The following is a 57,118-nucleotide window of genomic DNA, read 5'->3' on the forward strand; positions in this document are numbered from 1 at the left end:
CCGGTGGTGCCGGTGACGATGACGTCGCCGGGAACCAGCTCGGTGAAGGTCGAGCAGTAGGCGATCAGCGCTGGGACGTCGAACACGAGGTCGGAGATCGGCGCGGCCTGCACCTCGACGCCGTTGAGACGGGTGGCGATGTGCTGCTTGGAAATGTCGGGGAGCTCGTCGGTCGTCACCATCCACGGGCCGAAGCCGCCGGTACCGGCGAAGTTCTTGCCCGGCGCGAATTGCGAGGTGTGGCGCTGCCAGTCGCGGATGCTGCCGTCATTGTAGCAGGCATAGCCGGCGACGTGGCCGAGTGCAGCCTCGCGCGCGATGCGGCGGCCGGCCTTGCCGATGATGACGGCCATCTCGCCCTCATAGTCGAAGCGCTCCGACTCCGGTGGCCGGATCATCGGCTGGCCGCTGCCGACCTGGCTGTTGGCGAAGCGGGTGAAGATCATCGGGTGCGGCGGCGTCGGATGGCCGCTCTCGGCGAGATGCGTCGCGTAGTTGACGCCGATGCAGAAGATCTTGTCGGGATCGGGCACCGTCGGCAGCAGCTCGACGTCCTTGAGTGTGTAATCGGCGCGCTCACCCTGCAGCCGCTTCAGCTCCTCCAGCGCCCCCTTCGCGAGCAGCGTCTTCAAGGTCGGATACGCCGCCAGCCGCTTGCCCGCGTCGATGACACCGGCATCGGTGACGATGCCGTAGCTCGCGGTGCCTGCCGTCTTGAAACTTGCGATCTTCATGGTCTCTCACTCTCTTCGATGGAGGAAACATAGCTCTGGATTGGAAGCACGATCTCGCCGTTGCGCAGCGGAACGCATTGCGGCGGGAAATCCTGGCGGAAGCGGGCGCCGCTGGTGGTGACGCAATCGAGGAAGCGCTCCAGATGCGCCATCGCGCCGGTCGGCAGATCGTGCAGCACCAGCAGCGTCCATGGCCGCGCGAGGCACTGCTCGAGCGCGCGGTCGGCCCAGCCGTCGGGGTCCTCCCAGTCGCGCGGGATCGCATTCCACAGCACGCAGCTGTGTTTGTTGTGGGCGAGATAGTCCACCACTGACGGCTTCAGCAGCCGCTCGTCGAGATTGCCGCCGCCGCCGAACGGCCGGAACCAGCGGCAGGGATGGGCGAGGTCGCCGATCGCGGCTTGCGTTCGACCGATCTCGCGCTCGGCGGTGTCGGCATCGGGCTGCTCGCCGAGCGGAATGCTGTGCGTATAGGTGTGATTGCCGATCCAGTGGCCCTCGTCGCGCGCGCGGGCGGCAATGGGGCGGCGCGCGGGATCGTCGAGCTTCTCGCCGATCACGAAGAAGGTGGCCCTGATGCCGCGCTCGCCGAGGATATCGAGCACCCGCGGTGTCACGTCGGGCTCGGGACCATTGTCGAACGTCAGCGTCAGGTTGAACACGGAAACAATCCCTTTATGTCGCCGGCTGCATTGCGCCGGAGCCGATCTCGTCGGCGGCGTTCTGGCCGGCGCGCATTCCGGTTTGCCAGATCGCGGCCCTGCGCTCGATCCAGCGGATCGCGGTGTTGAAGGCGATCGCCATGAACAGCACCAGCAGCACGCCGGCGAAGACGTGCGGGCTGTCGAGGATGGTGCGGTAGCGCGAGATCAGATAGCCGATGCCGGCTGAGGAGATCAGCATCTCCGAGACCACGACGCCGACGATGACAAGCGCGCCGCCGACCCTGAGGCCCGACAGCACGGTCGGGATCGCGGCGGGGATGATCACCCGCACCAGCCGCTGGCCGAGCGTCGCGCCCATGCTGCGGGCGGCGAGCAGCAGCTGCGGGTCGATGGTCTGGATGCCGGCGGCGGTGGCCAGCATGGTCGGCAGGAAACCGTAGATCGAGGCGAACGCGATCTTGGATTCCGAGCCGATGCCGAGCCACACCGTGAAGACCGGATAGAGGATGACCAGCGGCACGGCATAGAGGCTCGAGACCATCGGCATGATCAGGAGGCGCGGGCGCGGCAGGCTGCCGACGATGGCGCCGAGCAGGATGCCGCCGCCGCAGGCGAACGCCATCGAGACCGCGACCTCGTAGATCGTCACCGCGAGCGCGTGGCCGTATTCGCCGGCCTCGTTCCAGCCGGCGAGCAGCGTCGAGGACAGCGACGGCAGGAACAGTTCGGGGATCATGCCGGAGCGCGGCAACAGCTCCCACAGCACGATCAGGCCGACGACGATCAAATGGCGGAGGGTCTTCGCGCTCATCGCCGCCTCACGCCGATTTGCGGATGTGGCGCCAGATGCGGTCGCGCAGCGCGCCGAAGGCATCGCCGCTCAGCATCTCGTAGGTCCGGGGCCGCGGCAGCGACACCTGCAGGTGATCGACGATGCGGCCGGGCCGCGGTGACATCACGATCACCTCGTCGGCGAGATAGACGGCTTCGGTCAGGCTGTGGGTGACGAACACGACGGTCTTGCCGGTCGCGGCCCAGATCCGCAGCAGCTCGTCGCCCATCGTCATGCGGGTCTGCTCGTCGAGCGCGGCGAACGGCTCGTCCATCAGCAGCACCGGCGGGTCCTGCACGAGGCCGCGCGCGATCGAGACGCGCTGCTTCATGCCGCCCGACAGCTCGTGCGGATGGCGTTTGCCGAAGCCTTCGAGGCCGACCAGCTTGAGAGCGTCCTGCGCCTTGGCGCGCCGCTCGGCCTTGGCGACGCCGCGCAGCGCCAGCGGAAACTCGACATTGTCTTCCGCTGTCAGCCACGGAAACAGGCTCGGCTCCTGGAACACGACGCCGACCCGGTCAGGATCAGGCTGCGGGATCGGCGCGCCGTTGATGGTGATGGTGCCCGAGGTCTGCGCGCGTAGCCCCGCCATCATCATCAACAGGGTCGACTTGCCGCAGCCGCTCGGGCCGACCAGCACGACGAAGCGTCCCGGCTTGATGTCGAGCGAGACGTCCTCCAGCGCCACGACGTCCTGGGACCTCGTCCGAAACACCTGGCCGACATTCCTGACCTCGATCGCGCCGGCGCGCGGCGGAGGTTTTAGCGGGGTCACGTTCGCCAATGGCTGCATCGTGTTTCCACCCATCTGATCAGTTCGTTGAAGGTCATGGCGATCGCGGCGACCATGACGACGCCGGCGAGCAGCTGCTTCATCTGGAAATTCTCGCCCCAGGTCGCGATCTGGTGGCCGATGCCGTCGCGCGAGGCGTACATCTCGGCGAGGATCACGCCGGTGAGATTGAAGATCATCGAGATCCGCAGCGCTTCCAGCAGCACCGGCAGCATGCTCGGCAGATAGACGCGGAACGCGGTCTGCGCGCGCGTCGCGCCATAGGAGCGTGCCACGGTCAAGTGCTCGACCTTGACCGATTCCACCGCCGTCGTGGTCGACATGATCACGATGAAGATGGTGGAGAAGAAGCCGAAGCCGACCTTCTGGGCGAAGCCGACGCCGAACACCAGGATGAACATCGGCAGGAAGATCGATTTCGGAATGCTGAAGGCGAAGAACAGCAGCGGCTTCGCCACATCGGCAAAGTAACGGTTCTCGGCGATGAGGAATCCGATCAGCGCGCCGAACGGCACCGCGAGCGCGAACGCGGCCAGCACCTCGGTCGCGGTCACCATCAGGTCGTTGCGCACGCTGGCGCGCTGCAGCAGATCGTCGAGCGTTGCCAGCGTGTCGGAGGCCGACGGCAGCAGCCGCGGATTGACGATGCCGGTCCGCGACAGCAGCTCCCACAGCGCGAAGATCGCGATCACGATCGCGACCCGCGCCAGCTTGATGGTGAGCGTGGCCTGCATGTTACGGCTTGGTCGGAACCGGCTTGAACTTGGTCGAGATCACGTCCTCGACCGGCACGATGTCCTTCAGCCCGCCGAGCTTGGCCAGATCGAGCGAAAGCTGCACCGCTGCCGATACATTGGGCGCGCCCATGTCGCCGCTGGTCTCGAGCTTCATGATGGTGTTGTCGTATTCGAGCGCGGCGATCTCGGCCGGCATCTCGTAGAGATCGGCGATCAGCTTCACCGTGACGTCGCGGTTGGCGCGCATAAACTGCACGGCGCCGTAGAGGGCGTTGACCGCCTTCTGCACCAGCTCCGGCTTTGAGTCCGCGAACTTGTCGAGCACGATCCAGCCTCCGGTCAGGTTCGGCGGCACCGCGGCGGCATAATCAAGGATGGTCTTCGCCTCACCGGATTTGGCGACCTGGAAGCTGAGCGGCGAATAGACCACGGCGGCGTCGACATTGCCGGCGAGCAGGTTCGGCACCAGGCCGCCGCCGCCGACCGGCACGCGGGTGAAGTCGATCTTGCGGTCCTGCACGGTCCACAGCGCGAGCAGATCCGAGCCCGAGCCCGCCGCCGTGATCCCGACCTTCTTGCCGTTGAGGTCCTTGACGTCGAGCGTCGACTTGGCCGGCACCATCAACTGCCAGCCGAAATTGCCCATCGCGGCGTTGGCGACGATCCGCGACATCACGCCCTTCTTGCGGCCGGCCGACACCAGCGACGGCGGATCGAGGATGATGTCGGCGGCGCCCGCCGCCATGCCCTCGAAGGTCTCGGCGCCGCTGCGGTAGATCGTCAGCTCGGCCTTGATGCCTTCCTTCTCGAACAGCTTTTGCCGCACGGCGGTCTCGGCGATCGTGGTCGGCCAATAGGTCTTGGTGGGCAGGCCGACGCGGATCGTGTCCGCCGCGAGGGCAGGGCTGGCCAGCATGGTGGCGGCGATGACGGATGCCAGCGCGTGGCGGCGCGTGATGCTCATTGTGGTGTTTCTCCCGGATATCGATTGTTGTTGTTTGCCGGCGCGTTCTCGCGCCGGAAGATTCAAATAGCGCCGTTGACCTCCGCAATGCGTGGAGCGGCGAGCTCGACGAACTCCATGGTGGTGCTGAAATGCTTCGATAGCGCGCCGACGGCGGCATCGGCATCGCGCGCCAGCACGGCCGCGACGATCGCGGCGTGCTCGGCCTCGACGTCGCGCGACCTGCCGACCTCGCGGCGGATCGACAGCCGCCGGTAGCGTTCGCTCTGCTCGTGCAGCACGTCGCGGAAGCCGAGCAGCCATTGCGAGCCGCAGGCGTTGACGAGCGCACGATGGAAGACGCGGTGGCGCGCCACCCATTCCTCGTAGTGCACGGTGGGATCGTCGGGGTAACGATGCGGCACGGCCCTGAGCGCGTCCCATGCGGCCTCGACCGAAGACAGCCAGGCCGCGTCGCCGCGCTCGATCGAGCGCCGCAAGGCAAGGCCCTCGATGTCGATCCGGGTCTGCGTGACGTCGGCGAGGTCGGCGAGCGAGACCGGACAGACCCGGAAGCCGCGCTGGTCGGAGGCCTGCACCAATCCGTCCGCCACCAGCCGCGACAGCGCCTCGCGGACTGCGGCAAGGCTGACCGAGAACTGTTTGGCGAGGCCGGCAATGTGCAGCTTTTGCCCCGGCAGCAGCCGCGTCGACAGGATGTCGGCGCGCAGCCGCTCCTGCACCGCCGACGTCAGGCTGCGCGGCCCGTTGCCGGCCAAACCCTCGCGAAAACTCAGCTCGATGTTCATGCGGCGGGAGATTGGCGGCAGCAGTCCATGGCGTCAATCGAAAATCGATTTTCTGGATGTGTTCGTTATGTATACCGTATTTGGCCGGGAAGGGCGTCTTTTGCCATAAATTGCTATTCTGGCGACATTGATGTATACAATCAGTATTCTATAGATAGGTTCGTTAGGAGTGCGCGCATGGCAAAACCCTTCCCAATGAACGCCTGGTACGCGGCCGGCTGGGACGCCGAGATCAAGCATGCGCTGCTGCCGCGGACGATCTGCGGCAAGCATGTCGTGATGTACCGGACCGGCGACGGCGCGGTGGTGACGCTGGAGGATGCCTGCTGGCATCGGCTGGTGCCGCTCTCAAAGGGCCGGCTCGACGGCGACACCGTGGTCTGCGGCTATCACGGCCTGAAATACAACGCGCAGGGCCGCTGCACCTTCATGCCCTCGCAGGAGACCATCAATCCGTCGGCCTGCGTACGCGCCTATCCGGTGGTCGAGCGCCACCGCTTCATCTGGCTGTGGATGGGCGATCCGGCGCTCGCAGACCCCGCGCTGGTGCCCGACATGCACTGGAACGACGATCCCGCCTGGGCCGGCGACGGCAAGACCATTCATGTGAAGTGCGACTATCGCCTCGTGGTCGACAACCTGATGGATCTGACCCACGAGACCTTCGTACACGGCTCCAGCATCGGCAATGACGCGGTCGCCGAAGCGCCGTTCGACGTCACCCATGGCGAGAAGACCGTGACGGTAACGCGCTGGATGACGGGTATCGAGCCGCCGCCGTTCTGGGCGAAGCAGCTGCAGAAGCCCGGGCCGGTGGATCGCTGGCAGATCATCCGCTTCGAGGCGCCGTGCACGGTCAATATCGACGTCGGGGTCGCGCTGGCGGGAACGGGCGCGCCGGAGGGCGACCGCTCGCAGGGCGTCAACGGCTATGTGCTCAACACCATCACGCCGGAGACCGAGAAGACCTGCCATTATTTCTGGGCCTTCGTCCGCAACCATCGCCTCACCGAGCAGCGGCTGACCACCGAGATCCGCGACGGCGTCGCCGGCATCTTCCACGAGGACGAGATCATCCTGGAGGCGCAGCAGCGCGCGATGGACGAGAATCCGGACCGCGTGTTCTACAACCTCAACATCGACGCCGGCGCGATGTGGGCGCGGCGCGCGATCGACCGCATGGTGGCGAAGGAGACATCGCCGCAGCATATGCAGGCGGCGGAGTAGGCCATGGCGGACCGCGAGGCCGATCGCGCCGTATCGCAGACAGTGCGGGCGCAGCTCGCGCTGCGCGACTTGATCCTCTCGGGCGGGCTGCGTCCCGGCGAGCGCATCTCGGAGCTGCAGGCGGTGGAGACCACGGGCGTGTCGCGCACGCCGGTGCGGATGGCGCTGGTGCGGCTGGAGGAGGAAGGGCTGCTGGAGGCGATCCCGTCCGGCGGCTTCATGGTGAAGGCGTTCTCCGAGCGCGACATCCTCGATTCGATCGAGTTGCGCGGCACGCTGGAGGGGCTCGCCGCGCGCTTCGCCGCCGAGCGCGGCGTCTCCGCGCGCGATCTCGAGCCGCTGAAGGAATGCCTCAATGAGATCGACGACCTGGTGCGGCAGGATCCGATCTCGGTCGAGGCGTTCTCATCCTATGTCGCGCTCAATGCGCGCTTCCACGCTTTGCTGACCGAGCTGTCGCGCAGCCCGCCGCTGGTCCGGCAGATCGACCGCGCCTCGGCGCTGCCGTTCGCCTCGCCGAGCGGTTTCGTGATGGCGCAATCGGCGCTGCCGGAGGCGCGCCAGATCCTGCTGATCGCGCAGGACCATCATCGCGTCGTGGTCGATGCCATCGAGAACCGCGAAGGCGCGCGCGCCGAGGCGATCATGCGCGAGCACGCCCGGCTTGCCGCGCGCAATCTGCGGCTGGCGCTACGCAACCGCACCCATCTCGATCTGCTGCCGGCGCTGGCGCTGATCAGGTCGGCGGCCGACTGAGCGGGAGAGATCGATGCGTTTTGCCGAGACATGGACACAGGCAACGGTCACGGCGACGCGCGACCTGACGCCCGGCATCCGCGAATTCCTGCTGCGCCCGGATGGCGTCGCAACGTCGGCCTATCCAGTCGGCAGCCACATCCAGGTCGGCGTCACGATCGATGGCCGGCCCGAGACGCGATCCTATTCGCTGGTCGGGGAGGCTGACGCGCAGGGCTACCGGATCGCGGTGCGGCGCGCGCCGGATTCGCGCGGCGGATCGCGCCACATGTGGTCGCTGGCGCCGGGCGCGCGGCTCGGCATCACGCTGCCGGCGTCGCTGGTCGAGCTCGACTGGACGAGGCGGCACTTCTGCCTGATCGCCGGCGGCATCGGCATCACGCCAATCCTCGGCGCCGCGCAGGCGCTGGCGCGCCGCAACGCCGATGTCACTCTACATTATGCGGTGCGCTCGCGCGGCGATGCCGCCTATCTGCATGAGCTGGAAGCCTTGCTCGGCGATCGTCTGGTCGTTCACGCCGGCGATGAGGGCCGGCGGCTCGACCTCGGTGCGGTCTTCGCCGCGCTGCCGCAGGACGCGATGGCGCTGTTCTGCGGTCCGATGCGGATGCTGGAGGCGGCGCGGCATGGCTGGCAGGCCGCCGGGCGGCCGCTGACCGACCTGCGCTACGAGACCTTCGGATCGAGCGGATCGTTGCCGACCGAAAGCTTCCGCGTGCGGCTGAAGCATGAGAATGTCGAGCTCGTGATCCCGCACGATCGCTCGATGCTGGATGTGCTCAACGCCGCCGGGCACGAGGTGATGAGCGACTGCCGCCGCGGCGAATGCGGCGTCTGCGCGCTCGATGTGGTCGATGTCGACGGCGAGATCGATCATCGCGACGTCTTCTTCAGCGACCAGCAGCGGCGCGACAGCCACAAGATCTGCGCCTGCGTCTCCCGCGCCCGCGGCACCATTACAGTGGACACGTTGCACCGGGCGGACGCGGTCTGACCGCGCGGCGCTGCACTGCCTGTCGGGCTTCGCTTGAATGGGCGCGATTTCAAACCCAAAAGCCGGTACTTTTGCGAAAGCGCCGCAAGGCGAACGATGATATAGTTGAGTGCGCCATTGCCGGCGCAGCAGCCGCCAACCGGGCCGGCCATATGAAACAAGATCATGTGATAGAAGGGCTTATCCTTGCGGCATTTGCGATATTCGTCATTGGCATTGCATTCTTTGATTATTCTTACTGCCGCGCGAGACCGACCTCAGTGAAGGAGTGCTTTCTCGGGCCGCCTGCGCGCGATCTGCGGGCGCCGCGATCTGCGCCAAGATCGCCTGTTCAGGCCCCAGCGCAACAACGCACGTAAGAGACTTCATTCTCGATTCTCGCCAGGGAACAGGCATCGTGGCGGCGCGCTCTACGCGGCGTGCACGGACGGATTGCGGTCGAGCATGCTGGAGATCTCGCCGGCCGACATCGGCCGGCCGATCAGATAGCCCTGGACCTCGTCGCAGCTGGTCTGCCGCAGATAGTCGAGTTGATCCACCGTCTCGACGCCTTCGGCGACGACGCCGATATTGAGCTCCTGGGCGAGGCCGATCACCGATTTGACGATCGCCGCGCAGTCCGGCTGGGTCAGCATGTCGCGAATGAAGGATTGATCGATCTTGATGCGGCTGAACGGCACCTTGCGCAAATAAGTCAGCGACGAGAAGCCGGTGCCGAAATCGTCGAGCGCGACCGTCAGGCCGAGGTCGAGCAGCGCGTTGAGCGTCGCCGGCGCCGATCCGTATTTCGACATCAGCATCGATTCGGTGATCTCGATCTCGAGCCGGTCGGGCGCGACCTTCGCTTCGCCGAGCGCCTGCACGATGGTCTGCAGGATGCCGACGTTCTGGAACTGGACCGCGGAGAAGTTCACCGCGATCCGGATATGGGCCGGCCAGTGCGCCAGCATTGCGCAGGCACGGCGGATCACCCATTCGCCGACCTGATGGATCAGGCCGCTTTCCTCGGCGATCGGTATGAAGACGCTTGGCGGGATCAGCCCGCGCTCCGGATGCTGCCAGCGCAGCAGCGCCTCGAAGCCGGTGATGCGGCCTTGCTTTATGTCGAGAAACGGCTGGTAGACCAGGAACAGCTCGTTCGCCTCGATGGCGCGCTCGAGGTCGCGCTGCAGTGCGCGGCGGTCGCGCGCCGCTCTGTCGTCATCCGCCTCGAAGAAGCAGATGCTGCCGGGGCCGGATTTCTTCGCCCGGGCGAGTGCGACGTCGACGTGCTTGAACAGCTCGTGCGAGGTGTTGCCGTCGCGCGGCGCCAGCACGATGCCGATGCTGGTGGCGCCCGCGACCTCGCATCCCTCGATCAGGAACGGATCGGCGAACGCCGACACGAACCGCTCGGCGATCGCAAGCGCGTCCTCGGGGCGCGTCAGGTTGGACATGATCAGGGCGAACTCGTCGCCGCCGATCCGCGCGACGTGCTCGGCGGCGCGCGTGCAGCGCTGCAGGCGGGCCGCGACCTGGACCAGGAATTCATCGCCGGCCGGATGGCCGAAGCGGTCGTTGACCTCCTTGAGGCGATCGAGGTCGAGCATCAGCACGGCGAATTCCTCGCCCGAGCGCGCCAGCCGGTTCAGCGCGCGGTCGAGCGCTTCGTTGAAGGCGATGCGGTTCGGCAGGCGCGTCAGCAGATCCTGACGCACCGTCCGTTCTGCCTCATGCTGGGCAATGATCCGCCGCCTGAACTCGAACGAATTGGCGAACACGCCGCGCAGCAGCACGGCGCCGTAGACCACGACCAGCGCGGCAACGAGGAGATAGAGATAATCGCCCTCCTGGCCGAGGCAGATCGCCGTGCCGATGAAGATCGGCGCGGTGTAGGCGATCGCCGCGATCGGAATGGTGGAGAAGGCGAAGGCACCGCCGGCCAGCATGCCGGCGCACAAGCAGGTGATGACCAGTTGCGCGCCGCTGGTCGCGTTGGCGAAGAAGGCGACGGGCACGATGCCCCAGGCGGTGCCGAGCGCGAGCGCGTTGCGCACCAGCCGATACATGGTCTTGCGCGAGACGAATTGCGGCTTGGCGATCCGCCGCGAAGCGCGCACCTGCAAACCGAACAGCAGCGCGGCGCCACCGACCGCGGCCGCCCACACCAGCGCATAAACCCAATCGGGCGATTGCCACAGCGCGATCGCCAGCACCAGCGCGTTGCAGGCATTCGCCAGCATGATGCCGAACGAATAGCCGAGCACGAGCGAGACCTGCTCGGCACGGATGTGGCCCGCGAGCGCTTCGTCGGTCGACGGCGCGCCGAAGGCCGCGAGGTCGCCCGCGAACAGTCTCGCGAAATATGAACTCAGGTAGCTTCGCATGCTTGATTCTTGCGCGATTGGGATCGGCGCCGGTTCATGGAAATTCCCTGCAAACCTTTGACAAACTATGAATTATTGGAATCGCGCGGACCACCGCCGGGGCGCGGCCGGTTCCATCCGGGCGCATTGCTAACAAATCGATACAAATGCGCGAGGGCGGCCGGCGCAGTCGCAGCAGCAGTGGACCAGCCCGGCAATTGCTGCCGGCCGGCGGCGCGCCTTGATCCGCCGCGGGTTTTTCGCGATGACAGGCAGTGACGGCAAACCAGAAGGTGCGCGCATGAGCCTCCCGGCCACGAATCACGATCCCGGATTCCGCATCACGCGCGCCAGCCATGTCGTCCTCGAGGTACGAGATCTCGCGGCGAGCCGGCAGTTCTACGAAAAGGTGATCGGCCTGGTCCTGACCGCCGAGGAGGGAGACGCGCTGTATTTCCGCGGCATCGAGGAAGCCTGTCATCACAGCCTGGTGTTGCGTGCGGGCAGGGGACCGGCCTGCGCGCGGCTCGGCCTGCGCGTCTTTCTGGATGACGACCTCGACCGGCTGAAGGCGTTCTTCGAGGTGCGTGGATGTCCGGCCGCCTGGGCCGATGTGCCGCATCAGGGCCGCACGCTGCACGCGACCGATCCGGCCGGCACGCCGCTCGAATTCTGCGCGACGATGCCGGTGGTGCCGCGCATGATCACCAAATTCAGCCACCACACGGGCGGGGCGGCGCTGCGGCTCGATCATTTTCAGGTGCTGACGCCGGAGGTGCGCAAGGCGTGCGAGTTCTACACCGCCGCGGGCTTTAGGCTCAGCGAATACATCGCGCCTTCAGGCACGTTCGACCTGCGCGGCGTGTTCCTGCAGCGCAAGGGCAATCCGCACGACATCGTGTTCTTCAACGGCGCCGGGCCGCGGCTGCACCACTTCGCCTTCCTCGCGCCCGAGGTCCATCATCTGCTGCATGCCTGCGACATCGCCGGCGAGCTCGGCTATGGCGCGTCGGTCGAGCGCGGGCCGGGGCGGCACGGACCGGGACACGCGATGTACGTCTACATGCGCGATCCCGACGGACATCGCGTCGAGCTGTTCAACACGCACTACCAGATCATGGACATCGAGAACGAGCCGGTCGGCTGGGATCCGTCCGACCACACGATCTCGTTCCCGTGGGGCCTGCCGGCGCGGCAGGCCTGGTTCGAGGAGGCGACACCGTTCGCTGATGTTGCGGTCCGCGAGCCGAAGGTGAAGCCGAAGCCGCTGACGCTCGAGAGCTATCTCGCGAAGTAGCATGTCGATATCAGGCACCGATATCACCCACGATGTGGCGATCGTCGGCCTCGGGCCGGTCGGCGCCATCTTCGCCAACCTGCTCGCGATCAGCGGCCTGCGCGTCGCGGTCGTCGAGCGCGCTGCCGTGGTCTACGACAAGCCGCGCGCGATCACGCTCGACCACGAGGCGCTGCGGGTGTTCCAGGCGATCGGGCTCGGCGACGTCATGGAGCGGGCGATCGCGCCGCATAACGGCTCGCACTTCCTCGGTGTCGATGGCGAGATCATCAAGAAGTTCGATCCGATGCCGCCGCCGCATCCGCTCGGCTGGATGCCGAACGTCACCTTCGTGCAGCCGGAGGCGGAGCAGGCGCTGCGTGACAAGCTCGCCGGATATGCCAATGCCGACGTGCTCCTCGCCACATCAGGCGTGTCGCTGCGGCAGGACGACGGCTCGGTCACCTTGATCGCGCAGCGCGGCACCGGCGAGGAGATCGCGATCCGCGCGCGCTATCTGGTCGGCTGCGACGGCGCCAACAGTTTCGTGCGCAAGCAGCTCGGCATCGGCCTCGAAGACCTCGCCTTCGACGAATGGTGGATGGTGGTGGATACGCTGACCAGCGATCCCGACAAGCGGCCGGCCAAGGGTTTTCAGTATTGCTGGCCGCAGCGCCCCGGCACCTTCATTCCGGGCCCGCGCAATTTGCGGCGCTGGGAGATCAAGCTGCTGCCGGGCGAGGATCCCGACGCTACCGGTGCGCCCGAGAATGTCGCGAAGCTGCTGGAAGGGTTCACGGACATCTCCGACCTCACGATCTGGCGCTCGGCGGTGTATCGCTTCCACGCCTTGCTCGGAGAGCGCTGGCGCGACCGCCGCGTGCTGTTGATGGGCGATGCCGTGCACCAGACGCCGCCGTTCCTCGGGCAGGGCCTCTGCGCCGGCATCCGCGATGCCGTCAACCTTGCCTGCAAGCTGCGGCTGGTGCTGCGCGGCGACGCCGACGAGGCGCTGCTCGACAGCTACGAGATCGAACGTAAGTCGCATGTCCGCGCCGTCGTCGCCAGCGCCAAGGAGTTCGGCAAGATCATCGGTGAACTCGATCCGGTGGTGGCCGCGGAACGCGACGCTCGGCTGCGGGCCGACCTGAAGGCCGGCAGGGCCGAGACCATCCGGCAGAAATTCATCCCCGATCTGGTCTCCGGCCTGATCGCGCGCGATGCAATCCTCGCGGGGCGCCTGTTCGTGCAGCCGCATGTGCGCGCGCCGGATGGACGCATCTGCCGCCTCGACGACCTGCTCAAGAGCGAATTTGCGATCGTGACCACGACGCCAGAGCCGATTGGGTGGCTGTCGAACACCTCGCGCGCCGCCTGGCAGCGACTGTCCGGTGAGCGCGTCGTCATCGCGGCGTCGGGCGAAAGCCGAGAGGCCGACGGCATCCTGACCGTGGTCGAGCGCGACGGGCTGTTCGCCGGCTGGATGCGGCAACACGCGGCAGCCGCGGTGATCGTGCGCCCCGACCGCTATGTATTTGGCGCCGCTGCCAGCGCCGACGAACTCAATAAGCTCATCGAGCAACTGCTCCTGGCGCTCGGTGCCGGAGGCTGACCTTTCCGGACGATTGTCTCCCCGAATGTGACGTCGATGCCATCGCGTCACACCAGCGCTGTGACAATTCAGCGCAGAAACCTGATGACGCCTGCCGGTGACTCACCGGTGTCCGATCAAAATTGTCCGGCCGTTCCCACCACGTTATCGGGCGGTCCGCACAAGCCCCTCGCAACGATCAAGTCTACTCTCCCCTCCCATTCTTTATTCGTTTTGCCCAACGGAGAATCAGCGTGCTCACTCGTGCCTACGCACTTTCCGGCTCAAACCTGATTTCGTTCACGACCGCCTCTCCCACAGTTGGAACCAGCACCGCAATTACCGGGATCAACGCAGGCGAAACGCTGGTCGGGATCGACTTCCGGCCGCAGAACGGCATGCTCTACGGCCTCGGCGTCAACGCCACCGCCGATAGCGCGACGCTCTATGCAATTTCGGCGTCGACCGGCATTGCCACCGCCGTCGGCGGCTCGATCGGGGCCATTTCATTCACCACCGACGGCGCGACACCGATCGATTTTCCGGATCCCGCCACCACAGGCTACGGTTTCGACTTCAATCCCGCAGCGGACCGTATTCGCGTCACGACGTCCTCGGGCCTGAATTTCCGCATCAATCCCAATACCGGCCGGGCCATTGATGGCGACAATGGCGGGGGCGCCGGGACGGTGACCGGCATCAACCCCGACGGCCCGATCAACGGCGGCGCGGCCGGCGTCGATGCCGCTGCCTATACCAACAACAATCCGAACAACGGCAACATCACGACGCTCTACACGCTGGATTCGACTTCGAACAAGCTGTTCATTCAGAATCCTTCCAACGCCGGCACGGAAACGTCGGGGCTGACTCTCACGCTCGGCGGCAATACGCTCGACTTCACTGCGGTCAGCGGCTTCGACATCCAGGTCGGCGTCAATGCCCCGGCCTCCAGCAGCCCGGTGGCCACCGGCTTGGCATCAGCCATTCTGACTGTCGGCGGCATCACTGGTCTCTACAGCATCAACCTCGTCAATGGAGCCACGACGTTCATCGGCCCCGTCCTCAACGGGGCGACGCCTGTTCAAGGCCTGGCCCTTCAGGACAACATCGGCGGCATGCCGGCCATTGCCGTCGACGGCAGTGGAATGAACCTGCTTCGCTTCGATACGATGTCGCCGAGCACGGTGACGACCGTGGCGCTCGCAAACATCACCGCGGGTGAAGCGATCGTCGGCATCGACTATCGCCCGACCACCGGTCAACTCTACGGCTTCGGCGTCAACGCCACCACAAACGCCGGCACGCTCTACCTGATCGACCCGCAGACCGGTGTGGCGACTGTCCTGGGTGTGTCGGGACAGGTCGCATTCGTGGATACCGGCGGCGCGGCGATCGACTTGCCGTCGTCGACGGTCGGCTACGGGATGGACTTCGATCCCGCGACCGATCGCATCCGCATCACGACGGGTACAGGGCTCAACTTCCGTATCAATCCCAACACCGGCGCGCCGGTTGATGGCTCCGGCGCCTTTTCCGGGACCAATCCCGATCCAGCGATCCACGGCCTGCCGGGTGGTTCGACTGGCGTGACCGGGATCGCCTACACCAACGGCCTCCGCGAGGCGGTCGGAAGCAACGGACTTGCGACCACGCTGTACGCGCTCGATCCCGCCAGCAATGCGTTGTTCATCCAGAACACCCCCGATTCCGGAAACGAGACCTCGAAGATACTCATCACGTTGAACGGCAATCCGCTCGATTTCACCAGCGTCGGTGACTTCGATATTCCGGGAACGGTGTCGGGGGTCATCCCCAATGGTCCGGCCAACGGGTTCGGCTTTGCCGCCTTGACGGTCGCTGGAACGACCAGCCTCTACAAGATCGACCTCGGCAGCGGCGCCGCGACGAATCTTGGAACAGTCGGGGCGGGCACCATCCAGATCGGCGGACTGGCGTTGGGAGCCGCGGCGGATTTCCCGAAGGTCCACTCCGATTTCGACGGCAGCGGTTCGAGCGATACGATCTGGCTCAGGGACGACGGCGCGGTGTCGGTGTGGAACAACACCACCCTCGCCGGCGCCCATATCATCGCGTCGGCAGGCAGCGTTCCGGCCGGCTGGCACATCGCCGAGCGCGGCGACTTCGCCGGCGACGGCAAGGTCGACATTCTGTGGCAGCGCGATGACGGCGCGTTGTCGATCTGGGACAACGGTCAGATGGCCGGCGCCCACATCATTTCTCCCGCCGGCGCGGTCGCGAGTTCCTGGCACATCAAGGACACCGGCGACTTCGACGGCAACGGCCGCAGCGATATCCTCTGGCAGAACGACAACGGCGCGGTGTCGATCTGGGACGATGCTGCGCCCGTCAATGCGCACGTCATAGCTTCCGCCGGAGCGGTCGCGAGCAGCTGGCATATTGCCGGGACCGGCGACTTCGACGGCAACGGCCATGACGACATTCTCTGGCGCAACGACAACGGCGCCGTGTCGATCTGGGATAACGGTCAGATCGGCGGCGCCCATGTCATCGCCAGCGCCGGCGCGATTCCGACGACATGGCACATCGCGGGCACCGGCGATTTCGACGGCAACGGCCATGACGACATCCTCTGGCGTAACGACAACGGTGCGGTATCGATCTGGGATAATGGACAGATGTCCGGCGCTCACATCGTTGCGTCCGCGGGCGTGGTCGGCAATGACTGGCACATCGAGAGCGTCGGCAACTTCGCCGGCAACGCAGCGAGCGACATCCTCTGGCGCAACGACAACGGCGCGGTTTCGGTCTGGAATAACGGCCAGATCGGCGGCGCCCATATCATCGCCTCGGCCGGTGTCGTGGGCAGCGATTGGGACATCATCGGATGAGTTGAGGGCGCGCGGTCCGCGCGTTGCGGACCGTTGCCTCGAATTTCACTTGATCCTGCGTTGCGCCGGACGCTGCCGAGCCATGTCTCGACGCGTTCCGGCCGCGACGATCTGGACGCAGCTTTGCGAGCTGGCGTAGTTTGCGCCATCAACAAAGCCGCGTACGGGGGAAATGGTGAACAATAATAACAATGCGAGCGACGCACTCGAATTCGACTACGTCATCGTCGGCGCCGGCTCGGCCGGCTGCGTGCTCGCCAACCGTCTGAGTGCCGATGGCAAGCACTCGGTGCTGCTGCTCGAGGCCGGACCCGAGGACCGCAACATCTGGATCCACGTTCCGATCGGCTACGGCAAGCTGTTCAAGGAAAAATCCGTCAACTGGATGTATCAGACCGAGCCCGAGCCCGGGCTGAACGGACGCCAGGTGTTCCAGCCGCGCGGCAAGGTGCTCGGCGGTTCCAGCTCGATCAACGGCCTGCTGTACGTGCGCGGCCAGCACGAGGATTACGATCGCTGGCGCCAGCACGGCAATGCCGGCTGGGGCTATGACGACGTGCTGCCCTATTTCAAGCGCGCCGAGGACCAGCAGCGCGGCGCCGACAAGTATCACGGTGCGGGCGGCCCGCTGCCGGTATCGGACTGGCGGCATCACGATCCGCTGTCGGAAGCCTTCGTGCATGCCGCGGCCGAGGCCGGCATTCCCACCAATCCGGATTTCAACGGCGCCAGCCAGGAAGGCGCCGGCTTCTTCCAGACCACGACGCGGCGCGGCCGGCGTTCCTCGTCGGCACGGTCCTATCTGCGGCCAGCGCTGACGCGCGGCAATCTGCGCGTCGAGACCTCGGCGCTGGCGCAGCGCATCCTGTTCGACGGCAAGCGCGCCAGCGCGGTCGAATACAAGCAGAACGGGCAGCCGCGCAGAGTGAGGGCGCGCAAGGAGGTCCTGGTGTCGAGCGGCGCGTACAACTCGCCGCAATTGCTGCAGCTCTCCGGCGTCGGTCCCGCCGATCTGCTGAAGCAGCACGGCATCGATGTCGTGCTCGACGCGCAGGGCGTCGGCAACGATCTGCAGGATCACCTGCAGGTCCGGATCGTGACGCGGTGCCTGCAGCGCGTGACGCTCAACGACGTCGTCAACAATCCGCTGCGGCGGATCTGGGCCGGTGCGCATTACGCCGCGCTCCGCCGCGGACCGCTGACCATCGCCGCCGGCACCTCCGGCGCGTTCTTCAAGACCAATCCGCGGCTGGCCTCGCCGGATATCCAGATCCACTTCATCCCGTTCTCGACCGACAAGATGGGCGAGAACCTGCACCCGTTCTCGGGCTTCACCGCATCGGTCTGTCAGTTGCGCCCGGAGAGCCGCGGCACGCTGCGGATCAGGAGCGCCGACCCGGGCGCGCCGCCGGAAATCCGGATCAACTATCTCGCGACCGAGACCGACCGGCGCGCCTTCATCGACGGCATGCGCATCCTGCGCAAGATCCTGGCCGCGCCGGCGCTGAAGGCCTATTCCGCGGAGGAGGTCTATCCCGGGGCCAAGGTGGTCAGCGACGACGACCTGCTCGAGTTCTGCCGCAGCACCGGCAGCACGGTCTATCACCCGACCTCGACTTGCCGGATGGGCAACGATCCGCTCGCGGTCGTCGACCAGCGGCTGAAGGTGCGCGGCATCGAGGGCCTGCGCGTGGTCGATGCCTCGATCATGCCGGACCTGATGTCGGGCAACACCAACGCGCCCACCATCATGATCGCGGAAAAGGCCTCCGACATGATCCTGGAGGAGGCGCGGTAGTCAACCCGTCATCCTGAGGTGCGCGCTCTTGCGCGCCTCGAAGGATGCACGGCCCGGCTTTCACCGTGCGGACGATTCACCGTGGCGGCAGCCGGGCCGTCGACCCTTCGAGACGCGCGCTATGCGCGCTCCTCAGGGTGACGGTGATGGAGTGTGAGCTGCTTCGTAGCCCGGATGGAGCGCAGCGTAATCCGGGACCGGTTTATCTGCGGGCGAGACCTTCCCGGATCGCGCTGCGCTCCATCCGGGCTACGGGGCTCACCCCTTATACGCGCGCACCCGCGCGACCATCTGCTCGACATGGGCGATCGGGGTTTCCGGCAGGATGCCGTGGCCGAGATTGAAGATCAGCCGGCCCTTGCCGAAATTCTCCAGCACGTCGTCCACCGCGCGATCGAGCGCGGCGCCGCCGGCGATCAGGGCCAGGGGATCGAGATTGCCCTGCACGGCCGTGCGCGGTTGCACGCGCTCGCGGATCATCGCCGGTTCGGTTGCCCAATCGATCGAGACCGCATCGACGCCGGTCTGCTCGACATAGGCCGGCAGCATGCCGCCGGCGCCGCGCGGAAAGCCGATGATCTTCGCGTTCGGCAGCTGCTTGCGGACGCCGGCCACGATGCGCCGCGCCGGCTCGATCGACCAGCGCGCGAATTCGCGCGGCGGCAGCACGCCGGCCCAGGTGTCGAAGATCTGCACGCAGTCGGCGCCGGCCTTGAGCTGACCGACGAGGTGCTGGATCGAGTTCTCCACCAGGATGTCGATGATCTTCGCGAACGCATCCGGATGGCGGTAGGCGAGCATCCGCGCCGGCGCCTGATCCGGCGTGCCCTGTCCGGCGACCATGTAGGTCGCAACCGTCCACGGCGCGCCGCAGAAGCCGATCAGGGCGATCTGCGGCGCAAGCTCGCGGCGGACCCGGCGCAGCGCTTCATAGACCGGTTCGAGCTTGCCGAAGTCCGCATGCGTCACCAGCCCTGCGATCTCTTCGGGCGTGTTCAGCGGATCGAGCCGCGGGCCTTCGCCGGCCTCGAAGCGCACCGAGCGGCCGAGCGCGTAGGGGATCACCAGAATGTCGGAGAAGATGATCGCGGCGTCGAAGTCGAACCTGCGGATCGGTTGCAGCGTGACCTCGGCCGCGTATTCGGGCGTGAAGCACAGGTCGAGGAAACCGCCGGCCTTGGCGCGCAGCTCGCGATATTCCGGCAGATAGCGGCCGGCCTGCCGCATCATCCAGAGTGGCGGCACGGCCTGCCGGCGGCCCGACAATACTTCGATCAACGGCTTGGTCGCGGAATCCTGGGGCACACGAAAGTTCCTGATCTCGGTCGAAATTTGCCGCCCCTGATACACGGTGCGTCGCCATGGGCCAAGGCGGATTCGGAACCGCCGCCCGCGCCGGGACGTTGTTTCGCGGAATGGAGGACCGCATGGCTGAGAAATTCGATCCTGCCGCGCATGACAAGCATGCCGAGAAGCCGCACGAGGCAAAGGCCGCGGACCGCAAGGCCCACAAGCGGCTGAAGGAGGGGCTGGAGGATACCTTCCCGGCGTCCGACCCGGTCAGCGTGACGCAGCCGGCGCCGTCGAAGCCGGACGGCCGGAAACGCGACAATTAGCTGGTATATCGCACCGGGCTGCTAACCACGATGCAAATGCGCGGCGAACGGATCTCCGCGCATCGAGCTAGACCGGCCCGTTCTCGGGGCGCTGTATCCGGTCGCATTCGAAGGTCACGCCAAGCCGGCGCTCTACCCGCCAGGCCATCGTGCAGCGTCTGCGCATCGGTTCGCTCTCGATCTCGAGATCGAAGGCGAACGGCACCGCGATGTCGCTCTCCAGCGCGAGGCCCGCGCCCCCGGTCGAGATGTTGAGCACGAGGCATTCGACGCTGGTGTTGCGGAAGAAGATCGTTCCGCGCTTCATCAGGACCGTGCGCTGGCTGTCGGTCTTGTATTTTCTTATCGTTGTGCTCACGGCAAGCTCCTGCCCGATGCGATGCCCGGCGATGGTCGCCTCAGTTGACCAGAACCGCGCCGTCGCACCGGATGCCCATCACCTGGACGTCGACCTGGCCGAGACCGATGCCGAGCGTCGCGAGCAGTGATGCCAGCACCTGGTCCACCGGGCTCGTGACGCCGTTCAGGATGCCGGCAACCGTCGCGGTCAAGCCCGGTATCGGAAGCGCGAGCGGGCCGAGATTAAGCGCAAGCGTGAGGTCGCCGAGCAGGCTGCCGGTCAGCGACGAGAGGAAGTTGGTGGTGGTCACCGTCTTCTTGGTGCCGGCCTGGATCTCGCTGTAGCTGAAGTTGACGTTGGTCGGCGTGGTGTTGCCCATGCCGGCATGGGCGAGCCCGGTGACGCCGACGCCGAGCACGTTGACCAGCGTTGCCGGCGGCGGATTGGGTTTGCTGGTGAAGTTGGTCATGTCCGCCGTGGTGACGTTGCCGATCCAGGCGTCGACGATTCCCGGCGTGACGCCGATCGTGACCTGCGAGGTGTTGATGTTCGGAAAGCCGCAGGACACCGTGTTCAGCGTCGCGGTGCCCGAGGCGACCTCGACATAGACCGGCAGGTTGATCGTGGAGACGTTGCCGCTGCCGAGCACCTTGACCAAGACCAGCAGCCGGGTCTGCGCGGTGTGCACGCTCACGCCCTGCGTGCCGACCACGATCCAGCTCGACCCGACCGGGCGCTCGCCGATGGTCGCGAGCACCGACACATCGGCGATGCCGGGCAGGCCGAGATTGACCGAGGTCGCGATCTGATGGTTGCCGTTGGCGATCTGCGCCACCGTGGAGACCAGGTCGAAGATCGAAACGCTGGCGCCGACCTTCGGCTTCTGCCCCACCGTGAGGTTGGCGAACGGGCCGAGGTCGAGCAGCGAGCCGGGCGTGATCTTGGTCGCACTGCTGGTGACGGCCTGCGAGATCGTCGACAGCGCGGTGGTCGCGGCGCCGGCGCCGTTGGTGACCTGCTGCGTCGTCAGCGCGGCGGCGACGATGTCGCCGACCTTGATGTTGCTGGTCAGAACATCGTTGTAGGTGACGCCGGTGAGGTTGACCCGCGTCGCCAGCGCCGACAGGAAGTCCAGCGCGTCGATCTTGGCGCTGATCAGCGCATTGTAGTCCATCACCGAGAGCGACAGCGTCGTGCCGAGCATGCTGCCGAGCAGGGCGTTGACCACGCCGCCATTGAGCGCCAGCAGCCGCGACCCGATCGAGAACGAGGCCATTTCGGTCGATGTCGCGGTGGCGGTGGTCCTGATCGTGTAGGTGCTCGAGCCGGTGATGTACCGCGCGAAGTAGAGCGGGGTCTGCGTGTTCAGCGTGACGCGCGCGGCATTGGGCGTGCCGACCGCCGGGGTCACGAAGCGCGCCTGCGGCGAGATCGCGGCGTTCGCCTTGTAGGTGCCGGTCTCGACCTTGACCAGCGCGCTCGCCGGATAATTGTTCTGGGTCACTGTCGCGGTGGCGGCGTTGGTCGCGTTGCTCAGGTTGGCGGCGGCGACGATCGCGGCGAGGTCGGCGGTGCTCTGGGTCTTGCGCCGGTCGGCGAAGATGGTGCCGAGATCGACGGCGAGGCCCGCGCAGCCGACGACCAGCGTCATCAGGCCGGCGCTGATCATGGCGAAGTTGCCGCGTTCGTCGGCGCCGAAGCGCCGCAGCAGGTTGACGATCCCTGTCATGGTCAGAAGCCTCCGTACTGGATGGCTGCCGAACGGGCGATCGTCGTCGGCGGAGCAGGGACGAAGGGCAGGCTGTAGATGAAGTTGCCGGCCGCGTTGTAGTTGACCGTCACGACATAGACGTTGGCGTTCGACGGCGACGGCGCGGCGCTGACCGAGAGATTGCCGGGCACCAGCAGCGGATAGGTCGACGCATTCGCGGTGACGTAGTTGGTCGCCAGCGTATTGCGTTCGGTGTCGGTCATGCCGGCGATCGACGAACGCGCTGCCTCGGCGGCGAGTTGCTGAACGCCGTGGACCATCGCGAGATACGAGCCGAACACGATGATGCCGAATATGAATGCGAGAAACAGCGGCAGCATCAGTGCAAATTCGACGGCGGATGCGCCGCTCTGGCAACGGAAAAACCTGATCATTGCACACCTCGAAACGCAGACAACGGCGCCACGTTGCGGGGCTTTGATTAAGGAAAAATATGAAAACGCTTCCGCGAATCAGTCACGGCAATCCGCGCTGATGTGAGCGTTCGGCGTTATCGGGGCCGCGGTGCCTTATGAGGAGATCAAAATATCTGATGCGATACCCGCAGAATTGCGGGGGTGGTGCCGCGGGTCTGTGCATAAACGGCTGTGGGACACCGCGTTGATCCGTCGCAAATGCACGCAACTATACATATGCTGCGTCGGTTCGTGACAAGCGACGCGACATCGTTGAGAATTGCGGCTAAACCATTATGCAACCAAATGTTAGTATCACTGAATCACATACTGGAGATCGCAAAATGCGTCCCGTGCTGAGATTGGAGCGCTCGCGATGCACAGACCGCGTCAACATTTGAACATCCCGACCGAAATTGTCCGCACGGTCGTTGCCATTGCTGAAACGGGAAGCCTGTCGAAGGCTGGAGAACGCCTCGGTCTCAGTCAGCCGGCAATCAGCTCGCAGGTGAAGCGGTTGCAGAGCCTGGTTGGCGGCGCGCTCTTCGTCAGGACGGCGAACGGCACCACCACGACCGAGCTCGGAAAAGTGGCCGTGCAGCAGGCGCGGCGCATCCTGGAGGCCAATGATCAACTGCTCCGGCTCGGCGGTAATCACGAGGGACCGCAGCCGCTGCGGCTCGGGCTCAGCACCATGCTCGCCGAGGAATTCCTGAAGCTGCAATCCTCCGATGCGCTCGCCGACGTCCTGGTCCACGCCGACATGTCGCAGGCCATCGCCAGGGGATTGATCGACGGCTACATCGACATCGCTTTCATCTACAGCAACACGACGCTCGATACCGAGGACGAGGTGACGATCGCCGCCGAAGTCGAGGAGCGTGCGGTGTGGGTGCGATCAAGGGACTTCGTGCTGCGTCCCGGCGCGCCGATCCCGATCCTGGCCTGGCCCGGGGACGACTGGATGATCCGCACGCTGACCAAGCACAACATCTCCTACAAGATCGTGTTCAGGAGCCCGAACCATCAACTGCGGCTCGAGGCGGCGCGGGCCGGATACGGGCTGACGGCGTGCCCGGAGCGGATGATCCCGTCCTTCCTCGTTTCGGCGAAGGATTACTACCTGCCCGAGCTGCCGGTGCAGAAGCGCCTGCTGTGCGTGCGTCCGGGTCTCGAGGGAAGCCGCGCGACGGCGATGGTGCAGCGGTTGTCGAACCTGTTCTTTGCCGGTGCGAAGGCGATGCGCCAGGTCAGCAACATGTGAGCGATCGCCCGGTGCGGCTGCCGCCGGCGGCGCCTGTCAATAATGCGGCGGGGGCTCGTTGGCGGGCCCCGGTGCGAGGCGTTCGGCATCCTGCAGCCGGTCACGCAATTCCGCAACCTGGCGCGTCAGGGCGTCGATCTGCTTCCATTGTGCCGTGATGGTCTGGTTCAGCGTCTCGATGGTTTCGTCCTGATAGGTCAGGCGGACCTCCAGCGCATCGATCCGTTCGTTGAGCTTTGCAGGGTCATTCATCGGCTGAGCTCTCACCTGTCCGTTCGCGCAGCCCGTGCCCGAGCGCGACGCGCTCGTCGAACACGAAACACTCGCCGCGCCAGCGGCTGTCCGGCTCCGCCGTCTCCTCGAGATATTTCAGGATGCCGCCCTTGAGGTGATAGACCTCGGCAAAGCCCTGCGCGAGCAGATAGGCGCTGGCCTTCTCGCAGCGGATGCCGCCGGTGCAGAACATCGCGATCTTTTTGTGCCGTGCGGGGTCGAGATGATCAGCGGCGAATTCCTTGAACTGCCCGAAGCTGGCGATCCGTGGATCCACCGCGCCTTCGAAGGTGCCCATCGCGACCTCGAAGGCATTGCGGGTGTCGAGCACGAGGGTGCCGGGGGAGGCGATCAGCGCGTTCCAGTCGGCGGCCGCGACATAGGTGCCGACCTGCCGGCTCGGATCGACCGTGGCGTCGCCGAGCGTCACGATCTCCTTCTTCAGCCGCACCTTGAGCCGTCCGAACGGCATCCGCGCGCTTGCAGAGAATTTCAGTTCGAGATCGTCGAGGCGGCCGCCGAACAGCGGGCCGTGCTGCAGGTCCGAAACGAAGGCATCGATGCCCTCGGACGTGCCGGCAATGGTGCCGTTGATGCCCTCGGGCGCCAGCAGCACGCTGCCCTTCAGATCCAGCGTGGCGGCGAGCGCGCGCAGCGGCTCGCGCAGTGCGCGGAAATCGGGCAGTGCGGCGAATTGGTAGAAGGCGGCAACCTTGAGCGGCATGGCAGGGGGTTTATCAGCCCGATCAGGGCGGCGAAACCCCCGCAAAGCCATGCGTTACAGGGATAATTCCTCTGGCATGCCAGCCATTGCCCTGCCGGGGATGAATGTGTCATGTACGTCGTATCAGCCCAGCCGCATCAGAACATCAGAAGCAAGCGAGCGCTCCATTATGAGGAATTTCCATTTCGCCGGCCGTTCCACCGTCCACGCCCAGAATGCGATGGTGGCGACCTCGCATCCGGAGGCGGCACTCGCGGCCATCGAGGTGATGCGCGAGGGCGGCACGGCGGCCGACGCGGCGGTGGCCGCCTGCGCGCTGCTCGGCGTCATCGAGCCGCAATCGACCGGCATCGGCGGCGACTGCTTCGCGCTGATCCAGCCGCGCGGCGAGGGCAAGATCACCTCCTATAACGGCTCTGGCCGCGCGCCGATGGCGGCGACCGCGGACTGGTATCTGGAGCGCAAGATCAATTCGGTGCCGCTGACCTCGGCGCATTCCGTCAGCATTCCTGGCGCCATCGATGCCTGGGACGTGATCCTGAAAGACCACGGCAAGTTCGGCTTCGACCGGCTGCTGCAGCCCGCGATCAAGGCCGCCGAAGAGGGCTATGTGGTCGCGCCGCGCATCGCCTTCGACTGGAAGAACGGCTTCGAGAAGCTGAAGAACGGCACCAATACCGAGCGCTATCTGCTGCCGCACGGCAAGCCCGCGGTGGCCGGCGACGTGATCCACCAGCCCGAGCTCGGCAGGACGCTGCGCGCGATCGCGCAGAAGGGCCGCGACGCGTTCTACTCGGGCGAGATCGCCGCGGACATGGTCGACACGCTGCGCGGCATCGGCGGCCTGCACACGCTGGAGGATTTCGCCGCGCATTCGACCGAGACGACGTCGCCGATCGGCACGATGTACAAGGGCCACGACGTCTGGCAGTGCCCGCCGAACGGCCCGGGCATCACCATGCTGGTGATGCTCAACATCCTCTCGCGCTTCGATCTCACGCAGTTCAAGCCGCTCAGTGTCGAGCGCTTCCACCTCGAAGCCGAGGCCGCGCGCATCGCCTACATGATGCGCGAGCAGTATATCGGCGATCCCCAGCACGCCCATGTCGACGTCGCCGGCATCCTTTCGAAGGAATTCGCCGACGAGCATATCCGCAACATCCGGATGGACCGGCTGCTCGACCTGCCGAACGTCGCGCCGCCGATGAATCCGTCGACGGTCTACATCACCGTGGTCGACAAGGACCGCAACGTCTGCTCGTTCATCAATTCGATCGCGCACTCGTTCGGCTCGGCGATCGTCTCCAACAACACCGGCATCCTGCTGCAGAACCGCGCCGGCGGCTTCCGCATCCAGCCCGGCCATCCCAACTGCATCGCGCCGGGCAAGCGTCCGCTGCACACCATCATCCCGGCATTGGCGACGAAGAACGGCCGCGCCGTGATGCCGTTCGGCGTGATGGGCGGGCAGTACCAGCCGGTCGGCCAGAGCCACGTGCTGACCAACATCCTCGACTATGGCTGCGACGTGCAGGAGGCGATCGATATGCCGCGCGGCCTGCACTACGAGGGCGTCTACCAGCTCGAGGACTCGGTGCCGGCCGAGATCGTCGAGGGCCTGCGGAAAATCGGCCACAAGACCACCAGCGTGGTCCCGCCGCTCGGCGGCGGCCAGGCGATCTGGATCGACTGGGACAAGGGCACGCTGACCGGCGGCTCCGATCCGCGCAAGGACGGCTGCGCGCTCGGCTACTGATCGGCGCTGCCGGATCTGCGCCGGCGGAACAAAGCCGTTGTCGCGGGGGTTGAAGGCGAAAGCCTTTCCCCGCGAGGTTCATGATCCGCAGGCTCGATTCAGATGATACCGAACAGGCGGATCTGCATGGCGGCTCCTCGCCATGGTTTGCCGCCGCGCCGCATCCGCCGCGCCCACTGCTCGCGGACAATCTCACCTGCGACGCGCTCATTGTCGGCGCCGGCATCACCGGCGCGCTGGCCGCGGAGCGGCTGACGCGACAGGGGCTCGACGTCGTGATCGTCGACCGCGAGCATCCCGGCCGTGGCAGTACCGCGGCGAGCACCTCGATGCTGCTGTGGGAGATCGACCGTCCGCTGGTCGAGCTTGCCGAGTGCTACGGCTTCGAGCGCGCCGCGCGCGCCTATCGCGCAAGCCTCGAGGCGGTGACCGGCCTGACGTCGCTGGTGCGCGACCTCAACCTGCCCGGCGACATCAGGACCAGACATTCGCTGTATCTGGCCGCCGGCAGTTCGGCGGCGGCGTTGCTCGACGAGCACCGGCTGCGCCGCCGCGCCGGGCTGCCCGGCGACTTCCTCGATCATGGTCGGCTACTCGAGAGCTACGGGATTGCGCGGGCCGGTGCGATCGTGTCGCCCGGCGCGGCGGATGCCGATCCGCTCCAATTGGCGCGCGGCCTGCTGCATCTTGCGATCAGCCGCGGCGCGCGGCTGTTCGATGCAGAGGCGGCTGCCTTCGATCCGGCCGGTAAATCGGTCACGGTCGGCTTCGAGGATGGCCGCGAGATCGCAGCGAAGGCCGTCGTGTTGGCGACCGGATACGTGATGCCGGATATCGTCCGCTCCAGCGTTCAGGCCGTGTCGTCGAGCTGGGCGATCGCGACCGCGCCGCAGCCGCAGAACATCTGGAAGGATGGCGCGCTGATCTGGGAGAACGCCGAGAACTATCTCTACGCGCGCACGACGCCGGGCGGCCGCATCATCATCGGCGGCGAGGACAGCAGCGAGATCATTGCGCCCGATGCCCGCGATCGCCTGATCCCGGAAAAATCGCTCCGGCTCGCGCTACGTCTCGCCGCGCTGTGGCCGATCGCCGAGACCGAGATCGACCATCGCTGGGCCGGGACCTTCGACACGACGAGCGACGGGCTGCCGCTGATCGGTCCGGTGCCCGGCGCGAACGGCGTCTACGCCGCGTATGGCTATGGCGGCAACGGCATCACGTTTTCATATCTCGCCGCGCAATTGATTGGCGGTCTCATTGCGGGCGGCACTTCGCCGCTGCTCGATGATTTCGCGCTGGACCGCGATGGCGGCATGGCCGGTCACTGAAAAATGGCTAGGGATTTGCCCGGCGCTGGGCTAGAGACGGCCATCCTTCACGAGAGGTGCATGATGCGATCTTCCCGACGCACGATCATCCGGACTGCGCTCGCAGGCCTCGCGGCCGCGGTCTCCACGCCCGTTGTCAGCGAGATGGCAGCGGCCCAAACTGCAGGAAAGCCCATGACCACAGCTTCAGGCCTTCAGATCATCGACAGCAAGGTCGGCACCGGCGCTTCGCCGAAGACCGGCCAAATCTGCGTCATGCACTACACCGGCTGGCTCTACGAGAACGGCCAGAAGGGCAAGAAGTTCGACTCCTCGGTCGACCGCAACGAGCCGTTCGAGTTTCCGATCGGCGCGGGCCGCGTCATCAAGGGCTGGGACGAGGGTGTCGCCAGCATGAAGGTCGGCGGCAAGCGCACGCTGATCATCCCGCCCGAGCTCGGCTATGGCGCGCGCGGCGCCGGCGGCGTGATCCCGCCGAATGCGACGCTGATGTTCGACGTCGAACTGCTCGGCGTGAAATAAGCAGCCGACAAGTAAAGGGGGCGCAGTGATGAAGATCTCGATCCTCGACGATTATTTCGACACGCTGCGCACCCTCGACGCCTTCCGCAAGCTCGACGGCCAGGACGTCACGATCTGGAACGACCACGTCCAGGACGTCGACGTGCTCGCCGAACGGCTGCGCGACACCGACGCGCTGGTGCTGATCCGCGAGCGGACGCAGATCCGCACCCCGCTGCTGGAGCGCCTGCCCAGGCTGAAGCTGATCAGCCAGCGCAGCGTCTTTCCGCATATCGATATCGACACCTGCACCCGGCTCGGCATCATCGTGTCGTCGAGCCAGCACGCCGATACGCCGTCCTACGCCACTGCCGAATTCACCTGGGGGCTGATCCTGGCCGCGATGCGCGCGATCCCGCAGCAGATGGCGGCGCTGAAGGCGGGCAAGTGGCAGATCGGCGTCGGCCACACCGTGCGCGGCAAGACACTCGGCATCTACGGCTACGGCCGCATCGGCGCCGTGGTCGCAGGTTACGGCCGTGCGTTCGGCATGAACGTGCTGGTCTGGGCGCGCGAGCCGGCGATGGCCAAGGCGCGCGCCGACGGTCACGAGACCGCCGCGAGCAAGGAGGATTTCTTCGCCCGCTGCGACGTGCTGTCGCTGCACATGCGGCTGGTGGACGCGACGCGCGGCATCGTCAAGGCGGAGGACCTTGCGCGCATGAAGGAGACCGCGCTGATCGTCAATACCAGCCGCGCGCCGCTGATCGAGCCCGGCGCGCTGGTCGCCGCGCTGCAGGCAGGGCGGCCCGGCATGGCCGCGGTCGACGTCTACGAGAAGGAGCCGCTGCGCGACACGTCGGATCCGCTGCTCAACATGGACAACGTGGTCTGCACGCCGCATCTCGGCTACGTTTCGCGCGACGAATACGAGCTTCAGTTCACCGACATCTTCGATCAGATTATCGCCTATGCCGCCGGCGCGCCGATCAATGTCGTCAATCCGGATGTGCTGGCGAAGGCGCGGCCGCGCGACTGATCCGCGCCAGTAGTGCGCGAACGGCCGTAAACTCTCGCTCGGCAATCAGAACTTCCAGTTCGATGCTCCAATCGCTCGGTTCACCGCATTCCGGACCATCCGCTTGGCGCCACTCAGCGCCTTCTGGCCCTTGCCCTTGGCCTGCTGCATCGCGCCGCGGCCCTGCATCGCCGGCGAGCCGGTGGCCGCGCCGACCCGGCGCCTGAATCTGCCGATCGCGTCGTTGGCGGTGCCCTTGATCCTGTCGGTCGTGCTACCCATGAATTGCTCCTTCAGAGAATAGCTTCCTCAGAATGTGGCAAGGCAACGCGGCGGGACATGGCAGCGTTCCGGCACTGTTCCGATTTTCCGCTCGCCTGCAGCGGTGCTTTTGGCTAGCGTTCCGCGGACGAAACCAAATGCGCGAAAGCAAGAACGATGAGCGGTTCCCAAGATAACACCCATTCGCACACCCATTCCCACGACCACCATCATCATGATCACGACGAGGAGCGCTGGAAGCATGATGGCGTCCGCGTGATTCCCGGCAACCAGCTCGATCCGAACGTGCCGTCGACATCAGGCATGGACCGCAAGGCCGCGATCACTTTCGCCCGCGTCGGCGCGCAGAAATTGTGGGCGGGCACCGTCAACATCAAGCCAGACGCCAAGACCGGCGCGCATCACCACGGCCATCTCGAGAGCATCATCTATGTCGTGAAGGGCAAGGCGCGGATGCGCTGGGGCGAAAAGCTGCAGTTCACCGCCGAGGCCGGCCCCGGCGATTTCATCTTCGTGCCGCCCTACGTGCCGCACCAGGAGATCAACGCCAGCCGCGACGAGGTGCTGGAATGCGTGCTGGTGCGCTCCGACGGCGAGGCGGTCGCGATCAATCTCGACATCGAGCCGGTGGAGAAGCCGGAGACGGTGCTGTGGATTGATCCGGTGCACCGGCATCCGGACGAGAACAAATAGCTCTCACCACGTCATTGCGAGGAGCGCAGCGACGAAGCAATCCATAGTTTCCCGTGACGAGAGATGGATTGCTTCGCTTCGCTCGCAATGACGAGTCGTTGGACGTTCGTTTCAGGGGAGGCCAGCATGACACTCGTCCGCTACGAGAGCACAGGCCACGTCGCGACCATCACGATGGAGCGAACGGCCTCGCATAACGCGCTCAACAACGCGTTATGCGACGAGCTGCAGGCGGTCTGGCGGCGGTTTCGTGACAGCGACGATCGCGTCGCGGTGCTGGCCTCGGCCGAGGAAAAGTATTTCTGCGTCGGCGCCGACGTCAGGGATTTTCCCGCCAATATGTGGCAGGCGGTGCCCGGCCTCGGCGTCGAGCTCGACAAGCCGGTGATTGCCGCGACCTCCGGCTGGGTGGTCGGCGGCGGTTTTGTTCTCGTGCAGATGGCCGACATCTGCATTGCGTCGGAGACGACGCGGTTCGTCTATCCGGAGGCCAAGATCGGGACCACCGGCGGCGGAGTTTCCTCGGTGCTGGCGCGCATGCCGCACAAGATTGCGATGGAATTCCTCCTGGTCGGCGAGGAGCTCTCGGTCGAGCGCGCCTACCAGATCGGTTTCGTCAACCACATCACGCCGCCCGGCCAGCACGTCGTGGTGGCGCAGGAGATGGCGGCGAGGATCGCCGGCAACGCGCCGCTGGTGGTGCAGACGCTGAAGAAGCTTGCCCGCGACGCGATGCCGAAGGGACCGCTGGAAACGGTCGCTGAAGTCCGCCGGATGCTCGATGCGATCAAGGACAGCGACGATCTGAAGGAAGGCGCGAAGGCGTTCGGCGAGAGGCGCGCGCCGAAGTTCACGGGGAAGTGACGGCCGTCATTCCGGGGCGACGCGAAAGCGTCGAACCCGGAATCTCGCGCTACAATCTCAGGATTCTCGGTGCGCAATCGCGCACCTGAGGGTTCTCGCTCCGCGAGCCCCGGAATGACGTTTGGCGGCTACGCAAACACGCCGTGATCAATGCTGCCGTTCGGCACCACGTAGCCGTAGCGCGTGTTCGAGGGCTCGGCGCCGGCCTTCTCGTACTGCGCCTTCATCATCGCAAAACGGTCGCCCTTCAGCTCCAGCATCGCGCGCTTCGGCTGGATGTCGTAGAGCCGCGCGTTGTTGTCGCCGAAGATCGCGGTCTTGACCGGTCCATCGGCGGGGCCGAGCGGGGCGTAGCCGAACTTCTTCTGCATCACCTCGGGGATCTCGAGCCGCCGCAGGCCCTCGATCTGCCATTGCGGCGCGCCGGTCCACAGCGCGTCGGTGCCCCAGCAGACGTGGTCGACGCCGAGCCCCTTGATCAGCGTGCCCATCAGCGCGGCGCAGACATTCGGCTCGGCGACCAGCGTCGTCGCGAACAATTGCCCGACATCGCCATAGACATTGTTGACGCCGTATTGCGCCGGGATATCGGCGAGGTCGCTGGTCCAGGCGATGCGGCCGGTGCGCTCGAACTCGGCGAGCGCGACGCGGGGATCGCCGCCGACATGGCGATAGGCCGAGTGGTAGATGATGAAGTTGAGCTGCGGCCAGTCCTTGGCGGCCTTGCCGACATCGGCGACGTCGGCGTAGCCGCGCAGGTTCGGATACTGCTTCTCGATTCCGGGCGGGAACAGGCCCTTGTGGACGCAGACATTCTTGATGCCCGCCTTCACCATCTTCTCATAGCCCTTGTAGGCGACGTTCTCGTCATCGAGCCGCCACGGGTAGCGGCTGATCTCCTTGTGGGTGTTGTCGCCGATCGTGTAGCCCTTGCAGGATTCCGGCTTCAAAGCGAGCGCGGCGTCGAGCTTGTCGAGCCAGCCCGGCTGGCCCGGCGTGAAGATCGCGTGGCAGAACACGCGCCGGGAGCCAGCCTCGTCGTTGATCTTCTTGCGCGCGTCGGCCATCTGCTCGTTGGTCAGGAACCAGTCCTGCTCGATGTCCGACGGCGCCGAGGAGATCAGCGAGATCTTGGTGTCGGAATCGAGAAACATCTCCTTCTTGTAGTTGTTGAACTTGAGGTCCTCGATGGTCTGCTCGTGGTCGCTGAGCTGCTTGTTCCAGCCGGCCTTGCCGACCGCCTTGCGCATTTCCACAAAGCCCATGATGCGGGTGTCGTCGCGCAGGAAATGCGTGTGCATGTCCATGATGAACTGGTCCTTGAGGCCGTTGGCGCGCTCCTGCGCCATCGCCGGCGTCGCGGCCTCGGCCGGCGTGACGTCGAACAGCGAGCCGTAGACCTGGTTCATCGCGACGAAGGAGGCGGCCATGCCGGCCGCGGTCTGGAAGAATTTGCGGCGGTCGAGCCCCTGCTTGCCGCCGAGATCGTCGGCCATCGCGAGCAGCCGCGCCTCGACCTCGCGCTGCCGTTCGTTCTGCGGGTCGGGATAGAATTCGTCACTGGCGACGATCTGGGTCGGGATCGGGGTCTGGTGCCGGCACAGTTCGGAGGGCATCAAGGCGGCAAGTTCTTCTTCGGTGAGGTTGCTGCTCATTCTTCGCTCCCGCGTCTCGCCGGATGTTTCCGGTCGGATTGCCGCGGCAGACTAGGCGCAACGCCATCCGTCGTCCGCGCCGATCGCCGGCGCCGACGTTCACAAAATCGTGCGGCCGATTTCGCGTCGCGAGATGCACCCGTCGCGCAGTCAGGCCATTGCGCTGTTATGCTCGATCGAACCGGACCGGACGAAGAATCCGAAGGGGAGGCAGCCATGAAGCACTCCGACCAATCGCGCCGCGCCGTCATCAAGGGCATGGGCGTTGCAGCGGCGGCCGCACTCGGCGCGGCGCCGGCGCAGGCGGCGACGGCGGTTCCTGCCGAGGGCGAAATCTGGAGCAGCGAATACTGGGCGAAGAAGGGCGACATCCCGCTGTGGATGTTCCGCAAGCGGATTGGCGCGCCGAAGCCGGGCGAGCCGGCGCGGCCCGTCGTGTTCTTCGTGCACGGCTCGTCGGTGACGTCGCGGGTGTTCGATCTCACGGTGCCGGGCAAGGGCGAATATTCCCTGCTGAATGCGTTCGCGCGCTTCGGCTTCGATTGCTGGACGATGGATCACGAGAACTACGGCAAGTCCGGCCGCACCTCGGGCAATGCGGATATCGCCAGTGGTGTGGAAGATCTGAAGGCCGCGGTCGAGGTGATCGCCCGCGAGACCGGTCAGACGAAGTATCACTTCGTCGGCGAATCCTCCGGCGCGTTGCGCGCCGGCGCCTATGCGATGGCGGCCCCCGAGCGGATCGACCGGCTGGTGTTCGCCGCCTTCACCTACAAGGGCGAGGGTTCGCCGACATTGGCAAAGCGCGCCGAGCAGCTTGCCTATTACCGCAGCCACAACATGCGCAAGCGCGACCGCGACATGATCCGTTCGATCGCAACCCGCGACAAGCCGGGCACGTCGGACCCGGCGGTGATGGAGGCGCTCGCCGATGTCGAGATGCAGTTCGGCGACCAGATCCCGACCGGCACCTATCTCGACATGACCGCCAATCTGCCGGTGGTGCATCCGGAGAAGGTGCTCGCGCCGGTGCTGCTGGTGCGCGGCGAACATGACGGCATCGCCGCCGTCCCCGACCTCGAGGAGTTCTACAACAAGCTGCCGAACGGCGACCGCCAGTTCATCATCCTGCCCGGTACCGCGCATTCGGTAGCGCTCGCCACCAACCGCGAGCTGTTCTGGCACGTGACGCGGGCGTTCCTGACCATGCCGGCCCCGATCGTGACCTGAGCCCTGCGGCAGGACGTCGCAAGAAATATTCTGAAATCGAATGTCGGGAGGCTGTCTCTGGCATCGTCCTTGGGGCACAACCACGCCAAAGGAGCACTCTTCGCATGTCCAAAGCCAAGATGATCTTCGTCAACCTGCCGGTCTCCAATCTCGCCCGCGCCACCGCGTTCTATGAGGCAATCGGCGCAACGAAGAATCCGCAATTCTCCGACGAGACCGCCTCCGGCATGGTGATCTCCGAGACCATCCACGTCATGCTGCTGACCCACGACAAGTTCCGGCAATTCACGCCGAAGACCATCGCCGATGCCAGGACGACGAGCGAGGTGCTGATCTGCCTTTCCGCCGACAGCCGCGAGTCCGTAGACGACACCGTGAACAAGGCCAAGAACGCCGGCGGCAGCGCCGATCCGTCCGCGAAGCAGGATTACGGCTTCATGTATGGCCGCAGCTTCGAGGATCTCGATGGTCACATCTGGGAAGTGATGTGGATGGATGTCGAGGCCTTCACCAAGGCGCAGTCCGCCGCGGCCAACGCCTGATCGCGCGCACCGACACACGGAGAGTTACATGATCTCGAAAGTGTCTCCCTGCCTGTGGTACGACGGCGACGCCGAGGAGGCCGCGAACCTCTATGTTTCGCTGCTGCCCGATTCCAGGATCGAGACGGTTCAGAAGAACATCGTCGATTGCCCGGCCGGCAAGGCCGGCTCGGTGCTGGTGGTCTACTTCACGCTCGCCGGCCAGAGTTTTATCGCGCTGAACGGCGGCACCAAGATGGACTATTCCTATGCGGCGTCGTTCTCGATCGACTGCACCGATCAGGCCGAGGTCGACCGCCTCTGGGACGCCTTGCTCGCTGGTGGCGGCAAGGAAGAGCAGTGCGGCTGGCTGCGCGACCGTTTCGGCGTGCCGTGGCAGATCGTGCCGTCGGCGATCCGCGACTATATCGGCGGACCCGATGTGGCCGGCGCCGGCCGCGCGATGCAGGCGATGCTCGGCATGGTCAAGCTCGATATCGAAGCCCTGCGTAGGGCGTATGAAGGCAAGGCAGCGGCGTAGCCGACACTCTACTGTCATCGCCCGGCCTGACCGGGCGATCCAGTATTCCAGAGACGTTTGTTTTCAATCGAGAAGTCGCGGCGTACTGGATGCCCCGCTTGAAGCGGGGCATGACAGTGTCCTTAATAATTGATCCGCAGCCCGATGCCGCCGTGAACGGTGTTGCCGACCGGCTGCGGGCCGGCAGTGCCGTTGACGAAGAGATCGGCGATCCAGCCCTTGCTGATGCGGAAGCCGAGCCGGCCGCCATATTCGAACCAGCCCTGGTTGCCGATCGTCGGCACGATGGTGCCGTCGCCGGTGACCGTGGCGACGATGCCGGAATGGGTGGCGAAGGATTGCACCCAGCCGCCATTGATGTTGGCCTCGAGGCTGGAGCCGAACAGATGCGTCCACTGGCCGCCGATCTTGACGAGGCTGGTGCGATCGGTGCCGTCGGCGATCGAGGCATCGAACGGATTGAATGCCACCGCGGAGTCGCGGTAGCCGCTGACCCGCTGCCATAGCTGCCAGACCTCGACCGAGGCCGCGACCTCGTCGCGCGCCGACAGCCGGCTGATCCAGCCGGCGCGCCCGTAGACGCTGTAATTCGCGCTTGACGTATCGCCGGTCACCGAGACCGGGCCGAGGCTCGTCACATAATTGCGGGAGTAGCTCACCTTTTGCGACGGCGAGAGGACGGTGCCGATGTCGAAGAACGGCCGCGACGGGCCCCAGTCGACGAAGTCGTAGCGCAGCGCGAAGGCGCCGATCGGCGCGCTGGTGACGCTGTAGCCGCCCTCGCTGTACTGCGCATAGGCGATGCCGGCGAGCAGCGACAGGTTCGGCGTGATGGTCTTGCGGCCGTGGATGCCGGCCGAGAACGAACCGGCCGAGCCGAACGCGCTGATGCAGTCGTTGCAATTGACCTGCTCGTTGACGCCGAGCAGCACCGTGCCGAGCACCCGGTTGGTGATCATCTGGTTGAAGCGCTGGTCGGCGAGGCCGTTGATCGAGCTGCCGCTTGACGGCGCGCCGGTGATCGGCGTTGTGGTCGGTGTCGGTGTCGGTGTCGGTGTCGGTGTCGGTGTCGGTGTCGGTGTCGGTGTCGGTGTCGGTGTCGGTGTCGGTGTCGATGTCGGTGTCGGCGTGGGGGTTGGAGTCGGTGTGGGTGTTGGAGTCGGCGTGGGCGTAGGCGTCGCCGAAGGCGTTGGAGTCGGGCTCGGTGTCACCGTGGGTGTCGGTGTAGGCGTGGGTGTCGGCGTAGGCGTAGGCGTAGGCGTAGGGCTGCTCACTGCGTTCGGCGTCGGCGATGCGGACGGCGAGGGCGATGGGCTCGGCGAAGGTGACGGGCTTGGCGAAGGTGAAGGGCTCGGCGATGGTGAAGGGCAAAGTCCCTCACAAAAGGCGGTGCTCGCCGCCGTCGCGGGCGACGCGCCGGCTTGCAGCAATATCCACGCCGACGCCGCGAGGATCGCGGTCGACAGGATCGGACGGCTGGCGCGTGTCGCCATGCTCACCGCCCGCACAGCATGCCGTCGGGGTCATCGACCGGCGGCGTCACCGGCGATGCGTCCGCATATTGCGTGACCGTACAGAGGCCGGCGGCCTGGCTGCAGGTCGCGGCAAACGTCCACGGCGGATTGTTGGTCTTCTGGATCGTGGTCCGGCCGCCGCTCGCGGTAATGATCGCAGTGTCGCCGGGCTGAGTCAGGTCGATGCACTGCCGGCTCGTGGTGCAGACGGTCGAGGCGCCCTCCTGCAGCACCACAATGGTCCGGCCGCGCTGCGACAGGATGTCGAGGATGGTACCGCGAACGCCGATCGTCGCAAGCGGCGTCGTGATCTTGTAGGCGGCCTTGTTGGAATTGCCGGTGACGAAGCGGAACGCGCCCGTCGTCAGGCGGATCGCCACGTCGCGGTAATGATGCTCGTCGTCGAACACGGTGCGGTCGAGCTTGATCGAGGCGTTGGCGCCGAGCGAGAGGTTGGTGCTGTCGATCATCACCAGCCGGGCGGCACTGTCGGCGCCGGTGCGCACCGTCTCGTCGCGCAGCACGGCATCGCCGACATTGATTGGTGTGGTCGACGCCGCGATGCGGACGACCTCGTTCTTGACGACGGCCGCTTCGCCGACGCGCGTCTGCGCTGCAGCCGGACCTGCCGTCAGCGCGGCCAGAACACCAAGCGCAAGGATTGAAGGAAAGCCGTGCCGCGAATGCATTTCAAAACCGATCGACTTACCCGATCATCGTACCGGATCGCGCACAGGTCTGATATTGTATATTTGTCACAAACTGTGCCGAGTTGTCTGGATGATTGGTGTCGTTGGATTCGAATACGTTCAAGCGGTGAAGATGAAAGTGAGGCTCGATCACACTGAACGCGCAGGTTGCATGCGACAGGGGCCGCGCAGCTCACACTTCGCTCACACCGGTTCCCGTTGCAGCACGCGCACTCCGTGACCACCGCATCCAATTCACATGCCGTTCTGCTCCGTCCCGCCGTGCGCACGGCGATCGTCGCGGCGATCATCTTCGCCGTCGCGCATGTCGTGCTGCTGCTCGGGATCACCGTGCCCGACAAGCTGTATTTCGACGAGGTGCATTACGTGCCGGCGGCACGGCAGATGCTGCTGCCGGTGATGCCGGAGCCAATGCTCAATCCGATGCATCCGCCGCTGGCCAAGGAGATCATCGCGCTCTCGATCAAGGCGTTCGGCGACAACCCTCTGGGCTGGCGCTATCCCGCCGCGCTGTTCGGTGCGCTGGCGCTGGTCGGCGTCTATCTCGGCGCGCTGGCGCTGTTCGCCGCGCAGGGCCGGGCGATCGCGGCGACGCTGCTGGCGTTCTTCAACCAGATGCTGTTCGTGCAGTCGCGGATCGCGATGCTGGATATTTTCGCGCTGGCCTTCAGCCTGTTCGCGATCGCGGCCTTCAGCCACGGCTTCAGGCAGCGGCGGCCGCACCTCGCCTTCGCGCTGGCCGGGCTCGCCTGTGGCCTGTCGGCCGCCTGCAAATGGAGCGGGCTGTTCGTGCTCGCGACCTGCATCGCGGTGGTTGTCGTGATCCGGCTGATGCAGGGCTGGCGGACGCGCTTCGCCGATGCGAATAGCGAAGACTGGTACGCGCCGGAGCTGTGGCCGGATTTCCGCAGCTATCATTTCATCGCCTGCTTCGTGCTGCTTCCGGCGCTGGTCTATCTCGCGACGTTCTTGCCGCTGTACGGCGTCTCGCTGTCCGGCCTCGTTGAGGCGCAGCGCCGCATCTTCGCCGACAACACCACGACCGCGATTGCCGGCCACACCTATATGAGCTCATGGCCGTCATGGCCGCTGCTGGCGCGGCCGGTCTGGTATCTGTTCGACAAGACCGGCGGCGACCGTATCGCGGCGATCGTGTTTCTCGGCAATCCGCTGATCCTGTGGCCGGCGCTGCTGGCGCTCGCCGTCGCGCTGCGCGACTGGATCGTCGCGCGCCGGCGCGATGCGTTCCTGGTGCTGGCGTTCTATCTCGGCCCGTATCTCGCATGGGCGCTGCTGCCGCGCACGCTCGGCTTCATCTATTATTATCTGCCGGCGGCGACCACGGCGAGCTTCGTGCTGGTCTATGCGCTGACGCGCGAGCGCGCGCCGCGCTGGCTGCTGTGGGCCTTTGTCGCGATCGGATGCGCCGGCTTCGTCGCGATGCTGCCGGTCACGGTCGCCGCGATCGGCACGTCGATGGCGACGTTCAGCCGGCTGATGCTGTTTCCGGGCTGGATCTAAGAGCTTGTGAATCTTTCGCGAGAACATAAGACCCGTCATCCTGAGGTGCGAGCGGAGCGAGCCTCGAAGGATCGACGGCTACAGTCGGGTCGATTCATCCTTCGAGGCTCGCAAGAGCTCGCGCCTCAGGATGACGGGTCGTAAAGATTCACAGCCTCTGAGACGCGCGTGATCCGCCTGCCGATGCGACAGGCGGATCGAAGGGGCGGACGTTACTGCGCCGCGGTCTTGGTTTCCATATTCACGACCTGCACGCGGCGGTTGGCCGGGTCGAATGGCGCGTTGGCATCCTTCGGCTTGGTCTTGCCGTAGCCGACGGTGACGAGATCGGAGCCGTTCAGGCCGTACTGATCGACCAGGAATTTCTTGATGGTGTCGGCGCGGCGCTCCGACAGATCCTGGTTATAGCTCTCGCCGCCGACCGCGTCGGTGTGTCCGGCGAGCACGAAGGTCGAGCCCTTCAGGCCGGCGTCGGACAGCGCCTTGCCGAGTTCCTGCACCGCCTGGGTCGAGCCCTTGCTGATGTTGGCCGAGTTGTAGTCGAAGTGGATCTCCAGATCGATCTTCGGCTTGTTGGCGGCGATCTCGGCGATCTCCTGGCGTTCGCCTAACGACAGCGAACGGGTTTGCCGGTTCCGCACCTTGTTGAGAATAGTCGCTTCCTTGTCAGTGACGGCCGGGTCGATTGCCGCGCCGGCGGACAGGCCGCGGGTTGCCGATTTCGGCTTCAGGGCATTGAGGATCTGGTCGGAAGAGACCGTGTCGCTGCCGGCCAGTGCAAGGCCCGCCGTCATCGACAACGCGGCGCCGATCGTCATGAGAGACACGGAGAGAGAGCGGGTCATGGTCTAAGGTCCTCGACTGAGACGCCAGCCTGGCTGGCTTGCTGTCCTTTGGATGCACGGACACTAGGACCGGTTCAAAGCCAGGGATGTGATTTACGTCACGTTGGGAATTGCCAGCGAATCTCACTACATTAGCGGGCAAATGCCCCGCGCCACCGAACCCCTTCCGTTGAACAACGCCGCCGCCCGCCGCATCTGGCTGCGCGCGCAGCGGCTCGACACCAGGGCGCCGTTCGGGGAGGGAGCCGAAGCGGTGGCGGCGGCGGTCGACCATCTCGGCTATGTGCAGATCGACACCATCAACGTGATCGAGCGCTGCCATCACCACATCCTGTTCAGCCGCATTCCGGACTACCGCCGCGCCGATCTCAGGCAGGCGCAGAGCACCGACAAGAGCGTGTTCGAGTACTGGACGCATGCGCTGTCCTACATACCGTCCAAGGACATCGGCTTCTTCCTGCCGGCGATGCGGGCGCACAAGCGCGACGGCCACCAGTGGTACGCATCGGTGACGCCGGCGGACACCCGCAAGGTGATGCGGCTGCTGCGCGCCGGCCCGCTCACCATCCGCGACATCGACGACGACGTGCTGACCGAGAAGGAGCATCTCTGGCAGAGCCGCAAGCCGTCCAAGCGCGCGCTGCAGCTCGCCTTCTATGGCGGCGTCGCTACGGTCAGCGAGCGCAACGGCATGCTCAAGACCTATGAGCTGATGATGCGGCATTTCGGCTGGGAGAAGCCGCCGAAGCCCGCATCAGGGTCGGCGCAGATCGCCTATCTGCTCGACCGTGCACTGCGTTCGCAGGGCATCGTCAGCCTCGATTCGATCTGCCATCTCGATGCGCCGAGCAAGAAGGCGGTGCGCCGCCTGATCGACGCGCGCGTCCGCCGCAAGGAACTGGTCCCGCTCGCGCTCGAGGGCGCCGGCAAGCAGGAGCATTGGGGCCGGCCCGAGGTGCTGGAGCCGGCCGGCGCTGCTGATCCCGGCTTGGTCCACATCCTGTCGCCGTTCGATCCCCTGATCATCCAGCGCAAGCGCACCGAACTGTTCTTCGGCTACGGCCATCGGTTCGAGGCCTATGTGCCGAAGGAGAAGCGGGTGTTCGGCTATTTCGCGCTGCCGGTCCTGGTCGGCGACGACATCGTCGCGGCCCTCGACCTGAAGACCGACCGGCAGAACAGGAAACTGCTGATGCAGAAATGGACCTGGGTCGGCAACGGCAAGAAGCAGGCCGTCCGCAAGGAGTTGAAGCGCCGCATCGAGGAGGAACTGGAACGGTTCGAGCGGTTTCAGCTGGCGGAGTGAAGCGCGATCTTCCGTAGCCCGGATGGAGCGAAGCGCAATCCGGGAAAGTCTTGCCGCGGAGAGAACCCCGGATTTCGCTGCGCTTCATCCGGGCTACGGCACTGACGCACGGCCATCTCTTCTCAATGATGTGGCCAGCCGGTCGATGGCCACCGCCAGCACAATGCCGGCGGCATACGCCACCATGTTCCACAGCGAAAAAATCCGCCCGAGCAACAGCGCGCCCGCGGTGGTGAGGCGGAAGGCATCGAGCCAGGGGGTGTGAACCAGGCGGAACAGCTCGACGAGGATCGCGATCCCCAGCGCGATCAGCGCCACCTGCCGCCGGGGACGGCGGGGCAGCAGCAGTGCGACCAGGAAGAACACCATCGTTCCCCACAGCAGCGAGCCGCCATATTTCACCGCGAAAGCCGGCAGCCCGAGCGGGAAGCCGAAGCGCCGCAGCGCCAGTCCGCAGGCGATAACGGCAAGGCAGAGCAGGGCGCGCCCGGTTGCGCTCGGCGCTGCAGAGGAGCGCTGCGTGCTATGAGTTTTTGCCATTGCTCAATGCGGGGCTACCCAATAATCCTCAAGCCAAGCAATAGCCCGGGGGAAACCAATGAGCCAGACCGCAACCATCGCGCCGGACGGCGCCGTCCGCAGCGAGATCGAGACGTCGACGATCCGCGCCATCTCGTGGCGGCTGATCCCGTTCCTGGTCCTGGCCTACTTCTTCTCCTATCTCGACCGCGTCAATCTCAGCTTCGCCGCGCTCACCATGAACGCGGAGCTGAAGTTCTCGCCGGTGGTGTTCTCGGTCGGCGCCGGCATCTTCTTCATCGGCTATTTCATCTTCGAGGTGCCGAGCAATCTGGCGCTGGAGAAGTTCGGCGCCAGCAAGTGGATCGCCCGCATCATGGTGACCTGGGGCATCATCTCGGCGCTGATGGCGACAGTCTCGGGCGAGACCAGCTTCTACGTGCTGCGCTTCCTGCTCGGCGTCGCCGAGGCCGGCTTCTTCCCCGGCATCATCCTCTATCTCACCTACTGGTATCCGGCCGAATACCGCGCGCGCTTCCTCGCCGCCTTCGCGCTCGCGGTGCCGATCTCGACCGCGATTGGCGCGCCGATCTCGGGCCTCCTGCTCGGGCTTGACGGCATCATGGGGCTGCACGGCTGGCAGTGGTTGTTCATCATCGAGGGCATTCCCTCGGTGCTGCTCGGCATCGTCACCTGGTTCTATCTGACCGACAAGCCGGAGAAGGCCGACTGGCTCTCGGCCGAGCAGAAGGCGTGGCTGAAGGCCAAGCTCGACGCCGAGATCGCGGCCAAGCAGGCGGTGAAGCATTTCTCGCTCGGCGAGGCGCTGACCTCACCGAAGGTACTGGCGCTGAGCGCGATCTATTTCGGGTTCGTCGGCGCGCTCTACGGCATGCAGTTCTGGCTGCCGACGATCGTCAAGGCGTTCGGCCTCACCAATGCGCAGACCGGCTTCGTCACCGCGATCCCCTATGCGTTCGGCACCATCGCGATGATCCTGTGGGCGCGCCATTCGGATGCGACGCGCGAGCGCGTCTTCCATGTCGGCGCGCCGCTGCTGCTGACCGCGCTGGCGCTCGGCGTCTCCAGCTATATCGGCGATCCGACCGTGACCATGATCGTGCTGACGATCGCGGCGATCGGCGTGTTCTGCTGCTTCGCGGTGTTCTGGACGCTGCCGACCGCCTGGCTGTCCGGCACCGCCGCCGCCGGCGCCATCGCGCTGATCAACTCGATCGGCAACCTCGCCGGTTTCCTCGGGCCTTATCTGGTCGGCTGGATCAAGGAGACGACCGGCAGCACGTCGACGGGCCTCCTGGTGCTGTCGCTGCTGCCGCTGGTCGCGGGCCTCCTGGTCTTCCTCGGCGGCCACGAGACCAAGACCGAGTTCGCCGGGGCGAAGTAGCCGCACGCACCGCCGCGTAGGATGGGTAGAGCGCAGCGAAACCCATCGTTTCGTGCCGCGCCGTGAGAGGATGGGTATCGCTGCGCTTCACCCATCCTACGGTCCCGCCACACACTCCGCTGCGTAGCCCGGATGGAGCGAAGCGCAATCCGGGAAAGTCTTGCCGCGGATGCAAAGTCCCGGATTACGCTGCGCTCCATCCGGGCTACGGCACCTCCCTCGATCGGTGACATGATGAACCAAGGGTTAATCACCCCGGCCTCACGAATTGGTGTTTACTGACGAATATTGACATTCATCAGTGATAAATCGATACTCTTCATCAGTCATCAGTCGTCAGCCCGATGGAGAAATCAGATGTTCGTCCGTTCCATTTTCTCGAGCTATTACAGGCTCTTGACGGGAGCGTCGCTGGCATTCGCGGTGTTCGCACTGACCGGCTGCAACGAAAAGGCGGCCGAAAAGGCTGATCCCGGACGCCCCGTGCTGGTGGCGACCGTCCATTACGAAGCCGAAACCCCTGAGCGCAGTTTTGTCGGCACGATCAAGCCCCGGATCGAAGCCGATATGGGCTTTCGGGTTGCCGGCAAGGTGGCCAAGCGGCTGGTCGAGGTCGGACAGACAGTCGACGTCGACCAGCCCTTGGCCACCCTCGATGAGGTCGACCTGAAGCTGCAGGCCGAGCAGGCGGAGGCCGAGTTCCGCGCCGCCACCGGCGTGCTGGCGCAGGCCGCCGCAGCCGAGCAGCGCGCCAAGGATCTGAAGGTCAAGGGCTGGACCACGGACGCCGCGCTCGATTCCGCCAAGGCCGCGGGCGACGAAGCCCGCGCCCGGCTGAACCGCGCCGAGCGCTCGGTCGAGCTGACCAAAAATTCTCTCTCTTACGCAACGCTGGTGGCCGACACCCGGGGTGTCGTCACCGCGACCATGATCGAGCCCGGCCAGGTGGTTGCCGCGGGCCAGGCTTCGATCCGTGTCGCCCGACTTGGCGAGAAGGAAGCTGTCGTCGCGATCCCCGAGACGCTTCTCGCTCGTGCCAGGTCGGGCGTAGCCACGGTCACGCTGTGGTCCGACGCCAAGAAGATCTATGCCGCCAAGCTGCGCGAGGTCGCGCCGCAGGCCGATCCCGCGACGCGCACCTATCTCGCAAAGTTCTCGCTGCCGGACGCCGATGACGCTGTCTCGCTCGGCATGACGGCGACGCTGACGCTGGCCGACAAGGCAAGCGAGCGGGTGGCGAAACTGCCGCTGTCGGCGCTGTACAGCCAGGGCGGCGATCCCTCGCTCTACATCGTCGACGACAAGGGCGAACTCGTGCTGAAGCCGGTCAAGGTGAAGGCCTATGAGAGCGACAACGTCGTCATCGCCGGCGGTGTCGACGAGGGCGCCAAGGTGGTCGCGCTCGGCGTGCAGAAGCTCGATCCGAGCCAGAAGGTGCGGGTCGTCTCCTCGCTGTCGTTCTAATCCACGCAATCATCGCGCAAACGGTTCTGTGATTTCTTGAGGAAGTGACATGAAGCGCTTCAACCTTTCGGCCTGGGCAGTCAGCCATCCGACGCTGGTGCTGTTCCTGATGATCGTGCTCGGCGCCGCCGGCTTCTTCTCCTACCAGAAGCTCGGCCGCGCCGAGGACCCGTTCTTCACCGTCAAGGTGGTGAACGTCTCGGTGATGTGGCCGGGCGCGACCTCGCAGGAAATGCAGATGCAGGTCGCTGATCCCATTGAGAAGAAGCTGCAGGAGCTGCCGTTCTTCGAGAAGGTGCAGACCTATTCCAAGCCGGGCTTCACGGCGATGCAGGTCACCTTCCGCGACTCCACGCCGCCGAAGGACGTGCCCTATCTCTTCTATCTCCTGCGCAAGAAGCTGGTCGACGTGCAGGGCCAGCTGCCGGCGGGCATCCTCGGTCCCGTCGTCAACGACGAATTCTCCGACGTCGATTCGATCCTCTACATGATGACCGGCGACGGCGCCGACTACGCGCAGCTCAAGAAGGTCGCCGAAGGCTTCCGCCAGCGCCTTTTGAAGGTGCCGGGCGTGACCAAGGTCGACCTCTACGGCATCCAGGACGAGCGCATCTATGTCGAGTTCTCGCACGCCAAGCTGGCGACGCTAGGCATCACGCCGCAGGCGCTGTTCGACTCGCTCGCCAAGCAGAACAACGTGACGCCGGCCGGCACCGTCGAGACCTCCTCGCAGCGCGTGCCGCTGCGCGTCACCGGCGCGCTCGACGGCGTCAAGGCGGTGGCCGAGACTCCGGTCGAGAGCAACGGCCGCGTATTCCGGCTCGGCGACATCGCGACCGTCTCCCATGGCTATGTCGATCCGCCGACCTTCACCGTGCGCCAGGAAGGCAAGCAGGCGCTCGGCGTCGGCGTCGTCACCGCCAAGGGTGCCAACATCCTCGAGCTCGGCAAGGAGGTCGAGAAGGCCACAGCCGACTTCATCAAGGCGGTGCCGCAGGGCGTCGATATCAAGCAGATCGCCGACCAGCCCAAGGTGGTCGAGCATGCCGTCGGCGAGTTCGTGCACTCCTTCGTCGAGGCGCTGGCGATCGTGCTGTTCGTCTCCTTCATCGCGCTCGGCTGGCGCACCGGCATCGTGGTGGCGCTGTCGGTGCCGCTGGTGCTCGGCATCGTCTTCATCGTGATGAACGCGATGTCGCTCGACCTGCACCGCATCACCCTCGGCGCGCTGATCATCGCGCTCGGCCTGCTGGTCGACGACGCCATCATCGCGGTCGAGATGATGGTGGTGAAGATGGAGCAGGGCTGGGACCGCTTCAAGGCGGCGTCCTTTGCCTGGGAATCCACCGCGTTCCCGATGCTGACCGGCACGCTGGTCACCGCGGCGGGCTTCCTGCCGATCGGCTTCGCCAATTCGGCGGTCGGTGAATATGCCGGCGGCATTTTCTGGATCGTGGCGATCGCGCTGGTCGCGTCATGGTTCGTCGCGGTGATCTTCACGCCCTATATCGGCGTCAAGCTCTTGCCCAACATCAAGGTGCACCAGAACCACGATCCGCACGCGATCTACGAGACGCGGATGTATCGCGGCCTGCGCAACATCGTGCAGTGGTGCGTCAACCACCGCATCAAGGTGGTGGCGGCAACCGTCGGCGTGTTCGCCGCCTCGATCGTCGCGTTCGGCCACGTCCAGCAGCAGTTCTTCCCGCTGTCGGAGCGGCCCGAGCTGTTCCTGCAGCTGCGCCTGCCGGAAGGCACCGCCTTCAACGTCACCGAGAAGGCCGTGAAGAAGGCCGAGGGCCTCCTGAAGGGCGACGAGGACATTGCGACCTACACCGCCTATGTCGGGCAGGGTTCGCCGCGGTTCTGGCTCGGCCTCAATCCGCAACTGCCGAACGAGGCGTTTGCCGAGATCGTGATCCTCGCCAAGAACGTCGAGGCGCGCGAGCGCATCAAGGCGAAGATCGAGCAGGCCGCCGCCGACGGCGCGCTGAACGAGGCGCGGGTCCGCGTCGACCGCTTCAATTTCGGCCCGCCGGTCGGCTTCCCGGTCCAGTTCCGCGTGATCGGCCCCGATCCCAACAAGGTGCGCGACATCGCCTATCAGGTGCGCGACGTGATGCGGCAGAATCCGAGCGTCAAGGACGTCCAGCTCGACTGGAACGAGCAGTCGCCGTACCTGAAGCTCGCCGTCGACCAGGATCGGGCGCGTGCGCTCGGCCTGACCCCGCAGGACGTCTCGCAGGCGCTGGCCATGCTGATCTCGGGCGCGCCGGTGACGACGATCCGCGACGGCATCGAGAAGGTCGGCGTGGTTGCCCGCGCCGTGCCTTCCGAGCGGCTCGATCTCGGCCGCGTCGGCGACCTCACCATCACCTCGCGCAACGGCGTGGCGGTGCCGCTGCAGCAGATTGCCAAGCTCGAATATGCCCATGAGGAGCCGATCCTGTGGCGGCGCAACCGCGACATGGCGATCACCGTGCGCTCCGACGTCGTCGACGGCGTGCAGGCGCCCGACGTCACCAACCAGATCGCGCCGAAGCTGAAGGACATCCAGGCTCATCTTGAACCCGCCTACCGCATTGAGCCGGGCGGCGCGTTCGAGGAATCGGCCAAGGGCAATGCGTCGATCTTCATCCTCTTCCCGTTGATGGTGATGGTGATGCTGACGCTGCTGATGATCCAGCTGCAAAGCTTCTCGCGCCTGTTGCTGGTGTTCCTCACCGCGCCGCTCGGCATCGTCGGCGCCTCGCTCGGCCTCAACATCGCCAACCAGCCGTTCGGCTTCGTGGCGCTGCTCGGCCTGATCGCGCTGGCCGGCATGATCATGCGCAATGCGGTGATCCTGGTCGATCAGATCGAGAGCGACGTCGCGAGCGGCCTGACCCGGCGCGAGGCGATCGTGGAAGCCACCGTCCGGCGTGCCCGGCCGGTGGTGCTGACCGCACTCGCCGCCATCCTGGCCATGATCCCGCTGTCGCGCTCGGCGTTCTGGGGCCCGATGGCAATCACAATCATGGGTGGATTGTTTGTTGCGACTTTCCTGACCTTGCTGTATCTGCCGGGCCTTTACGCCCTCTGGTTCCGCAAGACCCTGGATGAAAGCGGCCCCAGCGAGCAAATCCATACTGCGCCGCAGCATGCCGGGAATGCGCAACACGCTATTCCGCTTGCCGAGGCGGCCGAATAATTGAAGATTGAGTAGGCCAACATGACGCTCATCTCGGAACATAGCGAAACCGACACCCGCGAACGGATTCTCGTGGTGGCGGAGCGTCTGTTCCGGCAGATCGGCTACCTCAAGACCACGGTGGCCGACATCGCCAAGGAACTGCGGATGAGCCCCGCCAACGTGTACCGCTTCTTCGATTCGAAGAAGTCGATCCACGAAGGCGTGGCGCGCCGGCTGATGGGCGAGGTCGAGCTCGAGGCACAGCGGATCGCGCGAACGCCCGGCCCGGCGGTGGTCCGCCTGCGCGAAGTGATGACGACCGTCAACCGCATGAATACCGAACGCTATGTCGGTGACAACAAGATGCACGAGATGGTCGAGATCGCGATGCAGGAGGACTGGGACGTCTGCGTCGCTCACATGGAGATGATCGCGCGCGTCATCGGCGAGGTGATCGCCAACGGCGCGGCCTCCGGCGAGTTCGAGATCAAGGACCTGCAGCTTGCCTCACTGTGCGCCTGCACCGCGATGATGCGCTTCTTCCACCCGCAGATGATCGCGCAATGCGCGACCAAGCCGGGCCCGACCATCGACGAGATGATCGATTTCGTCATCGCCGGCCTGTCGCCGCGCGGCCGGGTGAATTGAGCTGGCAGTACTGACGTTTTCGTCAGTTGACTCTCCCGTAATTGCAGGCAAATCGACGCTGTAGCCCGGATCGGAGCGCAGCGTAATCCGGGCTATTGATCCGCTTGCGAGACCGTCCCGGATTGCGCTGCGCTCCATCCGGGCTACGTGGAGGGGCCCCTGTGACCGCGAAAGACCTGCATTTCTACGAGCCGAAGAACGGCCACGGCCTCAAGCACGACCCGTTCAACGCCATCGTCGCGCCGCGCCCGATCGGGTGGATCTCCTCGCGCGACCCCAAGGGCAACGTCAACCTCGCGCCCTACAGCTTCTTCAACGCGTTCTGCTACGTGCCGCCGATCATCGGCTTCTCCTCGACCAACTGGAAGGACAGCGTCGCCAACATCCAGGAGACCGGCGAGTTCGTCTGGAATCTGGCGACGATGGATCTGGCCAAGCACATGAACGCGACCGCGGCGCATGTCGCGCGCGATGTCGACGAGTTCAAGCTGGCGGGGCTGACGGCCGTGCCCGGCAAGCTCGTCAACGTGCCGCGCGTCGCCGAGAGCCCGGTGTCGTTCGAGTGCAAGGTCAGCCAGATCGTCCAGCTGCAGGGTGCCGACGGCAAGAAGGCCGAAGCCTGGCTGACGCTCGGCGAAGTCGTCGCCGTGCATATCGACAAGGCCTTCATCAAGGACGGCGTCTACCAGACCGCGCTCACGCACCCGATCGTCCGCGCCGGCCGGCGCGGGGATTATTTCGAGATCAAGCCGGAAAACATGTTCGAGATGATCCGCCCGGACTAGGGCTCCGCTCCATCGTCTCCCTCGCCCCGCTCTTGCGGGGAGAGGTTAGGGTGAGGGGCTGCTTCCGCGAGTTGCGAACGTGGTGAGACCTGTACCCCCTCACCCGGATCGCATCTTCGATGCGATCCGACCTTTCCCCGCAAGCGGGCCGAGGTTGAAGGCACCCACCATCAAACCGTCACTCGCAACCTTGCCGGGAGCGGTCTAACCTTCCACTGCCAGGCCGGATCAACGGCCGGCGAACATAGTGGGAGGATGCGATGACACGCGAAGAGCGGCGCGATCCAACAGCCGCGGTTTCCCGACGAACGCTTGTGCAGGGCCTCGCGATGGGGGCGGCGGCCGCCACCACGACAGGCATCGGCGGCGCACTGGCTCAAAACGCTACGCCGGTCGGGCCACCAACCACCATCACCACGCCGCCGCGCGACTTCAGCCCCCGCGGCGCGCCGACCACCTATTTCTGGGACCCCGACGTCATCGCGGTCGATCCGTCCTTCAACGACCTCGCGCAGCCGAACACCTCGATCAAGCGCCTCTATACCGGTCTGCTGTGGGCCGAAGGCCCGGCCTGGAGCTCGCAGGGCCGCTATCTGCTGTGGAGCGACATTCCGAACAACCGGCAGATGCGATGGTCGGAAGATGACGGCCATGTCAGCGTGTTCCGCACGCCGTCGAATTATTCGAACGGCAACTCGTTCGACTTTCAGGGCCGCCAGTTGTCCTGCGAGCATCTCACCCGCCGCGTGACGCGCTACGAGCATGACGGCACCGCGACCGTGCTCGCCGATTCATACGACGGCAAGAAGCTGAACTCGCCGAACGATATCGCCGCGCATCCCGACGGCAGCTACTGGTTCACCGATCCGCCCTATGGCGGCCAGCTCTATGAGGGCGAGCCCGACGTCGCGGGCGGCCCGAGCAACGCGGCCGGCAAGCTCAATCCGCGGATCGGCCAGCCGGCCGGCTTCACGCCGGGCAAGCGCGAGCTGCCGACCAACTGCTACCGTATCGATCCCTCCGGCCGCGTCGATCTCGTCGTGACCGAGGACCAGGTGCCGGATCCGAACGGCCTCTGCTTCTCGCCCGATTACAAGAAGCTCTATGTGGTCTCGACCGGCAAGGGGCCGGGCGACACCGGGCCGGGCGGCAAGGGTGACGTCTTCGTGTTCGATGTCGGTACCGACAACAAGCTCTCGAACGGCAAGCGCTTCAGCGATTTCACGATCGACGGCGTGAAGTGCGGACCGGACGGCATCCGCTGCGACGTCAACGGCAACGTCTGGTGCTCGAGCAATGCCGGCCGCGCGGTCGGCTACAGCGGCGTGACGGTGTGGTCGCCCGAGGGCAAGCTGCTCGGCCGCATCCGCCTGCCGGAGGTCTGCGGCAACATCACCTTCGGCGGCCCCAAGCGCAACCGCCTGTTCATGGCCGCAAGCCAGTCGCTGTATGCGGTCTATACCGCGACGCAGGGCGCGGGGCCGGGCTGACCTCCGGCGCTTTTGGCGCCGGCGCGACCCGCCGGCGTCATCCCCCGGCTACCTCATTGTCGCACCTCAGCTTTCGGAACTGAACACAGGGCGCGCCGTTAACAAACGGCGCGTTTGCCGCGTCAATTTCGCTTTATTTGCAAGGCGAAGTGTTCACCGGTGACCGGCACTTTCCGATAAGATCATCCCATCCGCGCCGCCGTTTCATGAGGATCCGCCATGAGCTTCCGCCGCGACCGTATTACAAAACCGATCTTCTCCTGGGCGCGTGGCGTGCTGCCGACGATGTCGGACACCGAGCGCGAGGCGCTGGAGGCGGGCGACGTCTGGTGGGACGCCGATCTCTTCACCGGCAATCCGGACTGGCCGAAGTTTCTGGCCTACGCGCCGGCCAAGCTGACCGACGAAGAAAACGCCTTCCTGCACGGCCCGGTCGATGAACTCTGCAGGATGCTCGACGAGTGGAAGATCAACTGGGAATGGCGCGACCTGCCGCCCGAGGTCTGGGACTTCGTCAAGCGCCACAAGTTCTTCGGCATGATCATTCCGAAGGAATTCGGCGGCCTCGGCTTCTCGCCTTATGCGCATTCCGAAGTGGTGCGGAAAATCTCCTCGCGCTCGCTGACCGCGGCCGTCACCGTGATGGTGCCGAACTCGCTCGGACCGGGCGAATTGTTGATGCGCTTCGGCACCAGGGAGCAGCAGGAGCGATGGCTGCCGCGCCTCGCCGACGGCCGTGACATTCCCTGCTTCGGCCTGACCAGCCCGGAGGCCGGCTCGGACGCCGCCTCGATGGTCGACACCGGCATCATCTGCAAGGGCACTTTCGAGGGCCGCGAAGTCATCGGGCTGAAGCTGAACTGGCACAAGCGCTACATCACGCTTGGGCCCGTCGCGACGCTGCTCGGCCTCGCCTTCAAGGCCTATGATCCCGATCATCTGGTCGGCAGCGAAGAAGAGCTGGGCATCACCGTCGCGCTGATCCCGACGCATCTGCCCGGCGTCTCGATCGGCCACCGCCATCTGCCGGCGATGCAGGTGTTCCAGAACGGCCCGAACTGGGGCCGCGACGTCTTCATCCCGCTCGACTACATCATCGGCGGCCAGGAGCGGCTCGGGCAGGGCTGGAAGATGCTGATGACCGCGCTCGCCGCCGGCCGCGGCATCTCGCTGCCGTCGCTGTCGGCCGCCGGCGCCGCCTATGCCGCGCGCACCACCGGCGCCTATGCCCGCATCCGCGAGCAGTTCGGCATCTCGATCTCGAAGTTCGAGGGCATCGAGGAGCCGCTCGCGCGCATCGCCGGCACCGCCTATCTGCTCGATGCCGCGCGGCGGCTGACCTGCGCCGCGCTGAACGAGGGACATCATCCCGCCGTCATCTCCGGCATCATGAAGCTGCACGCCACCGAGCGGATGCGGATCGCGATCGATGACGCGATGGACATCCATGGCGGCAAGGCCGTGATCGACGGGCCGCAGAACTATCTCGGCAACCTCTACCGCTCGGTGCCGGTCGGCATCACGGTCGAGGGCGCGAACATCCTGACCCGCAATCTGATCGTGTTCGGGCAGGGCGCGATTCGCGCGCACCCTTACCTGTTGCAGGAGATGAACGCGCTCGGCGAGGCCGACCGCGACAAGGGCCTCGCCGCATTCGACACCGCGTTCTGGAAGCATGTCGGCCACAGCTTTGCGACCATGTTCCGTGCCTGGGGCCGCAGCTGGACCTTCGGCCTGTTCGCGCCGGCACCCGATGCCGGCGAGGCGACGGAATATTACCGCCAGCTCTCGCGCTACTCTTCGGCCTTTGCGCTGAGCGCCGACATGGCGCTGCTCACCCTCGGCGGCGCGCTGAAGCGGAAGGAGATGCTGTCCGCACGGTTCGGCGACATCCTCTCCGAGCTGTATCTGCTGTCCGCGGCGCTGAAGCGCTGGCAGGACGAGGGCCGGCAGAAGGACGATCTTCCCGCGCTCGAATGGTGCATGGCGTCCGGCTTCAAGACCATCGAGAACCGTTTTGCGGAGATCTTCGCCAATCTGCCGAACCGCTTCGTCGCGGTGATCCTGAAATTCCTGATCCAGCCGTTTGGCGCGCGCGTGACGGGTCCGTCGGACCGCGTCGTGCATCAATGCGCGCAGCTCGTGCTGTCGCCCTCGGCGGCGCGCGAGCGCCTGACGCCTGATCTCGCGTTCGTCGACGACGACGGCGGCATCGCGCGGCTGGAGAAAGCCTTCCGTCTCGTGCATGAGGCCGAGGATGCCGCGAAGCAAATGCGCGCGGCGCACATGCATGACTGGAAGGAGGCGGTCAAGAAGGGCGTCATCACCGAGAGCGATGGCGCAAGGCTCGCCGCCGCTCACGAAGCTGTCACAAAAGTCATCGAGGTCGATGATTTTGCGCCCGAGGCGCTGTCACCGATTTACAAGAAATCCGCCGACGTGCATCAGTTCTTCCAGGAGCTTGGTGAGCAGAGGGCGGCGAGCTGATGGCGCGACCAGTCTTTATCGTCGACGGCAGCCGGACGCCGTTCCTGAAGGCGCGCTCCGGTCCCGGGCCGTTCACGCCGGTCGATCTCGCCGTGCAATGCGGCCGGCCGCTGCTGGCGCGGCAGCCCTTCGCGCCCACTGCCTTCGATCAGGTGATCCTCGGTTGCGTCAACGTGATCGCCGACGAGATGAACCCGGCGCGCGTCGCGGCGCTGCGGCTCGGCATGGGCGAGCAGATGGTCGCGTTCACGGTGCAGATCAATTGCGGCTCCGGCATGCAGTCGATCGACACCGCCTACCATTACATCCGCGAAGGGAGCTCTGATCTAATCCTCGCCGGTGGCGCCGAGGCGTTGAGCCACGCGCCGCTGGTCTGGCCCAATTCAGGCGTGCGCTGGTTTGCCGGCTTCGCCGGGGCCAAGGGGTTAGCGGCCAAAATCGCTGCCGCGCTGAAGGTGAGGCCAAGCTACTTCAAGCCGATCATCGGCCTCGAGCGCGGGCTGACCGATCCGATCACCGAGCTCAACATGGGCCAGACCGCCGAGAAGGTCGGCCATCTCTTCGGCATCACCCGCGCGCAATCCGACGCCTACGCTGTCGAGAGCCACCAGCGGCTGGCGAATGCGCAGAAGCAGGGGTTTCTCAAGGGCGAGGTCGAGACCGCGTTCTCCCGCGACGGCAGGTTCTACGACCATGACGACGGCGTCCGCCCGGACTCGTCTCCGGAGACGTTGTCGAAGCTGAAGCCGGTGTTCGAGCGGCCATGGGGCCAGGTCACCGCCGGCAATTCCTCGCAGATCACCGATGGCGCGTCCTGGGTGATCCTCGCCTCGGAAAATGCGGTGGCCAAGCACGGGCTGACGCCGAAGGCCGTCATCCTCGACAGCCAGTGGTCGGCGCTCGATCCCTCGATCATGGGCCTCGGCCCGGTGCTGTCGGCCAGCGCGCTGCTGAAGCGCAACGGACTGACGTTGCAGGATGTCGAGACCTGGGAGCTGAACGAGGCCTTTGCCACACAGGTGCTCGGCTGCCTCGCGGCCTGGAATGACGACAAGTTCTGCCGCGAAATTCTCGGCCTTGACGGCGCGGCCGGCGAGATCGACCGCAGCAGGCTCAACGTCGACGGCGGCGCGATCAGCCTCGGCCATCCCGTCGGCACCAGCGGCAACCGCATCGTGCTGCACCTCGTCAATGCGATGAAGCGGCTCGGCACCAGGCGCGGCGTCGCCACCGAATGCATCGGTGGCGGGCTGGGTGGCGCGATGTTGATAGAGACGGTGTGATCATGGATTCACGGATCATCGACCTTCTCGCCGACCGCGTGCTCGAACTCGGGCCGACTCCTGCGGCCGACAGCCCGTACAAGAATTTCAAGCTGACCCGTGACGAGGACGGCATCGCCTGGCTCTTGTTCGATCGCGCCGGCACCAGCGCCAACACGCTGTCTGCCGACCTGCTCGAAGAGCTCGATGCGATCGTCACCGCGCTGGAGAGCCAGCGGCCCGCCGGCCTCGTGATACGCTCGGCGAAGACAAGCGGCTTCATCGCCGGCGCCGACGTCAACGAATTCCGCGGCGCCAGCGATCCGCGCGCGGTCGAGACCGAGATCGGCCGCGCCCATGCGGTGATCGACCGGCTGGAGGCGCTGCGCGTGCCCTCGGTCGCGGTGATCCACGGCTTCTGCCTCGGCGGCGGCCTCGAGGTCGCGCTGGCCTGCCAGATGCGGATCGCGATCGACGATGCGCGGTTCGGCTTCCCCGAGGTGATGCTCGGCCTGCACCCCGGCCTCGGCGGCACCGTGCGCTTCACCGAGCTGGTCAATCCGCTGCAGGCGATGACCCTGATGCTGACCGGCAAGACCATCGACGCGCGCCGCGCCAAGTCGCTCGGCCTGGTCGATGCCGTCACCCAGGAGCGCCACGTCCGTAATGCGGTGAAGGACGCGGTGTTCGGCCGGCTCAAACGCGCGAAGCCCGGCGCGCTCAACAGACTGCTCAATCTCGGCGCCGCCCGGGGCTTTCTCGCCTCGCGCATGCGCCGCGAGGCAGAGAAGGCCGCGCCGCGTGCGCACTATCCCGCGCCCTACGCGCTGATCGATCTTTGGGAAAAGCATGCCGGCGACCGCGCGGCGATGCTGAGCGCGGAGAAGGCCTCGTTCGCCAATCTGATGGTGACGCCGACGGCGCAGAATTTGATCCGTGTCTTCTTCCTGCGCGAGCAGATGAAGAAGGTCGCAGGCAGTGGCAACAAGGTGCAGCACGTCCATGTCATCGGCGCCGGCGCGATGGGCGGCGACATCGCGGCCTGGTGCGCCAACCAGGACATGCGGGTCACGCTGGCCGACATGAAGTCCGAGCCGATCGCCGGCGCGATCAAGCGTGCGTCCGAGCTGTTCGGCAAGATCATGCGCAAGAAGATCGACCAGCGCGATGCGCTCGACCGGCTGGTCCCCGACATGGACGGTGAGGGCGTCCGCAACGCCGACCTGATCATCGAGGCGGTGCCGGAAAAGCTCGAGCTGAAGCAGAAGGTCTATGCCTCCCTCGAGCCGCGGATGAAGCCGGGCGCCATCCTCGCCACCAACACGTCGAGCATTCCGCTGCAGGATCTGCGCACCACGCTGGCGCGGCCGGAGCGGCTGCTCGGCCTGCACTTCTTCAATCCGGTGTCGCGGCTGCAACTCGTCGAGGTGGTCAGCCATGACGGCAGCGATGCGACGCTGCTGACGGAAGCGCGCGCCTTCGTCGGCGCGATCGACCGCCTGCCGCTGCCGGTGAAGAGCTCGCCGGGCTTCCTCGTCAACCGCGCGCTGACGCCGTACATGCTGGAAGCGATGATGATGCTGGACGAGAAGATCGAGCAGCGTCTGATCGACGCGGCGGCCGAGCAGTTCGGAATGCCGATGGGGCCGATCGAGCTCGCCGACCAGGTCGGCCTCGATATCTGCCTCGATGTTGGTGACATGCTGCGCTCCAAGTTCGGCGACATGCTGCCGCCGACGCCGGCCTGGCTGCGCGACAAGGTCGCCAGGGGTGAGCTCGGCCGCAAGACCGGCAAGGGCTTCTATATCTGGAAGGACGGCAAGGCGGAGAAGCCGCCGCTGCCGGAGACCGGTCCCCGGGTGACCGACGAGATGATCGACCGCCTGGTGCTGCCGATCTCCAATGTCTGCGTCGCCTCTTTGCGCGAAGGCATTGTCGACGATCCCGACATGGTCGACGGCGCGATGATCTTCGGCGCCGGCTATGCGCCGTTCCGCGGCGGCCCGCTCAACTATGCCCGCACCCGCGGCATCGACAATGTGGTGTCGACCATGCAGGGGCTGATGCGCAAGTTCGGCGGACGGTTTGCGCCGGATACCGGCTGGGAGAGTTTCAAGTGACCGACTCGCAAGCGACCGACACCCACGTTCACGCGCCGCTGAGCAATGACGCCGAGCCGAAGGGCGATCTCTGCATCCGCACGCTGGCGATGCCGGCCGACACCAACGCCAATGGCGATATCTTCGGCGGCTGGCTGCTCAGCCAGATGGATGTCGGAGGCGGCGTGTTCGCCTCAAAGGTCGCAAAGTCCCGCACCGTGACCGTCGCGATCGATGCGATGAACTTCCGCAAACCGGTCTATGTCGGCGATCTCGTCTCGGTCCACGCCAATCTGGTGCGGCTCGGGCGCACCTCGATCACGGTGCATCTCGAAGCCTGGGTGCTGCGCCGCAGGGCACAGCAATCGATCCTGGTGACCGACGGCAATTTCACCTACGTCTCGATCGACGATCACGGCCAGCCGCAGCCGATCCAGCGCGACGGCGGCACAATCGCGACCTGAGAGCTTGTGAATCCTTTGCGACGACGGGACTAGCCGCAGGATGCGCGAGAACCATCCGCCGCGTCGTCCCGGCGAAAGCCGGGACCCATAACCACCGGAAGGTCATTGTTGCGCGGCGCTGGGGCCACAACTCGTTTCAACAACTTGACTCTGTGGTTATGGATCCCGGCTTTCGCCGGGACGACGGTGGGGAGATGATGCCGTCGCGATTCGCGCCCGCATCGTCACGTCGCATGCGCGGGCGATGACGGAATGGTGAGGCCTAGGAACAAACCGGCA

The 57,118-nt window shown here is 65.7% G+C and carries 49 protein-coding genes and 1 pseudogene (1 of these 50 only partly in view); 30 read left to right on the top strand and 20 right to left on the bottom strand.

All coding sequences use genetic code 11. The features are described 5' to 3' along the window. The 7 genes from JQ633_RS08955 to JQ633_RS08985 form a co-directional block, all read right to left on the bottom strand. Nucleotides 1–734: the 5' portion of a fumarylacetoacetate hydrolase family protein gene (locus JQ633_RS08955; RefSeq protein ID WP_211984622.1), read on the bottom strand. 136 nt of this gene lie to the left of the window's left edge; the window shows 734 of its 870 coding nt (coding positions 1–734); it begins with the start codon at nucleotides 732–734; its stop codon lies beyond the left edge, outside the window. Then, nucleotides 731–1,396, bottom strand: a complete 666-nt coding sequence (locus JQ633_RS08960; RefSeq protein ID WP_211984624.1) for a polysaccharide deacetylase family protein — start codon at nucleotides 1,394–1,396, stop codon at nucleotides 731–733. Before JQ633_RS08960 ends, JQ633_RS08955 begins: the two co-directional genes overlap by 4 nt. A 13-nt stretch (nucleotides 1,397–1,409) precedes the next feature. Beyond that, nucleotides 1,410–2,210 carry an ABC transporter permease gene (locus tag JQ633_RS08965; protein ID WP_211984626.1) on the bottom strand — a complete coding sequence of 267 codons (801 nt, stop codon included), beginning with the start codon at nucleotides 2,208–2,210 and terminating at the stop codon, nucleotides 1,410–1,412. A gap of 7 nt (nucleotides 2,211–2,217) precedes the next feature. After that, complete coding sequence (locus JQ633_RS08970) at nucleotides 2,218–3,024, bottom strand: ABC transporter ATP-binding protein (RefSeq protein ID WP_249159035.1); 807 nt, start codon at nucleotides 3,022–3,024, stop codon at nucleotides 2,218–2,220. Beyond that, nucleotides 3,003–3,758 carry an ABC transporter permease gene (locus JQ633_RS08975; protein WP_211984630.1) on the bottom strand — a complete coding sequence of 252 codons (756 nt, stop codon included), beginning with the start codon at nucleotides 3,756–3,758 and terminating at the stop codon, nucleotides 3,003–3,005. Before JQ633_RS08975 ends, JQ633_RS08970 begins: the two co-directional genes overlap by 22 nt. A gap of 1 nt (nucleotide 3,759) precedes the next feature. Beyond that, on the bottom strand, nucleotides 3,760–4,725 hold the full coding sequence (locus JQ633_RS08980; RefSeq protein ID WP_211984632.1) for an ABC transporter substrate-binding protein: 966 nt from the start codon (nucleotides 4,723–4,725) through the stop codon (nucleotides 3,760–3,762). A gap of 62 nt (nucleotides 4,726–4,787) precedes the next feature. Continuing rightward, complete coding sequence (locus JQ633_RS08985; protein ID WP_211984633.1) at nucleotides 4,788–5,513, bottom strand: GntR family transcriptional regulator; 726 nt, start codon at nucleotides 5,511–5,513, stop codon at nucleotides 4,788–4,790. 177 nt (nucleotides 5,514–5,690) lie between these two features. Between JQ633_RS08985 and JQ633_RS08990 the strand changes: the two genes are divergently transcribed. The 3 genes from JQ633_RS08990 to JQ633_RS09000 are packed head-to-tail and all read left to right on the top strand — an operon-like array spanning nucleotide 5,691 to nucleotide 8,490. Beyond that, nucleotides 5,691–6,740: an aromatic ring-hydroxylating oxygenase subunit alpha gene (locus JQ633_RS08990; protein WP_211984634.1), complete on the top strand. Its 1,050-nt coding sequence runs from the start codon at nucleotides 5,691–5,693 to the stop codon at nucleotides 6,738–6,740. A 3-nt stretch (nucleotides 6,741–6,743) separates the two neighbouring features. Continuing rightward, entirely contained in the window at nucleotides 6,744–7,496 is a 753-nt protein-coding gene (locus JQ633_RS08995; RefSeq protein ID WP_211984635.1) for a GntR family transcriptional regulator, read from the top strand. 13 nt (nucleotides 7,497–7,509) lie between these two features. Further along, a complete protein-coding gene (locus JQ633_RS09000) occupies nucleotides 7,510–8,490 on the top strand; it encodes a PDR/VanB family oxidoreductase (RefSeq protein ID WP_211984636.1) in 981 nt (326 codons plus the stop codon). 410 nt (nucleotides 8,491–8,900) lie between these two features. Here JQ633_RS09000 and JQ633_RS09005 read toward each other — a convergent pair whose 3' ends face one another. Next, complete coding sequence (locus tag JQ633_RS09005; protein WP_211984637.1) at nucleotides 8,901–10,856, bottom strand: putative bifunctional diguanylate cyclase/phosphodiesterase; 1,956 nt, start codon at nucleotides 10,854–10,856, stop codon at nucleotides 8,901–8,903. Nucleotides 10,857–11,136: 280 nt separating this feature from the next. Between JQ633_RS09005 and JQ633_RS09010 the strand changes: the two genes are divergently transcribed. From JQ633_RS09010 to JQ633_RS09025, 4 genes are all read left to right on the top strand, one after another. Continuing rightward, complete coding sequence (locus JQ633_RS09010; protein ID WP_249159037.1) at nucleotides 11,137–12,132, top strand: VOC family protein; 996 nt, start codon at nucleotides 11,137–11,139, stop codon at nucleotides 12,130–12,132. Between the two features lies 1 nt (nucleotide 12,133). Continuing rightward, the gene (locus tag JQ633_RS09015) at nucleotides 12,134–13,723 is read left to right on the top strand and encodes a bifunctional 3-(3-hydroxy-phenyl)propionate/3-hydroxycinnamic acid hydroxylase (protein WP_211984639.1); all 1,590 of its coding nucleotides are present in this window, start codon (nucleotides 12,134–12,136) and stop codon (nucleotides 13,721–13,723) included. A 233-nt stretch (nucleotides 13,724–13,956) separates the two neighbouring features. Beyond that, a complete protein-coding gene (locus JQ633_RS09020) occupies nucleotides 13,957–16,575 on the top strand; it encodes a DUF4394 domain-containing protein (RefSeq protein ID WP_211984640.1) in 2,619 nt (872 codons plus the stop codon). Between the two features lie 172 nt (nucleotides 16,576–16,747). Beyond that, the gene (locus JQ633_RS09025; protein WP_211984641.1) at nucleotides 16,748–18,373 is read left to right on the top strand and encodes a GMC family oxidoreductase; all 1,626 of its coding nucleotides are present in this window, start codon (nucleotides 16,748–16,750) and stop codon (nucleotides 18,371–18,373) included. A gap of 258 nt (nucleotides 18,374–18,631) precedes the next feature. Here JQ633_RS09025 and hemE read toward each other — a convergent pair whose 3' ends face one another. Continuing rightward, a complete protein-coding gene (gene hemE, locus JQ633_RS09030) occupies nucleotides 18,632–19,678 on the bottom strand; it encodes a uroporphyrinogen decarboxylase (protein WP_211984642.1) in 1,047 nt (348 codons plus the stop codon). A 122-nt stretch (nucleotides 19,679–19,800) separates the two neighbouring features. Here hemE and JQ633_RS09035 point away from each other — a divergent pair, with 122 nt between their 5' ends. Then, nucleotides 19,801–19,989: a hypothetical protein gene (locus tag JQ633_RS09035; RefSeq protein WP_211984643.1), complete on the top strand. Its 189-nt coding sequence runs from the start codon at nucleotides 19,801–19,803 to the stop codon at nucleotides 19,987–19,989. Nucleotides 19,990–20,056: 67 nt separating this feature from the next. On the opposite strand, the gene JQ633_RS09040 is transcribed toward JQ633_RS09035, so the two are convergent. Genes JQ633_RS09040 through JQ633_RS09050 form a run of 3 tightly spaced genes read right to left on the bottom strand, consistent with a single transcriptional unit; the run spans nucleotide 20,057 to nucleotide 22,474 of the window. Further along, nucleotides 20,057–20,347, bottom strand: coding sequence for a PilZ domain-containing protein (locus JQ633_RS09040; protein WP_349631540.1), 291 nt, complete (start codon nucleotides 20,345–20,347; stop codon nucleotides 20,057–20,059). Nucleotides 20,348–20,387: 40 nt separating this feature from the next. Then, entirely contained in the window at nucleotides 20,388–22,058 is a 1,671-nt protein-coding gene (locus JQ633_RS09045) for a pilus assembly protein TadG-related protein (RefSeq protein ID WP_211984644.1), read from the bottom strand. Nucleotides 22,059–22,060: 2 nt separating this feature from the next. Continuing rightward, on the bottom strand, nucleotides 22,061–22,474 hold the full coding sequence (locus JQ633_RS09050) for a TadE/TadG family type IV pilus assembly protein (RefSeq protein ID WP_211984645.1): 414 nt from the start codon (nucleotides 22,472–22,474) through the stop codon (nucleotides 22,061–22,063). A 397-nt stretch (nucleotides 22,475–22,871) separates the two neighbouring features. Between JQ633_RS09050 and JQ633_RS09055 the strand changes: the two genes are divergently transcribed. Beyond that, nucleotides 22,872–23,759 carry a LysR family transcriptional regulator gene (locus JQ633_RS09055; RefSeq protein WP_249159041.1) on the top strand — a complete coding sequence of 296 codons (888 nt, stop codon included), beginning with the start codon at nucleotides 22,872–22,874 and terminating at the stop codon, nucleotides 23,757–23,759. A 36-nt stretch (nucleotides 23,760–23,795) separates the two neighbouring features. Here the strand turns inward: JQ633_RS09055 and JQ633_RS09060 are convergent, their stop codons facing one another. Both JQ633_RS09060 and JQ633_RS09065 read right to left on the bottom strand, forming a co-directional pair. Further along, on the bottom strand, nucleotides 23,796–24,011 hold the full coding sequence (locus tag JQ633_RS09060; RefSeq protein WP_211984646.1) for a SlyX family protein: 216 nt from the start codon (nucleotides 24,009–24,011) through the stop codon (nucleotides 23,796–23,798). Then, nucleotides 24,004–24,756, bottom strand: coding sequence for a rhodanese-related sulfurtransferase (locus tag JQ633_RS09065; protein ID WP_211984647.1), 753 nt, complete (start codon nucleotides 24,754–24,756; stop codon nucleotides 24,004–24,006). Before JQ633_RS09065 ends, JQ633_RS09060 begins: the two co-directional genes overlap by 8 nt. A 169-nt stretch (nucleotides 24,757–24,925) precedes the next feature. Between JQ633_RS09065 and ggt the strand changes: the two genes are divergently transcribed. The 4 genes from ggt to JQ633_RS09085 all read left to right on the top strand — a co-directional run bounded on the left by ggt (nucleotide 24,926) and on the right by JQ633_RS09085 (nucleotide 29,383). Continuing rightward, entirely contained in the window at nucleotides 24,926–26,512 is a 1,587-nt protein-coding gene (gene ggt / locus JQ633_RS09070) for a gamma-glutamyltransferase (protein WP_211984648.1), read from the top strand. Between the two features lie 80 nt (nucleotides 26,513–26,592). Next, on the top strand, nucleotides 26,593–27,843 hold the full coding sequence (locus JQ633_RS09075) for an NAD(P)/FAD-dependent oxidoreductase (RefSeq protein ID WP_211984649.1): 1,251 nt from the start codon (nucleotides 26,593–26,595) through the stop codon (nucleotides 27,841–27,843). A gap of 60 nt (nucleotides 27,844–27,903) precedes the next feature. Continuing rightward, nucleotides 27,904–28,365, top strand: a complete 462-nt coding sequence (locus JQ633_RS09080) for an FKBP-type peptidyl-prolyl cis-trans isomerase (RefSeq protein WP_211984650.1) — start codon at nucleotides 27,904–27,906, stop codon at nucleotides 28,363–28,365. Nucleotides 28,366–28,393: 28 nt separating this feature from the next. Continuing rightward, on the top strand, nucleotides 28,394–29,383 hold the full coding sequence (locus JQ633_RS09085; protein WP_211984651.1) for a D-2-hydroxyacid dehydrogenase family protein: 990 nt from the start codon (nucleotides 28,394–28,396) through the stop codon (nucleotides 29,381–29,383). A 45-nt stretch (nucleotides 29,384–29,428) separates the two neighbouring features. On the opposite strand, the gene JQ633_RS09090 is transcribed toward JQ633_RS09085, so the two are convergent. After that, nucleotides 29,429–29,644 carry a CsbD family protein gene (locus tag JQ633_RS09090; protein ID WP_211984652.1) on the bottom strand — a complete coding sequence of 72 codons (216 nt, stop codon included), beginning with the start codon at nucleotides 29,642–29,644 and terminating at the stop codon, nucleotides 29,429–29,431. A gap of 156 nt (nucleotides 29,645–29,800) precedes the next feature. On the opposite strand from JQ633_RS09090, the gene JQ633_RS09095 reads away from it, so the two are divergent. Further along, on the top strand, nucleotides 29,801–30,337 hold the full coding sequence (locus tag JQ633_RS09095) for a cupin domain-containing protein (RefSeq protein WP_211984653.1): 537 nt from the start codon (nucleotides 29,801–29,803) through the stop codon (nucleotides 30,335–30,337). A 126-nt stretch (nucleotides 30,338–30,463) separates the two neighbouring features. Continuing rightward, complete coding sequence (locus tag JQ633_RS09100; RefSeq protein WP_211984654.1) at nucleotides 30,464–31,201, top strand: enoyl-CoA hydratase/isomerase family protein; 738 nt, start codon at nucleotides 30,464–30,466, stop codon at nucleotides 31,199–31,201. 128 nt (nucleotides 31,202–31,329) lie between these two features. Here JQ633_RS09100 and JQ633_RS09105 read toward each other — a convergent pair whose 3' ends face one another. Then, nucleotides 31,330–32,856 carry an amidohydrolase family protein gene (locus JQ633_RS09105; RefSeq protein ID WP_211984655.1) on the bottom strand — a complete coding sequence of 509 codons (1,527 nt, stop codon included), beginning with the start codon at nucleotides 32,854–32,856 and terminating at the stop codon, nucleotides 31,330–31,332. 216 nt (nucleotides 32,857–33,072) lie between these two features. Here JQ633_RS09105 and JQ633_RS09110 point away from each other — a divergent pair, with 216 nt between their 5' ends. The 3 genes from JQ633_RS09110 (at nucleotide 33,073) to JQ633_RS09120 (ending at nucleotide 35,148) form a co-directional block, all read left to right on the top strand. Beyond that, on the top strand, nucleotides 33,073–34,086 hold the full coding sequence (locus JQ633_RS09110) for an alpha/beta hydrolase (protein WP_211984656.1): 1,014 nt from the start codon (nucleotides 33,073–33,075) through the stop codon (nucleotides 34,084–34,086). A 104-nt stretch (nucleotides 34,087–34,190) separates the two neighbouring features. Then, on the top strand, nucleotides 34,191–34,628 hold the full coding sequence (locus JQ633_RS09115) for a VOC family protein (protein ID WP_211984657.1): 438 nt from the start codon (nucleotides 34,191–34,193) through the stop codon (nucleotides 34,626–34,628). A 31-nt stretch (nucleotides 34,629–34,659) separates the two neighbouring features. After that, nucleotides 34,660–35,148: a VOC family protein gene (locus JQ633_RS09120; protein ID WP_211984955.1), complete on the top strand. Its 489-nt coding sequence runs from the start codon at nucleotides 34,660–34,662 to the stop codon at nucleotides 35,146–35,148. A 122-nt stretch (nucleotides 35,149–35,270) separates the two neighbouring features. Here the strand turns inward: JQ633_RS09120 and JQ633_RS09125 are convergent. Together JQ633_RS09125 and JQ633_RS09130 are read right to left on the bottom strand one after the other, a co-directional pair. Beyond that, a pseudogene (locus tag JQ633_RS09125) lies at nucleotides 35,271–36,290 on the bottom strand (hypothetical protein); the annotation flags it as partial. A gap of 353 nt (nucleotides 36,291–36,643) precedes the next feature. Then, complete coding sequence (locus JQ633_RS09130) at nucleotides 36,644–37,351, bottom strand: FecR family protein (RefSeq protein WP_211984658.1); 708 nt, start codon at nucleotides 37,349–37,351, stop codon at nucleotides 36,644–36,646. 267 nt (nucleotides 37,352–37,618) lie between these two features. On the opposite strand from JQ633_RS09130, the gene JQ633_RS09135 reads away from it, so the two are divergent. Continuing rightward, complete coding sequence (locus JQ633_RS09135) at nucleotides 37,619–38,893, top strand: phospholipid carrier-dependent glycosyltransferase (RefSeq protein WP_249159165.1); 1,275 nt, start codon at nucleotides 37,619–37,621, stop codon at nucleotides 38,891–38,893. 212 nt (nucleotides 38,894–39,105) lie between these two features. On the opposite strand, the gene JQ633_RS09140 is transcribed toward JQ633_RS09135, so the two are convergent. Continuing rightward, nucleotides 39,106–39,738 carry an OmpA family protein gene (locus JQ633_RS09140; RefSeq protein WP_211984660.1) on the bottom strand — a complete coding sequence of 211 codons (633 nt, stop codon included), beginning with the start codon at nucleotides 39,736–39,738 and terminating at the stop codon, nucleotides 39,106–39,108. 142 nt (nucleotides 39,739–39,880) lie between these two features. On the opposite strand from JQ633_RS09140, the gene JQ633_RS09145 reads away from it, so the two are divergent. Continuing rightward, complete coding sequence (locus tag JQ633_RS09145) at nucleotides 39,881–41,044, top strand: DNA glycosylase AlkZ-like family protein (RefSeq protein ID WP_211984661.1); 1,164 nt, start codon at nucleotides 39,881–39,883, stop codon at nucleotides 41,042–41,044. A 93-nt stretch (nucleotides 41,045–41,137) separates the two neighbouring features. Here the strand turns inward: JQ633_RS09145 and JQ633_RS09150 are convergent, their stop codons facing one another. Next, on the bottom strand, nucleotides 41,138–41,584 hold the full coding sequence (locus JQ633_RS09150; protein ID WP_211984662.1) for a DUF2809 domain-containing protein: 447 nt from the start codon (nucleotides 41,582–41,584) through the stop codon (nucleotides 41,138–41,140). A gap of 58 nt (nucleotides 41,585–41,642) precedes the next feature. On the opposite strand from JQ633_RS09150, the gene JQ633_RS09155 reads away from it, so the two are divergent. From JQ633_RS09155 to JQ633_RS09200, 10 genes are all read left to right on the top strand, one after another. After that, on the top strand, nucleotides 41,643–42,968 hold the full coding sequence (locus tag JQ633_RS09155) for an MFS transporter (RefSeq protein WP_211984663.1): 1,326 nt from the start codon (nucleotides 41,643–41,645) through the stop codon (nucleotides 42,966–42,968). A gap of 357 nt (nucleotides 42,969–43,325) precedes the next feature. Further along, nucleotides 43,326–44,432 (top strand): efflux RND transporter periplasmic adaptor subunit, encoded by a 1,107-nt coding sequence (locus JQ633_RS09160; protein WP_211984664.1) that lies wholly within the window; start codon nucleotides 43,326–43,328, stop codon nucleotides 44,430–44,432. A gap of 49 nt (nucleotides 44,433–44,481) precedes the next feature. Next, on the top strand, nucleotides 44,482–47,622 hold the full coding sequence (locus tag JQ633_RS09165) for an efflux RND transporter permease subunit (protein ID WP_211984665.1): 3,141 nt from the start codon (nucleotides 44,482–44,484) through the stop codon (nucleotides 47,620–47,622). A gap of 21 nt (nucleotides 47,623–47,643) precedes the next feature. Next, nucleotides 47,644–48,252 (top strand): TetR/AcrR family transcriptional regulator, encoded by a 609-nt coding sequence (locus JQ633_RS09170; protein WP_211984666.1) that lies wholly within the window; start codon nucleotides 47,644–47,646, stop codon nucleotides 48,250–48,252. A 161-nt stretch (nucleotides 48,253–48,413) separates the two neighbouring features. Further along, entirely contained in the window at nucleotides 48,414–49,037 is a 624-nt protein-coding gene (locus JQ633_RS09175) for a flavin reductase family protein (protein WP_211984667.1), read from the top strand. A gap of 260 nt (nucleotides 49,038–49,297) precedes the next feature. Then, nucleotides 49,298–50,527, top strand: a complete 1,230-nt coding sequence (locus JQ633_RS09180; protein WP_211984668.1) for an SMP-30/gluconolactonase/LRE family protein — start codon at nucleotides 49,298–49,300, stop codon at nucleotides 50,525–50,527. Between the two features lie 219 nt (nucleotides 50,528–50,746). Further along, nucleotides 50,747–53,014: an acyl-CoA dehydrogenase gene (locus JQ633_RS09185; protein ID WP_211984669.1), complete on the top strand. Its 2,268-nt coding sequence runs from the start codon at nucleotides 50,747–50,749 to the stop codon at nucleotides 53,012–53,014. Next, the gene (locus tag JQ633_RS09190; protein ID WP_211984670.1) at nucleotides 53,014–54,297 is read left to right on the top strand and encodes an acetyl-CoA C-acetyltransferase; all 1,284 of its coding nucleotides are present in this window, start codon (nucleotides 53,014–53,016) and stop codon (nucleotides 54,295–54,297) included. Before JQ633_RS09185 ends, JQ633_RS09190 begins: the two co-directional genes overlap by 1 nt. A 2-nt stretch (nucleotides 54,298–54,299) precedes the next feature. Continuing rightward, entirely contained in the window at nucleotides 54,300–56,396 is a 2,097-nt protein-coding gene (locus JQ633_RS09195; RefSeq protein WP_211984671.1) for a 3-hydroxyacyl-CoA dehydrogenase NAD-binding domain-containing protein, read from the top strand. Continuing rightward, complete coding sequence (locus JQ633_RS09200; protein WP_433995638.1) at nucleotides 56,378–56,839, top strand: acyl-CoA thioesterase; 462 nt, start codon at nucleotides 56,378–56,380, stop codon at nucleotides 56,837–56,839. Before JQ633_RS09195 ends, JQ633_RS09200 begins: the two co-directional genes overlap by 19 nt. Nucleotides 56,840–57,118 lie beyond the last annotated feature (279 nt).

The organism is Bradyrhizobium tropiciagri, assembly GCF_018130505.1.
Taxonomy (GTDB): Bacteria; Pseudomonadota; Alphaproteobacteria; order Rhizobiales; family Xanthobacteraceae; genus Bradyrhizobium; species Bradyrhizobium tropiciagri_B.

Excerpts from the sequence above, each read along its gene's own strand:
- JQ633_RS08965 (WP_211984626.1), bottom strand. The coding sequence starts at position 2,210 with ATGAGCGCGAAGACCCTCCGCCATTTGATCGTCGTCGGCCTGATCGTG.
- JQ633_RS08970 (WP_249159035.1), bottom strand. The coding sequence starts at position 3,024 with ATGCAGCCATTGGCGAACGTGACCCCGCTAAAACCTCCGCCGCGCGCC.
- JQ633_RS08975 (WP_211984630.1), bottom strand. The coding sequence starts at position 3,758 with ATGCAGGCCACGCTCACCATCAAGCTGGCGCGGGTCGCGATCGTGATC.
- JQ633_RS08980 (WP_211984632.1), bottom strand. The coding sequence starts at position 4,725 with ATGAGCATCACGCGCCGCCACGCGCTGGCATCCGTCATCGCCGCCACC.
- JQ633_RS08985 (WP_211984633.1), bottom strand. The coding sequence starts at position 5,513 with ATGAACATCGAGCTGAGTTTTCGCGAGGGTTTGGCCGGCAACGGGCCG.
- JQ633_RS08990 (WP_211984634.1), top strand. The coding sequence starts at position 5,691 with ATGGCAAAACCCTTCCCAATGAACGCCTGGTACGCGGCCGGCTGGGAC.
- JQ633_RS08995 (WP_211984635.1), top strand. The coding sequence starts at position 6,744 with ATGGCGGACCGCGAGGCCGATCGCGCCGTATCGCAGACAGTGCGGGCG.
- JQ633_RS09000 (WP_211984636.1), top strand. The coding sequence starts at position 7,510 with ATGCGTTTTGCCGAGACATGGACACAGGCAACGGTCACGGCGACGCGC.
- JQ633_RS09005 (WP_211984637.1), bottom strand. The coding sequence starts at position 10,856 with ATGCGAAGCTACCTGAGTTCATATTTCGCGAGACTGTTCGCGGGCGAC.
- JQ633_RS09010 (WP_249159037.1), top strand. The coding sequence starts at position 11,137 with ATGAGCCTCCCGGCCACGAATCACGATCCCGGATTCCGCATCACGCGC.
- JQ633_RS09015 (WP_211984639.1), top strand. The coding sequence starts at position 12,134 with ATGTCGATATCAGGCACCGATATCACCCACGATGTGGCGATCGTCGGC.
- JQ633_RS09025 (WP_211984641.1), top strand. The coding sequence starts at position 16,748 with ATGGTGAACAATAATAACAATGCGAGCGACGCACTCGAATTCGACTAC.
- JQ633_RS09035 (WP_211984643.1), top strand. The coding sequence starts at position 19,801 with ATGGCTGAGAAATTCGATCCTGCCGCGCATGACAAGCATGCCGAGAAG.
- JQ633_RS09045 (WP_211984644.1), bottom strand. The coding sequence starts at position 22,058 with ATGACAGGGATCGTCAACCTGCTGCGGCGCTTCGGCGCCGACGAACGC.
- JQ633_RS09050 (WP_211984645.1), bottom strand. The coding sequence starts at position 22,474 with ATGATCAGGTTTTTCCGTTGCCAGAGCGGCGCATCCGCCGTCGAATTT.
- JQ633_RS09055 (WP_249159041.1), top strand. The coding sequence starts at position 22,872 with ATGCACAGACCGCGTCAACATTTGAACATCCCGACCGAAATTGTCCGC.
- JQ633_RS09060 (WP_211984646.1), bottom strand. The coding sequence starts at position 24,011 with ATGAATGACCCTGCAAAGCTCAACGAACGGATCGATGCGCTGGAGGTC.
- JQ633_RS09065 (WP_211984647.1), bottom strand. The coding sequence starts at position 24,756 with ATGCCGCTCAAGGTTGCCGCCTTCTACCAATTCGCCGCACTGCCCGAT.
- ggt (WP_211984648.1), top strand. The coding sequence starts at position 24,926 with ATGAGGAATTTCCATTTCGCCGGCCGTTCCACCGTCCACGCCCAGAAT.
- JQ633_RS09075 (WP_211984649.1), top strand. The coding sequence starts at position 26,593 with ATGATCCGCAGGCTCGATTCAGATGATACCGAACAGGCGGATCTGCAT.
- JQ633_RS09080 (WP_211984650.1), top strand. The coding sequence starts at position 27,904 with ATGATGCGATCTTCCCGACGCACGATCATCCGGACTGCGCTCGCAGGC.
- JQ633_RS09085 (WP_211984651.1), top strand. The coding sequence starts at position 28,394 with ATGAAGATCTCGATCCTCGACGATTATTTCGACACGCTGCGCACCCTC.
- JQ633_RS09090 (WP_211984652.1), bottom strand. The coding sequence starts at position 29,644 with ATGGGTAGCACGACCGACAGGATCAAGGGCACCGCCAACGACGCGATC.
- JQ633_RS09095 (WP_211984653.1), top strand. The coding sequence starts at position 29,801 with ATGAGCGGTTCCCAAGATAACACCCATTCGCACACCCATTCCCACGAC.
- JQ633_RS09100 (WP_211984654.1), top strand. The coding sequence starts at position 30,464 with ATGACACTCGTCCGCTACGAGAGCACAGGCCACGTCGCGACCATCACG.
- JQ633_RS09105 (WP_211984655.1), bottom strand. The coding sequence starts at position 32,856 with ATGAGCAGCAACCTCACCGAAGAAGAACTTGCCGCCTTGATGCCCTCC.
- JQ633_RS09110 (WP_211984656.1), top strand. The coding sequence starts at position 33,073 with ATGAAGCACTCCGACCAATCGCGCCGCGCCGTCATCAAGGGCATGGGC.
- JQ633_RS09115 (WP_211984657.1), top strand. The coding sequence starts at position 34,191 with ATGTCCAAAGCCAAGATGATCTTCGTCAACCTGCCGGTCTCCAATCTC.
- JQ633_RS09130 (WP_211984658.1), bottom strand. The coding sequence starts at position 37,351 with ATGCATTCGCGGCACGGCTTTCCTTCAATCCTTGCGCTTGGTGTTCTG.
- JQ633_RS09140 (WP_211984660.1), bottom strand. The coding sequence starts at position 39,738 with ATGACCCGCTCTCTCTCCGTGTCTCTCATGACGATCGGCGCCGCGTTG.
- JQ633_RS09145 (WP_211984661.1), top strand. The coding sequence starts at position 39,881 with ATGCCCCGCGCCACCGAACCCCTTCCGTTGAACAACGCCGCCGCCCGC.
- JQ633_RS09150 (WP_211984662.1), bottom strand. The coding sequence starts at position 41,584 with ATGGCAAAAACTCATAGCACGCAGCGCTCCTCTGCAGCGCCGAGCGCA.
- JQ633_RS09155 (WP_211984663.1), top strand. The coding sequence starts at position 41,643 with ATGAGCCAGACCGCAACCATCGCGCCGGACGGCGCCGTCCGCAGCGAG.
- JQ633_RS09160 (WP_211984664.1), top strand. The coding sequence starts at position 43,326 with ATGTTCGTCCGTTCCATTTTCTCGAGCTATTACAGGCTCTTGACGGGA.
- JQ633_RS09165 (WP_211984665.1), top strand. The coding sequence starts at position 44,482 with ATGAAGCGCTTCAACCTTTCGGCCTGGGCAGTCAGCCATCCGACGCTG.
- JQ633_RS09170 (WP_211984666.1), top strand. The coding sequence starts at position 47,644 with ATGACGCTCATCTCGGAACATAGCGAAACCGACACCCGCGAACGGATT.
- JQ633_RS09180 (WP_211984668.1), top strand. The coding sequence starts at position 49,298 with ATGACACGCGAAGAGCGGCGCGATCCAACAGCCGCGGTTTCCCGACGA.
- JQ633_RS09185 (WP_211984669.1), top strand. The coding sequence starts at position 50,747 with ATGAGCTTCCGCCGCGACCGTATTACAAAACCGATCTTCTCCTGGGCG.
- JQ633_RS09190 (WP_211984670.1), top strand. The coding sequence starts at position 53,014 with ATGGCGCGACCAGTCTTTATCGTCGACGGCAGCCGGACGCCGTTCCTG.
- JQ633_RS09195 (WP_211984671.1), top strand. The coding sequence starts at position 54,300 with ATGGATTCACGGATCATCGACCTTCTCGCCGACCGCGTGCTCGAACTC.